At 74.1% G+C, this 41,132-nt stretch carries 32 protein-coding genes and 1 pseudogene (1 of these 33 only partly in view); 16 read left to right on the top strand and 17 right to left on the bottom strand.

From position 1 onward, the window contains the following. Nucleotides 1-99: 99 nt before the first annotated feature. The 8 genes from ACH4FX_RS23930 to ACH4FX_RS23895 all read left to right on the top strand — a co-directional run bounded on the left by ACH4FX_RS23930 (nucleotide 100) and on the right by ACH4FX_RS23895 (nucleotide 9,364). The gene (locus tag ACH4FX_RS23930; RefSeq protein WP_398482067.1) at nucleotides 100-1,755 is read left to right on the top strand and encodes a thiamine pyrophosphate-binding protein; all 1,656 of its coding nucleotides are present in this window, start codon (nucleotides 100-102) and stop codon (nucleotides 1,753-1,755) included. Nucleotides 1,756-2,007: 252 nt separating this feature from the next. Continuing rightward, nucleotides 2,008-3,477, top strand: a complete 1,470-nt coding sequence (locus tag ACH4FX_RS23925) for a catalase (protein ID WP_398482065.1) — start codon at nucleotides 2,008-2,010, stop codon at nucleotides 3,475-3,477. A 496-nt stretch (nucleotides 3,478-3,973) separates the two neighbouring features. Further along, nucleotides 3,974-4,711: a hypothetical protein gene (locus ACH4FX_RS23920; RefSeq protein ID WP_398482063.1), complete on the top strand. Its 738-nt coding sequence runs from the start codon at nucleotides 3,974-3,976 to the stop codon at nucleotides 4,709-4,711. A 61-nt stretch (nucleotides 4,712-4,772) separates the two neighbouring features. Then, entirely contained in the window at nucleotides 4,773-5,477 is a 705-nt protein-coding gene (locus ACH4FX_RS23915) for an ABC transporter ATP-binding protein (RefSeq protein WP_398482061.1), read from the top strand. Continuing rightward, nucleotides 5,474-7,198 carry a hypothetical protein gene (locus ACH4FX_RS23910; RefSeq protein WP_398482059.1) on the top strand — a complete coding sequence of 575 codons (1,725 nt, stop codon included), beginning with the start codon at nucleotides 5,474-5,476 and terminating at the stop codon, nucleotides 7,196-7,198. Before ACH4FX_RS23915 ends, ACH4FX_RS23910 begins: the two co-directional genes overlap by 4 nt. Before the next feature lie 64 nt (nucleotides 7,199-7,262). Then, the gene (locus ACH4FX_RS23905) at nucleotides 7,263-7,793 is read left to right on the top strand and encodes a GNAT family N-acetyltransferase (RefSeq protein WP_398482058.1); all 531 of its coding nucleotides are present in this window, start codon (nucleotides 7,263-7,265) and stop codon (nucleotides 7,791-7,793) included. 85 nt (nucleotides 7,794-7,878) lie between these two features. After that, nucleotides 7,879-8,928, top strand: a complete 1,050-nt coding sequence (locus tag ACH4FX_RS23900) for a CopD family protein (protein ID WP_398482056.1) — start codon at nucleotides 7,879-7,881, stop codon at nucleotides 8,926-8,928. Between the two features lie 61 nt (nucleotides 8,929-8,989). Continuing rightward, nucleotides 8,990-9,364, top strand: coding sequence for an MmcQ/YjbR family DNA-binding protein (locus ACH4FX_RS23895; protein ID WP_398482054.1), 375 nt, complete (start codon nucleotides 8,990-8,992; stop codon nucleotides 9,362-9,364). Nucleotides 9,365-9,399: 35 nt separating this feature from the next. On the opposite strand, the gene ACH4FX_RS23890 is transcribed toward ACH4FX_RS23895, so the two are convergent. Then, nucleotides 9,400-11,142 carry an AMP-binding protein gene (locus ACH4FX_RS23890; protein ID WP_398482052.1) on the bottom strand — a complete coding sequence of 581 codons (1,743 nt, stop codon included), beginning with the start codon at nucleotides 11,140-11,142 and terminating at the stop codon, nucleotides 9,400-9,402. After that, complete coding sequence (locus ACH4FX_RS23885) at nucleotides 11,139-12,977, bottom strand: AMP-binding protein (protein ID WP_398482051.1); 1,839 nt, start codon at nucleotides 12,975-12,977, stop codon at nucleotides 11,139-11,141. Before ACH4FX_RS23885 ends, ACH4FX_RS23890 begins: the two co-directional genes overlap by 4 nt. Nucleotides 12,978-13,070: 93 nt before the next feature. Here ACH4FX_RS23885 and ACH4FX_RS23880 point away from each other — a divergent pair, with 93 nt between their 5' ends. Further along, on the top strand, nucleotides 13,071-13,913 hold the full coding sequence (locus ACH4FX_RS23880) for a response regulator transcription factor (protein ID WP_398482049.1): 843 nt from the start codon (nucleotides 13,071-13,073) through the stop codon (nucleotides 13,911-13,913). A gap of 49 nt (nucleotides 13,914-13,962) precedes the next feature. Here ACH4FX_RS23880 and ACH4FX_RS23875 read toward each other — a convergent pair whose 3' ends face one another. The 6 genes from ACH4FX_RS23875 to mgtA all read right to left on the bottom strand — a co-directional run bounded on the left by ACH4FX_RS23875 (nucleotide 13,963) and on the right by mgtA (nucleotide 20,667). After that, complete coding sequence (locus ACH4FX_RS23875; protein ID WP_398482047.1) at nucleotides 13,963-14,310, bottom strand: PRC-barrel domain-containing protein; 348 nt, start codon at nucleotides 14,308-14,310, stop codon at nucleotides 13,963-13,965. A 136-nt stretch (nucleotides 14,311-14,446) separates the two neighbouring features. Continuing rightward, complete coding sequence (dmpI, locus tag ACH4FX_RS23870; protein WP_398482045.1) at nucleotides 14,447-14,629, bottom strand: 4-oxalocrotonate tautomerase DmpI; 183 nt, start codon at nucleotides 14,627-14,629, stop codon at nucleotides 14,447-14,449. 115 nt (nucleotides 14,630-14,744) lie between these two features. After that, complete coding sequence (locus ACH4FX_RS23865; protein WP_398482043.1) at nucleotides 14,745-15,677, bottom strand: LysR family transcriptional regulator; 933 nt, start codon at nucleotides 15,675-15,677, stop codon at nucleotides 14,745-14,747. A 68-nt stretch (nucleotides 15,678-15,745) separates the two neighbouring features. Next, entirely contained in the window at nucleotides 15,746-16,951 is a 1,206-nt protein-coding gene (locus ACH4FX_RS23860; RefSeq protein ID WP_398482041.1) for a GNAT family N-acetyltransferase, read from the bottom strand. A gap of 32 nt (nucleotides 16,952-16,983) precedes the next feature. Then, nucleotides 16,984-17,859: an MgtC/SapB family protein gene (locus ACH4FX_RS23855; protein ID WP_398482039.1), complete on the bottom strand. Its 876-nt coding sequence runs from the start codon at nucleotides 17,857-17,859 to the stop codon at nucleotides 16,984-16,986. Nucleotides 17,860-17,928: 69 nt separating this feature from the next. Beyond that, nucleotides 17,929-20,667, bottom strand: coding sequence for a magnesium-translocating P-type ATPase (gene mgtA / locus ACH4FX_RS23850; protein WP_398482037.1), 2,739 nt, complete (start codon nucleotides 20,665-20,667; stop codon nucleotides 17,929-17,931). Between the two features lie 633 nt (nucleotides 20,668-21,300). On the opposite strand from mgtA, the gene ACH4FX_RS23845 reads away from it, so the two are divergent. Beyond that, nucleotides 21,301-22,299 carry an endonuclease/exonuclease/phosphatase family protein gene (locus tag ACH4FX_RS23845; protein WP_398482035.1) on the top strand — a complete coding sequence of 333 codons (999 nt, stop codon included), beginning with the start codon at nucleotides 21,301-21,303 and terminating at the stop codon, nucleotides 22,297-22,299. 334 nt (nucleotides 22,300-22,633) lie between these two features. Here ACH4FX_RS23845 and ACH4FX_RS23840 read toward each other — a convergent pair whose 3' ends face one another. From ACH4FX_RS23840 to ACH4FX_RS23820, 5 genes are all read right to left on the bottom strand, one after another. Beyond that, nucleotides 22,634-23,842, bottom strand: a complete 1,209-nt coding sequence (locus ACH4FX_RS23840) for an XdhC family protein (protein ID WP_398482033.1) — start codon at nucleotides 23,840-23,842, stop codon at nucleotides 22,634-22,636. A gap of 34 nt (nucleotides 23,843-23,876) precedes the next feature. Beyond that, nucleotides 23,877-25,334, bottom strand: a complete 1,458-nt coding sequence (locus ACH4FX_RS23835) for an NCS2 family permease (RefSeq protein WP_398482031.1) — start codon at nucleotides 25,332-25,334, stop codon at nucleotides 23,877-23,879. Between the two features lie 168 nt (nucleotides 25,335-25,502). Continuing rightward, nucleotides 25,503-27,887 (bottom strand): xanthine dehydrogenase family protein molybdopterin-binding subunit, encoded by a 2,385-nt coding sequence (locus tag ACH4FX_RS23830; RefSeq protein ID WP_398482029.1) that lies wholly within the window; start codon nucleotides 27,885-27,887, stop codon nucleotides 25,503-25,505. 2 nt (nucleotides 27,888-27,889) lie between these two features. Next, on the bottom strand, nucleotides 27,890-28,504 hold the full coding sequence (locus ACH4FX_RS23825; protein ID WP_398482027.1) for a (2Fe-2S)-binding protein: 615 nt from the start codon (nucleotides 28,502-28,504) through the stop codon (nucleotides 27,890-27,892). After that, entirely contained in the window at nucleotides 28,495-29,382 is an 888-nt protein-coding gene (locus ACH4FX_RS23820) for an FAD binding domain-containing protein (protein ID WP_398482025.1), read from the bottom strand. The genes ACH4FX_RS23825 and ACH4FX_RS23820 overlap by 10 nt, the downstream gene beginning before the upstream one ends. A 316-nt stretch (nucleotides 29,383-29,698) precedes the next feature. Here ACH4FX_RS23820 and ACH4FX_RS23815 point away from each other — a divergent pair, with 316 nt between their 5' ends. The 3 genes from ACH4FX_RS23815 (at nucleotide 29,699) to ACH4FX_RS23805 (ending at nucleotide 33,693) form a co-directional block, all read left to right on the top strand. Then, the gene (locus ACH4FX_RS23815; RefSeq protein ID WP_398482023.1) at nucleotides 29,699-31,372 is read left to right on the top strand and encodes a PucR family transcriptional regulator; all 1,674 of its coding nucleotides are present in this window, start codon (nucleotides 29,699-29,701) and stop codon (nucleotides 31,370-31,372) included. Between the two features lie 416 nt (nucleotides 31,373-31,788). Then, nucleotides 31,789-32,631: a hypothetical protein gene (locus ACH4FX_RS23810; protein ID WP_398482084.1), complete on the top strand. Its 843-nt coding sequence runs from the start codon at nucleotides 31,789-31,791 to the stop codon at nucleotides 32,629-32,631. 186 nt (nucleotides 32,632-32,817) lie between these two features. Next, the gene (locus ACH4FX_RS23805; protein ID WP_398482021.1) at nucleotides 32,818-33,693 is read left to right on the top strand and encodes a hypothetical protein; all 876 of its coding nucleotides are present in this window, start codon (nucleotides 32,818-32,820) and stop codon (nucleotides 33,691-33,693) included. A 54-nt stretch (nucleotides 33,694-33,747) separates the two neighbouring features. Here ACH4FX_RS23805 and ACH4FX_RS23800 read toward each other — a convergent pair whose 3' ends face one another. Then, nucleotides 33,748-34,671 carry an FCD domain-containing protein gene (locus ACH4FX_RS23800; RefSeq protein ID WP_398482019.1) on the bottom strand — a complete coding sequence of 308 codons (924 nt, stop codon included), beginning with the start codon at nucleotides 34,669-34,671 and terminating at the stop codon, nucleotides 33,748-33,750. Nucleotides 34,672-34,801: 130 nt separating this feature from the next. Between ACH4FX_RS23800 and ACH4FX_RS23795 the strand changes: the two genes are divergently transcribed. Further along, nucleotides 34,802-35,641: a (2Fe-2S)-binding protein gene (locus ACH4FX_RS23795; RefSeq protein WP_398482017.1), complete on the top strand. Its 840-nt coding sequence runs from the start codon at nucleotides 34,802-34,804 to the stop codon at nucleotides 35,639-35,641. Between the two features lie 197 nt (nucleotides 35,642-35,838). After that, nucleotides 35,839-36,966, top strand: a complete 1,128-nt coding sequence (locus tag ACH4FX_RS23790) for a DUF2637 domain-containing protein (RefSeq protein WP_398482015.1) — start codon at nucleotides 35,839-35,841, stop codon at nucleotides 36,964-36,966. 36 nt (nucleotides 36,967-37,002) lie between these two features. On the opposite strand, the gene ACH4FX_RS23785 is transcribed toward ACH4FX_RS23790, so the two are convergent. The 3 genes from ACH4FX_RS23785 to ACH4FX_RS23775 all read right to left on the bottom strand — a co-directional run bounded on the left by ACH4FX_RS23785 (nucleotide 37,003) and on the right by ACH4FX_RS23775 (nucleotide 40,981). Continuing rightward, a complete protein-coding gene (locus ACH4FX_RS23785) occupies nucleotides 37,003-37,371 on the bottom strand; it encodes an ATP-binding protein (protein ID WP_398482082.1) in 369 nt (122 codons plus the stop codon). Nucleotides 37,372-37,634: 263 nt separating this feature from the next. Further along, a complete protein-coding gene (locus ACH4FX_RS23780) occupies nucleotides 37,635-39,377 on the bottom strand; it encodes a pyruvate dehydrogenase (RefSeq protein WP_398482014.1) in 1,743 nt (580 codons plus the stop codon). A 125-nt stretch (nucleotides 39,378-39,502) separates the two neighbouring features. After that, complete coding sequence (locus tag ACH4FX_RS23775) at nucleotides 39,503-40,981, bottom strand: protein phosphatase 2C domain-containing protein (protein WP_398482012.1); 1,479 nt, start codon at nucleotides 40,979-40,981, stop codon at nucleotides 39,503-39,505. 118 nt (nucleotides 40,982-41,099) lie between these two features. Here ACH4FX_RS23775 and ACH4FX_RS23770 point away from each other — a divergent pair. Continuing rightward, a pseudogene (locus ACH4FX_RS23770) lies at nucleotides 41,100-41,132 on the top strand (DUF456 domain-containing protein) (its annotated part continues 441 nt past the right edge of the window); the annotation flags it as partial.

The following is a 41,132-nucleotide window of genomic DNA, read 5'->3' as shown; positions in this document are numbered from 1 at the left end:
TGATCACCGCCCTGCGCGCCCAGGGCGACGGCCACCTCGACCACTCCGCCCTCCTGCGCGGCGTCGAACGCCTCTCCGGCCACACCACCGGCTGACACCGTGGTGACGACCCGGATTCCCGCCGTACGGGCGGCCGTCGAGATCCTCGGGGACGAGGGCGCCGACCAGTTCTTCGGCTCCCCCGGCGCCACGGCCCTGCCGTGGTACGGGGCGCTGGAAAAGGCCGACGGCCTCGGTCACCTGATGGCCCGTCATGAGCAGGACGCGGTCCACATGGCGGACGGCTGGGCCCGTACGAGCGGGAGGACCGGTGTCGTCGTCGCGGTCCCGGAGCGGTCCGAGCGGTTCGAGCGGTCCGGGCCCGGACGGGGGACGGGCCTCGGCGGGCTGCTCGACGGGCTCCGCGCGGCATGGTCGGACGCGGTTCCGCTGGTCTGCGTGACCGGCCGGACCGTGCCGCCCGGCCGCGACGATCCGACGGTTCCGGCCGCCGAACTCGTCCGGTCGGCCCGGCCGGTGACCAAGTGCGCCGTACGGGTCGAGGACCCGACGCGCATTCCGCAGGCTCTCCGCACGGCCTTCCGGACCGCGCGGGAGGGGCGCCCCGGGCCCGTTCTGGTCTACCTCCCGTACGGGACGGCCGACCACGGCATCCCGTACGCCGCGGTGGCCCGGCCGCCGGTCACCACCGCCCCGCATCCGCCGGACGTCGCAGCCGTCCTCAACCTGCTGCTGGCCGCCCGGCGCCCACTGGTCCTCGCGGGCCGCGGTGTGCGGGCCGCGGGCGCGGGGGCGGCACTGCGCGAGCTGGTGACGTACCTGGGCGTACCGTTCCAGGTCACGCCGCGGGCCCGGGGCTGCGTGGGAGAGGACCACGAGCTGTACGCGGGCACGGCCGAAGTGCCGGACCCGCGGGCGGACTTCGTCCTCGCGCTCGGCATCGGCGGGGAGACCGGCGGTATCAGCGCGGGCGGACGGACGGTGGTGCGGGTCGATGCCGCGCCACGGCGGGCAGACCCGGACGGCGACGGTCGCGCGGCGCCCGGCGGCTCCGGCACGGCCCTCGTCTGCGATCTGCTCCTGTCCCTCGAAGCCCTGCTCGCGGCGGCCGAGGAGCGCGGCGCACAGGCCGACGGTGGCCGGTGGGCAGCGCTCACCGATCACCGGCCCCCGACCGGCGGCCCGTTGACGGCCTGCCGGGTGATCACCGAGGCCGTGGCCGCGGACGGCCACGCCGCCCATCTCGTCACCGATGCCGTTCTGTACCGGCTCTGCGGCGGCCCACGCCGGGCCGACCACGGCGCACGCCGGTACGTGGCGTGCGGCCGGGACGGGCCACCCGGCCGTCCGGTGCCGGCGGCGATCGGCGTACGGATGGCCCTGGACGCACAGGGACACCGGGACACCGCGGTCGTCGCACTCGTCCGCGTACACGAACTGCGCCACGTAGCGGACGCCTTGGCGGTCGCGGCGCGGCACGAGCTGCCGTTCGTGCTGGCCGCGATCGGTCCCGGCGGCCGGGGTGGCACGGAGGCGCTGGAGCTGATGCGGGCGTACGGCTGCTCGGCGCACCGGGCCGACGACCCCGATGACCTCCGCTCGGCGGCCATCTGGGCCTGTAAGGAGGCCGTGACGACCGCCCGGCCGGTCCTGCTGCTGGCCACCGCGCGGACCACGGCCGAAGTGCACGCCACCACACCCACGCAGCTGCTCACCGCGGGCGTGCCGCGCCCGCGCACACCGGCCGAGGGCTGATCCCGGTCCGAAGACTTCCCGGCGGCGGCGCCGACACCTGTCCTGTCGCGCCCAGGCGCCGCCGCCGGGAACCCCACGAGCGCGCCCGAAAGCCGCTCCCCAGCAGCGCCTTGAGTACCGCCCTCAGCATCACTCCTGCACCGCCCCCGCACCGCCCGGCAACTTTTCAACAAAGTGTTGACGCTGGTGGGGGCGCTCCCTACGCTCCAACATGCGGAAGCCGACTTCCGCGTTCTCGTACGGAAGGTCACCATGCCGAAGCCCACGACGACGCGCCGTCTCACCACGGAGGCCGGCGCCCCGATCGCCGACAACCAGAACTCCGCCACCGCCGGCGTCGGTGGCCCGCTGCTCCTCCAGGACCAGCACCTCCTGGAGAAGCTCGCCCGCTTCAACCGCGAGCGCATCCCGGAGCGGGTGGTGCACGCCCGCGGCTCGGGCGCGTACGGGTACTTCGAGGTGACCGACGACGTCACCGCCTTCACCCGCGCCGACTTCCTGAGCGCAGTCGGCCGACGCACCGACCTGTTCATCCGCTTCTCGACCGTGGCCGACAACCTCGGTGGCCCGGACGCCGCCCGCGACCCGCGCGGCTTCGCGGTCAAGTTCTACACCGAGGAGGGCAATTACGACCTCGTCGGCAACAACACCCCGGTCTTCTTCATCAAGGACCCGTTGAAGTTCCCGGATTTCATCCACTCGCAGAAGCGCGACCCCTTCACCGGCAAGCAGGAGCCGGACAACGTCTGGGACTTCTGGGCCCACTCCCCCGAGGCGACCCACCAGGTCACCTGGCTGATGGGCGACCGCGGCATCCCGGCCTCGTACCGGCACATGAACGGTTACGGGTCGCACACCTACCAGTGGACGAACGCCGCCGGCGAAGCCTTCTTCGTCAAGTACCACTTCAAGACCAACCAGGGCATCCGCTGCCTGAGCAGCGAGCAGGCCGCCGAGCTGTCCGGCAAGGACCCCAACAGCCACCAGACCGACCTGCTGCAGTCCATCGAGCGCGGGGTGTACCCGTCCTGGACGCTGTACGTGCAGATCATGCCGGCGGCCGAGGCGGCGGACTACCGCTTCAACCCGTTCGACCTGACCAAGGTGTGGCCGCACGCCGACTACCCGCTCCAGCGGGTCGGCCGGCTGGTCCTGGACCGCAACCCCGACAACGTCTTCGCCGAGGTCGAGCAGGCCGCGTTCTCGCCGAACAACTTCGTGCCCGGCATCGGCCCGTCCCCGGACAAGATGCTCCAGGGCCGGCTGTTCGCCTACGCCGACGCGCACCGCTACCGCCTGGGCGTCAACCACACCCAGCTGCCGGTCAACGCGCCGAAGGCGACCGTGGCGAACAACTACGGCCGGGACGGTCTGATGGCGGCCAACGCCTACGGCCGGCACGCCAAGAACTACGAGCCCAACTCCTACGACGGCCCGGTCCAGTCGGACCAGCCGCTGTCCGCGCCGCTCCCGGTCACCGGGCACGCCGGCACCCACCCGGCCCCGGCGCACTCCAAGGACGACGACTTCTTCCAGGCCGGCGAGCTGTACCGGCTGATGTCCGAGGACGAGAAGAACCGCCTGGTGGCGAACATCGCCGGGGGCCTGGCACAGGTCTCGCGCGACGACGTGGTCGAGAAGAACCTCGCCCACTTCCACGCGGCCGACCCGGAGTACGGCAAGCGCGTCGAGGCCAAGGTCCACGAGCTGCGCGAGGACTGATTCCCCCGGTCAGCGCGGAGGGCGGACGGGAGGTCCGGCCCCTCGCGCGTCCGTGCCGGCCGGTCCGCTGAGGGGTGGCCGGCCGGTACGGACAGGTGACGCGGGGCTCCGCGGCCGTACGGAATCCGGGGCGCCGCCGGCCCGTCGGGCCCGGTGCCCCGGGGAGACGCCAGTGCGGTGGTCGTGTCCGTCCGCAAGGAAAGGACGGTCCGTCTCCCCGGGCCGCGGAGCCCGCGTCCCGCCCCTCCCCAAGCCCCGCCCGGCGGTGCGATCGTCCTGTCGCGCCCATCTCCCGTGCCGCCGGGCGGCACCCTCACCCGGACCCGGTGGTTCCCTTCGCGCACCCGGTCCGGCACGATCCGGGAAAAGCCGGGTCCCCGCGCATATCCCTGCGGTACTGTCGGGCTCCCACCGTGAGCCTCCCCCCAACGCCCGCCGCCGGGGGACCATGGACGGCAGCGGAACCTGTCCGCCGCCCTACCTGCCGGGAGCCGCCATGGCCGACAGCGTGCCGGTGCGCTGCCCGACGTGCCGCCGCGAGAACGCCTTCACCCCGCCCACGTTCCCGTGTGCCTGCGGGGCCCCGCTGACGTTGCCGGTACTGCGCGGCGGCGTGCCGACGGAGATCCTGCACCGTACCTGGCAGAGCTCCTGGGTGGAGGTGCGCTGCGAGACCTGCGGGCGGGTGGACGAGTGGCCGGCGCCGGAGTCGGGCTGCGTGTGCGGCACGGTGGTCCGGCTCCCCGTCGTCCCCGTACCGACCCCGCCCCCGCAGGATCCGCGGCCCCCGGGCAGCCTCGCCCCGGCCGCGGCCGACGGACCGTCCGGCCCGGCGCCGGTGCTGCGGCCCGCCTTCCGCCCGGTCACCATCCGTACGGCCCGCGACTGTGTCACCGCCGCCGCCCAGTACCTGAAGTGGCTCGGCTTCACCGACATCGCACGGGTGCAGGAGCGCACCGCCTCCGGTGTGGACCTGCGCGGCACCGGTGTGGTGGCCCAGGTGGACCCGACGACCCGGGCGACCAAGCTGCGGGAGATCGAGTGCCTGTGGCTCAACGGCCTCAACGACTCCGCGATCGCGGTCTGCTTCTCCCTGGCCGGCTACTCCCGCGACGCCCGCGCCCGCGCCGACGCGCTCCACCTCCCGCTGTTCGTCATGGATCTCACCGGCACCCCGCAGCCGGTCAACGACCCGGCCGACGAGCTGATCAGGGACGGCGCCACCGGCCGGTAGGGGCGGGCGCCGCGGCGCTGGTTAGGGTCGGTACGTCCCGACCAGCGTACGGAGAGGCCCGATGACGGCGAGGAACGGCGCGCCCGCGCTGCTGCAACTGCGCGGTGTCAGCCGGCGCTACGGCGACCGGCAGGCACTGCACCCGATCGACCTCGACCTGGCCGCGGGCCGCTGCACCGCGCTGTTCGGGCACAACGGGTCCGGCAAATCCACCCTGCTGCGCATCGCCTGCGGCCGGGACGCGCCGTCCGGCGGCCGGGCCCGGTTCGCGGGCCGTACGGTCGCCGAGGACGATCCGGAGGTACGGGCGCGGGTCGCGGTGGTCGGTGACAGCGTCGCCTGCTACCCGGACCTCACCGTCCGCGAACACCTCGAACTCGTCACCGTCGCGCACGCGGTGGAGGACGCGGCGGCCTGGATCGACCAGGTGCTCGCCGACCGCCGGCTGGCCGACCACGCCCACGCCCTGCCGAACTCGCTCTCCTCCGGTCAGTTGCAGTCACTGCTGCTGGCCGCCGCGCTGGTCCGGCCGCGCGACCTGCTCGTCCTGGACGAACCGGAGCAGCGGCTCGACCCGGACGCCCGCGCGCGCCTCGCCGCCCTCCTGGTCGCCGAGAAGGAGGACGGCGTGGCCGTCCTGCTCGCCACCCACCAGGCGGAACTGGCCGAGGAGGTCGCGGACCACATGATCGCGCTGGAGGACGGCCGGGTGGTCGAGCAGGGGGACCCGGCGCAGGTGCTCCGGAAGCTGGGTGTGCGCTCATGACCGCGCGCGGTACGGAGACGGGCCCGCGTACGGCGGAGAACGGCAGCGCCGCCGTTCCGGAGGAGGCCACCGAGCCGCCCGTCTGGAACGAGCGGGACGACGACCGCACCGCCGAGACGCTGCGCTGGCTGCGCGCGAAACGCCGGGACCACCAGCGGCAGCGCCGCCGCGACCGGGCGGTCCTGGCGTACTGCGTGGTGCTCGCCGTGCTCGGCTACGGCAGCGGCTACGCCTACCGCTTCCTGCGGTCGCTGAAGATCGGCGCGGACCACGGCAGCCTGGGCGCGGACCTCCAGCGCTCCCTGCCGGCCGCCTTCGTCGCCGGCACCCTCGCCCTGGCCGTGCTCGCCGCGCGCGACGCCCTGTGGCGCGGACCGGTGGTCGTGTCGGGGCCGTCCGCCGGGTGGCTGCTGGCGCAGCCCGTACGGCGCGGCGCGGTACTGCGGCCCGCCTTCCGGCGGTCCGCCGTACTGGTGGTGGCCGCGGGGGCGCTCGCCGCACTGGCCGCGGCCGTCGTCCTGCGCGTCACCGGGCGAGCGTCCTTCGGCGGCGCGCTGGCCGCCACGCTCCCGGCCGCGGTCTGCCTGCCCCTGCTGGCCGTGTCGCTGGGCATGGCGGTGGAGCGCAGGCCGTGGTCGGCACGGTGTGTGCGGCGCCTGACCGCGCCCGCCGTCCTGCTTCTGGCGCTGGCGGCCGGGCAGGCGGCACTGGCCTGGAGCGGCCACCGCTGGGCGCCCCTGGAGCAGGCCGAGCTGTGGTCCGGTCCGTGGGGCTGGGCAGCGCAGCCGGTGGTGGCGGTGACCGGCGGGCAGGCTCCGGGCTGGCCCGTCGCGCTCGCGCTCCTCGCGGCCGGTACCGCCTTCGCGGTCGTGTCCGCGCACCGGGACGCCGCGCACGTGCCCAACGCGCAGCTGCGCGGGCGCGCGGCGACGGCGTCGGCCGTCACGTCCGGTGTGTTCGCCCTGGAGCTGCGGGCCGCGAAGCTGGCCGTCCTGGAGGCGGGCGGCGACGCGCCGAAACGCCGGGTCACGTTGCCGCCGCCACCGCACCGGTCCCTGGTCGTGGTCTGGCGCGATCTGCTGGCACTGCTGCGCATGCCGGGGCGGCTGGGACGGGCGGTCGTCTGGACGGCCGCCGCCGGTGCGGCGGCGGGCCTGGGTGCCGGACCGGTCGGCGAGCGGCGCGTGCTCGGCCTGGCCGTCGGGCTGCTGTGCGGGTACGCCGCGGTCGGTGCGCTCGCCGAACCGGCCCGCCTGGAGACGGACGACGCGCGGCGCGCGGCCTGGTCGCCGTTCCGGCTGCGGACGCTGATGCTGCACCACGCGATCGTGCCGGCGGTGCTCGGCGCGTTGCTGGGGCTGCTGGCGGCCGTACCGTACGCGCTCGCCGGCGCCGGCTGGGCGCTGCTGCTGATGCCGCTGTGCGCCGGGCCGTTCGCGGCGGCGGCGGTCTTCGGCGCCTGCCGCGGCCCGGCCCGCACGGACCTGCTGTTCGTCGGCGGCGCCACACCGATGGGCGGCCCGGGACCGTTCCTGTTCGCCGCCTGGTACGCGGCCGGGCCACTGGTCTCGGTCACCGGCCTCACCCTCGTCCTGAACACGGCCCTGACCCACGGCCCGGACGCGCGCTCGGTGCTGCACATGGCCCTCATGGCGGCGCTGCTGACGGCCGGCCTGCTCTTCTTCGCCGCCCGTTCGGCGGACCGCCTCGTCCGGCACTGAGCGATTCCGGCCCGCACCCCGAAATTCGGCTGCCGCGCGCCGCGCGACCTGCGACGGTGCTGCCATGAACACCTCGGGAACCCGCCCCGCCCCGGTCCTCCGCGCGGCCACGCCCGGCGACCTCCCCGCGCTGCGCGCCGTCGAGCGCGCGGCCGGGGAGGCGTTCCGCGCCCTGGGCATGGACCGGATCGCGGACGACGAACCGCCGTCCCTGCCGGAACTGACGCGCTACCAGCAGGCGGGACGCGCCCTGGTCGCCTGTGCCGGAACGGCGGACGGCACACCGCTCGCGTATCTGCTGTGGGAGCCGGTCGACGGCTGCGCCCACATCGAACAGGTCTCGGTGCACCCGGATGCCGCCCGCCGCGGCCTCGGCCGGGCGCTCATCGAGCGGGCGTGGCGGGACAGCGGGCTGCCGGCCCTGACCCTGACCACGTTCGCGGCCGTGCCGTGGAACGCCCCGTACTACGCCCGTCTCGGCTTCCGCGTCCTCGCTGAGGACGGGCTGTCCCCGGGCCTGCGGGAGATCCGCCGCCGGGAGGCCGCGCTGGGGCTGGACCGGTGGGAGCGGGTGTGCATGCGCCGGGACGGCTGACCGGGCGGCGGGCCGGTGGCCTGGTCGGGTGACCTGCGCGGGCGCCCGGCTTGCCGGTGCTCCGGCCGCCGGGGACGATCGCCGGATGAAGCCACCGCAACCGGCGCCCCGGCCCCCGTCCGGCCCCGTCCGCGCGGACGTCGGCACGGCGTCCGCGGCGTCCGCGGCGGACGCCCCGGCCGCCCGCCGCTCCCCCGCCCGGCGGGCCCTCGCCGTGGCCGCGTCCGCCGCCGTCGCCGTCCTCGTTCCGCTGCTCGCCACGGAGCTCGTGGTCGACGAGTCGCACGAGATCCGATTACCGGGTGACGGGGGCACCGCGCTGCTGCGGGCGGTCCTGCTCGCCGCCCTGTGCGTACACGCCGGGGAGTTGGCGGGAACCTGGCTCGCACGGCGGGTGCCCGGCGCTCCGGCGGGGCTGCCGCGGGCGTGGGCGGTGCGGGCCGCGTGGGCGGGGGTGGCGGCGGCCGTGGGGCAGTTGCTGCTGGTGGCGGGGAGCGGCTCGCCGGCGGCGGGGCTGTCCGGGCCGGCCCTCGTCGCGGCGTACGGCACGCGGCCCGGCCTGCTGGCCCTCCTGGAGGCCAACGCGTTCCTGCTGGCGGCGCTGTGCGCTGCCTCCCGGCGCCCGGGGTGGGCCGCCGCGCCGCTGGCAGCCGTCGTGGTCGGCGAGGCGCTGCGGGCCCATCCCGAGACGTACACCCCGGCGGTCGGCACCGCCCTCACCCTCGTCCACCTGTCGGCGACCGCGCTGTGGGCCGGCGGGCTGCTGCACGTGCTGCGGACGCGGTGGCGGTGGCGGCACGACGCGGCGGCGGGGCGGGAGTTGCTGGTGCGGTACGCGCGTCCGGCGGCGCTGCTGTTCGCCGCGGTCACCGTGACGGGCGTGTGCAGCACCCTGCGCCGGCTGCCGCTCGCCGAAACGTTCACCTCGGGGTACGGCCGGGTCCTGCTGGCCAAGCTGGTGCTCGTCCTGGTGGTGAGCGGGCTGGCGCTGGCCGCCCGCGGACGGTTGCGGCGGGAGGCGGTCGCGCCGGGGGCGGCCACCCGGCCGGCCCGTGCGGAACTGGTGGCGCTGGCGGCGGTGGTGCTGGTTTCCGCCGTTCTGACCGCGGTGCCGCTGCCGCCCGCGCCGGTCTGAGGGCCCCGGTACGGCGTACGGTCCCGGAGGACGGGCCCCGCGCCGCGCCATAATGGCCTGCATGTTCGATGCGAAGCGGCTGCGGGCCGCCTGCCTGGACTTCAACGGGGCGACCGAGGAGTGCCCGTTCCCCCGGGCTCCGGAGGTGTCCACGTTCAAGGTCGGCGGGAAGATCTTCGCGCTGTCCGCCCTGGAGGCCGAGCCGCTGTCGGTGAGTCTGAAGTGCGACCCGGAGCCGGCCGAGCGGCTGCGTGCCGCGCACCCGGAGATCGTGCCGGGCTACCACCTCAACAAGCGGCACTGGAACACCGTCTCGCTGACCGGGGCGCTGGACGACCGGCTCGTCCTGGACATGATCGAGGACTCGTACGACCTCATCGTGGCGCGGCTGCCGCGCGCCCAGCAGCTGGCGCTGGACTGGCCGGGCCGCGCCTGATCCCACGGCGCGGCCCGGCCGTACCACCGGAGCCGCTACGTCTGGGCCGCCTCGACGGGCCCCGCGGCGCCCGCACCCGCCGGCCGCACCGGGTCCGCCTCCGCCGCCAGCTGCGCCGCCAGCCGTTCCCGCAGCTCGATCTTGCGGACCTTGCCGCTGACCGTCATCGGGAAGGTGTCGAGGACGTGCACGTAGCGCGGGACCTTGTAGTGCGCCAGGCGGGAGCGGCAGAAGCGGGCCAGCTCGTCGCGGGTGAGCCCGGCCACGGGGTCGCGCAGGATGACGCAGGCGGCGATCTCCTCGCCGTACTTGGCGTCCGGCACGCCGACCACCTGCACGTCCGCGATCTTGGGGTGGGTGTAGAGGAACTCCTCGATCTCCCGCGGGTAGACGTTCTCCCCGCCCCGGATGATCATGTCCTTGATGCGGCCGACGATCCGCAGGTAGCCGTCGTCGTTCATCACCGCGAGGTCGCCGGTGTGCATCCAGCGCTCCGCGTCGATCGCCTCGTCGGTGCGCTCCGGCTCCTCCCAGTAGCCCAGCATCACGCTGTAGCCGCGGGTGCACAGCTCGCCCGGCGCACCGCGCGGCACGGTCGCGCCGGTCGCCGGGTCCACCACCTTGACCTCGATGTGCGGCAGCACCCGGCCCACCGTCCCGGTGCGGTGCGCCAGGTCGTCGTCGCGCCGGGTCTGCGTGGAGACCGGCGAGGTCTCGGTCATGCCGTAGCAGATGGAGACCTCGGCCATGTGCATCTCGGAGACGACCCGCCGCATCACCTCCTCCGGGCACGGCGAGCCCGCCATGATCCCGGTGCGCAGCGACGACAGGTCGAACGTGGCGAAGTCCGGATGGTCCAGTTCGGCGATGAACATGGTCGGTACGCCGTACAGGGACGTGCAGCGCTCCTCCTGGACGGCCCGCAGGGTGGCCGCCGCGTCGAAGGCGGGCGCCGGGATGACGATGCAGGCACCGTGCGAGGTGGCGCCGAGGTTGCCCATCACCATGCCGAAGCAGTGGTAGAAGGGCACCGGCAGGCAGACCCGGTCGTGCTCCGTGTAGCCGACCGTCTCGCCCACCCAGAAGCCGTTGTTGAGGATGTTGTGGTGGGACAGCGTGGCGCCCTTGGGGAATCCGGTGGTGCCGGAGGTGTACTGGATGTTGACCGGGTCGTGCGGCGACAGCTCCTTCGCGCAGGCGGCCAGCCGCGCGTGCGGCACCCCGGCGCCGGCCGCCAGCAGCCCGTCCCAGGTCGGGTCGTCGATGTAGATCACGTCCCGCAGGGCCTGGCTCTCCGCCCGCACCTGCTCGATCATCCGCCGGTAGTCGCTGCTCCGGTGGGCGACGGCGGAGACCAGGACGCTCATCCCGGCCTGCTTGAGCACATACGCCAATTCGTGCACACGGTAGGCCGGATTGATGTTGACCATGATGGCGCCGATGCGGGCGGTGGCGTACTGCACCAGCACCCACTCGGGGCAGTTGGGCGCCCAGATGCCGACCCGGTCGCCCTTGCGCACGCCCTTGGCGAGCAGGCCGAGCGCCACCTCGTCCACCGCCCGCCCCAGCTCCGCGTACGTCCAGCGGCGCCCGCCCGCCACGTCCACCAGCGCCTCGCGGTCGCCCCAGCGGCGGATCGCGCGCTCCAGGTCGGCGCCGATGGTGCGGTCGAGCAGCGGCCGGCCGGTCTCGCCCCGGGCGTACGACAGGCGCTGCCCGGCGGTGCCGCTCTCCCGGGGTCCCGGCGGGTGGCCCGGCGGCCTGCTCATGTCGGTCATCGGTGGTCTTCCTCTCGGTACTCGGCGGCGCCCCCGCCCTGCTCGGCGGTGCGCTCGCGCAGCTCCACGCGACGGATCTTGCCCGAGACCGTCTTGGGCAGATCCGCGAACTCCAGCCGCCGCACGCGCTTGTACGGGGCGAGCACCGCCCGGGAGTGGGCGAAGAGCACCGCCGCGGTCTCCGGTCCAGGTTCCCAGCCCGCCGCCAGCACCACATACGCCTTGGGTACGGCCAGCCGGACGGGGTCGGGGGCGGGCACCACGGCGGCCTCGGCCACCGCTTCGTGCTCCAGGAGTGCGCTCTCCAGCTCGAAGGGTGAGATCTTGTAGTCGCTGGACTTGAATACGTCATCGCGGCGGCCGATGTAGGTGATGTAGCCCTCCGCGTCGCGCGCGCCGATGTCGCCGGTGCGGTAGTAACCGCCGGCCATCGCCTCGGCGGTGCGCTCGGGGTCGCCGTGGTAGCCGGTGGTCAGTCCCACCGGGCGGGACGACAGGTCGAGGGCGATCTCTCCCTCGTCGGCAGGCTCGCCGGTCACCGGGTCCAGCAGGGCGACGTCGAAGCCGGGGGTCGGGCGGCCCATGGAGCCCGGCTTGAGGGGCTGGCCGGGGGTGTTGGCGACCTGGACGGCGGTCTCGGTCTGCCCGAAGCCGTCGCGGATGGTGACGCCCCACGCCTGCCGCACCCGTTCGATGATCTCCGGATTCAGCGGCTCGCCGGCCGCGACGATCTCCCGCGGCGGGGTCTTCAGCGCCGTCAGATCGGCCTGGATGAGCATCCGCCACACGGTGGGCGGCGCGCAGAAGCTGGTGACGCCGGCCCGGTCCATCTCCGTCATCAGCCGGGCCGCGTCGAAGCGGGTGTAGTTGTGGATGAAGACGGTGGCCTCGGCGTTCCACGGGGCGAAGAGGTTGGACCAGGCGTGCTTGGCCCAGCCCGGCGAGGAGATGTTCAGGTGGACGTCGCCGGGCCGCAGGCCGATCCAGTACATCGTCGCCAAGTGGCCGACAGGGTACGAGGTGTGGGTGTGCTCCACGAGCTTGGGGCGAGCCGTGGTACCGGAGGTGAAATAGAGCATCAGGGGATCGTCGGCGCGGGTGGGGGCCGTGGGCTCGTACGTCTCGGCGGCGGCGTACGCGTCCTCGTAGGCCAGCCAGCCCGCGGCGGCGGCCTCGGCGGCGCCGCCGACCGCGATCCGGGTGTAGTCGCCGGGGACGTCCGCGAACTTTCCGGTGTCCGCGGCCCGTACGAGCACATGGCGGGCCCGGCCGCGCCCGACACGGTCGGCGAGGTCGAGCGGGCCGAGCAGCGGGGTGGCCGGGACGACCACGGCGCGCAGCTTCATCGCCGCGAGGGCGGTCTCCCACAGTTCGACCTGGTTGCCGAGCATGACCACGATCCGGTCCCCGGCCCGGACGCCCTGCGCGGCCAGCCAGTTGGCCGCCCGGTTCGAGACGCGGCGCAGCTCGTCGAAGGTGCGGCGGGTGTGGGTGCCGTCCTCCTCGACGATGTGCAGGGCGGTGCGGTCGTTGCCGTCGGCGATGCGGTCGAACCAGTCCAGCGCCCAGTTGAAGTACTCAGGACGGGGCCAGGTGAAGCCCTCGCGGGCGCCGTCGTAGTCCTCGCGGTGGCGCAGGAGGAAGTCCCGGGCCGCGCGGAATCCGGCGGTCGGGTCGATGGCCTCCGGGCCCGGTCCGGCCGCTCCCGCGCCGGCCGCCGGGCCTGCCCCGGCCGTTTCCGCGCCGACCGCCGCTCCCGTCACCTCCGCAACAGGAGCAACCCCACCCTTATCACCCGTACCGCCCGTCACGCCTGTCTCCTCGGTGTCCGCCATGTGTCCTCCTCATTGCCGCACCGCCTCCCGCCATCGTGTAATCAGTGACGCAGGTCTCACCACCCCCGAACGGGGGGAAGCGGAGGTTTCGGCGTGCGGGTCGAGTCAGAGTCCGGCGGGTCCGCGGACGTACGGGCGGCGCTGTCGCGGCTGCGGCGGACGAGCGGGCTGCCGGTGGCGTTCGGCGGGCTGCGGTACGGCACGGGCCGCTACCGCATCAGCGAGCTGGCGGGCACCGGAACCGCGGCCCTGCACGGGCTGTCCGTCCGGCACGGCAACGGCCTCGGCGGCAAGGCCGCGGTGCTCACCCGGCCCTTCGCGGTGACCGACTACCACTCCTCCCCCGTGATCAGCCACGAGTACGACGCGGCCGTGGCGGCCGAGGGCCTGTGTTCCGTGCTCGCGGTGCCGGTCGTGGTGCGCCGCCGGGTGCGCGGCGTCCTGTACGGGGCGCTGCGGCAGCCGGTACAGCTCGGCGACCGCCCGCTGTCCGCCGCGATGGCGGCCGCCCGGGAACTGGAACAGGCCCTGCTCCTGCAGGACGAGGCGCAGCGGCTGCTGTCGGTCGCCCGGCAGCCGGCCGCCGCCGACCCGGCGGCGTGGGAGGAGGTGCGCGAGGCGCACGGCGAGCTGCGGGCGCTGGCGCAGCGGATCGCGGACCCGGCCCTGCGCCGGGAACTGCTGGCCGCGTGCGGGCGGCTGGCGATGGCGTCCGCCCCCGGGCGCGGCGCGGCGGACGGCACACCGCTGGCACCGCGCGAGGTGGACGTCCTGGCCTGCGTGGCCTCCGGCGCGACCAACGCGGTGACGGCGGAACGGCTGGGCCTGCGCCCGGAAACCGTCAAGAGCTACCTGCGCTCCGCCATGCGCAAACTGGGCGTCCACTCCCGCCTCCAGGCGGTGGTGGCGGCACGCCGGACGGGCGTCCTGCCGTGAGCGGCCAGCGGCGGGCCCGGCCGGAGCGCCCGGCCGGGCCCGTGGGGTGTCACTTGTGGTGCGGCTGGTAGTAAGAGCCCAGCTGTTCGTGGTAGTCGGGGTTGCCGAGGTGCTTCTCCTTGTCGAACTCCGGCGAGTTCTTGATCTCCTCCTTGGTGCGGGAGACGTAGATCTTGCGCTCGGCGGTGTCCACCGACGCGATGACGCCGGCCGGCAGCAGGACGTGCTTGCCGAAGATCCAAACGCCGGTGTCGACCACGATCCAGGCGGAACCGACCTCGTCGGAGTGCTTGTCGACCTTGCCGATACCGCCGTCCGTGGCCTCGACCTTGTACCCGGCGAGGTCCGTGCCCGCGGTGTACCCGGCGGACGCGGGGTAGCCCCAGATGTCGGTCATGGAAAGCTCCTTCGCACGGTCGGGACTGGCGACACGGCCCCGGGTGCCCGGCCGCCGGGCGGCCAAACGGCGGCGTGGCGCGGTGCCGCCGCTTCCGGCCACCGCGCCACGCCGCGCCGTCCCCCGGCCGTCCCGGCTACCGGTCGGCGGTCAGCTTCCCGGCCGTGCCCCAGCTGTCGGTGGGCACCTCGTGGATCCAGACCTGCACGCTCTCGGCCGGGACGCGGTAGGCGTCCACGAACGCGTCGGTGATCTGCCGGACCAGCTCGCGCTTCAGCTCGGTGCTGCGCGGCCCCTGCTGGACGGTGACGACGGGCATGGCGGAACTCCCTTCACGGCGGCGGCCGCCCGGCCGTTCCGGGCGCCTCTTCCGCATGCCCCCAGTCCATCGGGGACGCGGCGGCCGTCCAAGAGGCATTCCGCGCACGCTGCGATCACGGATCGAGATGGTGCGCGGTGGCCCCGCAGGCCGCGAGCAGCGCGTCGAGACAGGCGGGCGGCTCGGTGCGGTGCACGGCCAGCGAGGTGGTCAGCGTGAGGGGCGTACGGAAGGGGCGGAAGACGACGCGCGGGGTGCGCAGTTGGCGGGCGTGCGCGGCGTACACCACGGTCCAGGACGGGGCGGCGGGTCCGGCGGCGCCGATCGCGGCCAGGTTGTCCTGGAGCGAACCGGCCGGCGGGCCCGGAACCGGTACGGGCTCGAAGCCCGCGCGGTGGCAGGCGGTGAGGAGGCGGTCGACGAGGGTGGGGTTGTTGCGGCGGGCGGTCAGCCGGAGCGGTACGGCGGCCAGTTCGGCCAGGTCCACCCCCGGGTCCTCCCCCGGTCCGGTGGCCGCGAGGGGGTGCGCGGCCGGCAGGACGGCGACGAGCGGGTCCGGCCACAAGGGGACGTGGCGGAGCACTCCGTCCGTACCGCCGTCGTCCGCGCCCCGCACGAACGCGGCGTCCAGTTCGCCCTGGGCCACCCGGTCCAGGCGTTCGCGCGTCGGCGCGGAGACCAGGTGGACGCCGAGGCCGGGGGCGCTGCGGGCGAGGGCGTCCAGGACCCGGTCCAGGTGCTCGCCCAGGCCCGCGCTCGTCCCGAGCCGCAGGGTGCTGCTCCGCGTGCCGACCAGGTCGGCGACGGCGGCGAGCGCGCGTTCCTCGGCGGCGAGCAGGGCCCGCGCCTCGGGCAGGAACCGTTCGCCGGCGGCGGTGAGCCGGACCTGCCGCGCCGACCGGTCGAACAGGTCCGCGCCCACCTCCCGCTCCAGGCGCCGCACCTGCTGGCTGACCGCCGACTGCACGATGTGCAGCCGCTCGGCGGCCCGCCCGAAGTGCAGTTCCCGCGCGACCGCGACGAAATACCGAACCTGCCGCAGCTCCACGCCGCCCTCCCCGTCCGTCCGTACGGGGCCATTGTCGCGGAGTGCGGGAGCCGGGGACCGGCCGCCCCTCAGTAGTCCTCGCCGTTGAACGGCAGGTGCTCGGTCTCCAGCGCGGCGTCCAGCAGGCGGGCCGCGCCGGGCGTGCGCTCCGCCACCAGCCCGGCCCGCACCAGCCGCCGCAGCGGGGTGCCGCCGAGGTAGCAGGAGGCCAGGTCCCGTACGTCCAGGGCCAGGTCGGCCGGGTCCCCGGTGGGCTCGTACGCGGCGCCGGACGGGTCCGCCGTCAGCCGGAAGCGGCCGGCGTTGGCGGGCAGCGCGGCGTCGCGCACCTCCAGGACGAGGTCGGCGGGCGCGGCCCACGAGCGCGCGATCAGCGCTTGGGCCACGTCGACCAGCCGCAGCCACAGCGCGGGCCACTGTCCGGTGACACGCACCTGGTCGCGGTCGGCGGCGAAGAGCAGCAGCGGGTCGTCGGCGGCCACCGCCCAGGCCCGTACCTTGCGCGTCAGGTCGATGGAGGCGAGGTAGGACCAGAGCGCCGCGGCGGCGGGCGCGTCGGCGGCCTCCAGTTCCCCGACGGTCACGACGCCCTTCTCCCCGACCTGGTAGACGGCGTATCCGGCGGCGGGCGCGCCCTTGTCGCCGAGGACGACGATGCGCGACGGGCCGTCGTCGTCCTCGTCCTCGGCGGACGCAAGCACCGAGCGCCGCCACCACGCCTCGTCGCGGGCGAGCCGCCCGCCGCGCCGGGCCCGGCCCGCCTCGTACAGCGGCGCGATCACCGGCACCGCGTCCGCCGCGCCGAGCAGCCGCAGCGGGCGCGGGTCGGGCGTGATGCGCAGGTCCAGGGGCCGGGCGGAGTCGATCTCGACGCTGTACGCCTCGGTGGCCGGGCCGAAGCCGAAGCGGCCGTAGATGGCGTCCTCCGAGGCCCACAGGCAGGCCAGCGGCCGGCCGCCGGCGGCACAGCGGCGCCACAGTTCGCCCATCATGGCGGTGAGCACGCCGCGCCGCCGGTGGGTGGGCGCGACCGACACGAAGTCCACTGCGGCGGCGGGGAGTTCACCGCCCGGTACGGAGAGGCCCAGGTGGTGCGCCGCGGTGAAACCGATGATCTCCTCGTCGTCGTACGCGCCCACCCGCTCGCAGGTCAGCAGCAGTTCGCGCTGCCGCTTGCGGGTGGCGTCCCCGGCCTTCGAGTGGAAGGCGAGGTGAGCGAGGTCGAGGGCCCGGTCGACATGTGCTTCGGGAACGTTCCGGATGTCCGTGGTCACCTGACGACGCTAGGCCCGGGCCCCGCGCACCGTCATCCGGTTTTCCGCGGCGGGCCACCGGAGCCGGCCGGTCCGCCCGGCCCCGCGAAGAAGTCCCGCACCCGGTGGCGGCGCCGGGGCGGCGGCCCGTCGCGATAGCCGCCCCCGTAGTCCCCGTCGTAGTCCTCGCCGGTGTCCGGGGTGTTCACGACCGTCCAGCTCACGGCCGACACCGCGGGCTCCAGCGACAGCCGGCTGACCGCCTCTTCGAGCAGGCTGTCGTCGCGCCGCTCGGTGGTCAGCTCGGCGGCGACGGTGACCTTCGGCGGTGCCTGGGCGTCCTTCGCCGGGGTGCCGTCGTCCCGGCTGTGCACCGCCCGCAGCCGGAAGCCGGGACGGCTGACGGCCTGGACGACCAGCGCCCGGATGTGCGCCTCCTCGGGCTCGGTGCACACCGCCTCGAAGTAGTAGTCGGTGGCGATCTCGGCACCGCCGCCGGGCTCCCGGTCCAGCCGGCGGCCCAGCGGGCGCAGCACCAGGTTGGCGCCGACCACCCCGGCCGTGCCGAGCGCCGCGACCACGTAGAGCCCGGTCCCCGCCAGGGCGCCGACCGCGGCCGAGCACCACAGCGTGGCCGCGGTGTTCAGGCCCCGGACGTTCAGCCCGTCGCGCATGATGACGCCGGCGCCGAGGAAACCGATGCCGGAGACGATCTGCGCGGCGACCCGCGAACCGTCGTAGCCCGTGGTGCTGGTCGCCGCCGCGAAGCCGTACTGCGAGAGCAGGACGAAGAGCGCGGCACCGGCGGCGACCAGCGCGTTGGTGCGCAGCCCCGCCATCCGGGCGCGCCACTGCCGCTCCAGGCCGATGACCGCCCCGAATCCGAGGCCGGCCGCGATGTTGCCGGCCAGCTGCCATTCGTTCACCATGATCCGCACTCCTCCTCCGCGCGCTTGCGCGGGACCGCCCGGAGGCGGCCCCCTTTCTCCTTCGGCGGTTCACAGCCAGGTGTTGAACCGGCGGACGTACCAGGTCTTCACGCCCTGGGTCAGCAGGCAGTACGCCAGCAGCGTCCCGGCCAGCCACGGGAAGTAGCCGAGCGGCAGGGCCTGCATGCCGAGTGCCGATGCCAGCGGGGAGAACGGCAGGGCGATGCCGAACGCCATGACCAGGGCGGTCATCAGCAGCACCGGCCAGGTGGCCCGGGACCGCACGAACGGGACCTTGCGGGTGCGCAGCATGTGCACCACGAGCGTCTGGGTCAGCAGGCCCTCGACGAACCACCCGGACTGGAACAGCGCCTGGTGGGCCTCGCTGTCCGCCCCGAAGACGTGCCACATCAGCAGGAAGGTGGTGATGTCGAAGACCGAGCTGGTCGGGCCCAGCACGAGCATGAAGCGCCCGATGCCCCGGGCGTCCCAGGTACGCGGCTTGCGCAGGTACTCGTCGTCCATCCGGTCCCAGGGCGTGGCGAGCTGCGAGATGTCGTAGCAGAGGTTCTGTACGAGCAGCTGGGTGGCGAGCATCGGCTGGAAGGGGAGGAAGGCGGAGGCGGCCAGCACCGAGAAGACGTTCCCGAAGTTCGAGGAGGCCGTCATCTTGATGTACTTGATGGTGTTGCCGAAGGTCCGGCGGCCCTGGAGGACGCCCTGGCCGAGGACGGTCAGGTCCTTCTCCAGCAGGATGATGTCGGCGGACTCCTTGGCGATGTCCACGGCGGTGTCGACGGAGACGCCGACGTCCGCCTCGCGCAGTGCCGCGGCGTCGTTGATGCCGTCGCCGAGGAAGCCGACCGTGTGCCCGGCGCCTCGCAGGGCACACACGATCCGCGCCTTCTGCACCGGGTTGACCTTGGCGAACACGGTGGTCGTACGGACCAGGTCGGCCAGCGCGGACTCGTCGAGCAGGTCGAGGTACGGTCCCGTGACGACGGTGCCCGCCTCGATGCCGACCTCGGCGCAGACGCGCGCCGCGACCAGCTCGTTGTCGCCGGTGACGACCTTGACGGCGACGCCGCTGCCGGCCAGGGCCCGCAGCGCCTCGGCGGCGTCCGCCTTCGGCGGGTCGAGGAAGACCAGGAAGCCGCGCAGGGTCAGCTCCGTCTCGTCCGCGACGCCGTAGGTGTCCCGGGCCGCCGGGAGCGTACGGCTCGCCACCGCCAGGACCCGCAGGCCCCGCCGGTTGTGGTCCTCGGCCGTCCGGGCGGCCCGGCGGCGCAGCGCGTCGGTCAGCGGCACCCGCCGGCCGCCGTCGGCGAGATGGGTGCACAGCGCGAGGACCTCCTCGACCGCGCCCTTGGTGACCATGGTGTGCCCGTCGGCCGGGCCGTCGAGGCCGTCGCGCCGGAGCACCACCGACATCCGGCGCCGTGCGAAGTCGAAGGGGACCTCGTCGACGAGCGTGAACCGGGCGTCGACGACCACCTCCTCGGCCTCGTGCATCCGGGCGACGACGGCCTGGTCCATGAGGTTGCGCAGGCCCGTCTGGAAGTGGCTGTTGAGGTAGGCGAGCTCCAGCACCTCGCCGCCCTCGCCGTCCTCGCGGCCGTACGCGTCCAGGCAGCGGTCCAGGACGACGCGGTCCTCGGTCAGCGTCCCCGTCTTGTCGGTGCACAGCACGTCCATCGCGCCGAGGTTCTGGATGGCGTTCAGACGCTTGACGACGACCTTGCGCCGCGCCATGGCGACCGCGCCGCGCGCCAGGTTGGTGGTGACCACCATCGGCAGCATCTCGGGGGTCAGGCCCACCGCGACGGCCACCGAGAAGGCGGCCGCCTCGGCCCAGTCGCCCTTGGTCAGGCCGTTGAGGACGAAGACCAGCGGCACCATCACCAGCATGAAGCGGATCAGCAGGAAGCTGACCCTCTTCACCCCGGCGTCGAAGCCGGTCTCCGGCCGCTCGCCGGCCAGCGCGCCGGCCATCGACCCGAAGTAGGTGTCCGCTCCGGTGGCCACCACCACTCCGGTCGCGGTGCCGGAGGTGACGGACGTGCCGGCCAGCAGCAGGTTGTCCGCCTCCACCGGGTCGGCGTTCCCGCCGTGGTCCCGAATCCGGGTGCCGTCCTTGGCGACGGGCAGCGACTCGCCGGTCAGCGCGCTCTGGGCGACCATGAGGTCTTTCGCGGCCAGCAGCCGCAGATCGGCCGGTACGAGGTCGCCGGCGGCCAGCTTGACGATGTCGCCGCGCACCACGTCCGCCATGGGGATCTCGACCGTGGCCGGCGGCTGCGTCCGGCCGGGCCGGCGCTGTACGGCGGTGGTCGTGGTGACCAGGGCGCGCAGCGCGGCGGCCGCGCTGCCCGAGCGGTACTCCTGCCAGAACCGCAGCAGGCCGCTGATCAGCACCATCGCGCCGAGGATGGGGATCTTCGGGTCGAAGGGCTCGGTGTCAGCGACCTGGAGCCACTGCACGTACATCACGGTGGCCAGGGCGGCGAGGACGAGGATGAACGGGTTCCAGAACGCCTTCGCCAGCTGGACGTACCAGCGCGGGACGCGCTCGTGGGCCACGACGTTGGGACCGTCGCGATGCAGGCGCGCCACCGCGGTGTCGTGCGGCAGCCCGTCGCGGCCGGTGCGCAGGTCCTCCAGGACCTGCGCGGCCGGGCGCGCGCCGACCGCGGCCAGACCGGCGCCGACGGCGCGGGTGCGGGCTTCGAGTTCGGCGGCCCGGCGCTCCCGGCGGCGCGGGCGGCGGCCCGGCGGCGCGAGCTTCTCGGGGGTGAGCAGGCTGGTCATGGCAGAACCTCCGTCCGTACGGGGGCGCGGCGGCGCCGGGGCATGACGGCATGCCCCGGCGGCCCGTCGGCCCGGGCACGGGGAATTCGGGGATCGAGAATTACGGAATTACTGGGGGCGCGGGAATTCAGGCACGCCGAAATACACCGTGGCGAGGGTGCGCACGATTACGCGCACGGCGCCAGGTGAACGACGCGTAAAAAGACCGCGCGGAAAAAAGAAAACACGGGGCACGCCGACCGGAAGCGGACCCGACCCGGCCCCGGACCGTACGGAACGCCCTGCACACGGCGGTGCACAGCAGCACGGGACGGAAACGATGGCGGTACGCGATGCGCTCGGCACGACCGCAACGCCGATAGCACACCAGACCCGTCGGGCCCGGCCGGTCAGAACACGGTGAATGCGGCGGTCAGCCCGCTACGACGCGGCGGCAAGGACTTCCTTCGGGACTCATCCCGATCACCTCCTCGCTCGCGCGGACACAAATCGGATGCCGTGATGTTCGGGCACCCGCACCACCGAATAATGCCATACGGGCCCCGTCTCCCCCTCCCCCTTTCGGCCAAGAATTCCCCAAGCGGCCGTGTGATCCGCCTCGCATCCGCCGGCCGGTACGGCACCATCGTGCTCATGGCGACGGGAAATGCCGGGTCCGCGCGTACCGGTACGGCACCACGACGGCGGCGGGCGGTCCGGGCCGGTGCGGCCGTGCTGCTGCTCACCGTCACCGTTCCCCTGGCCTTCCGCGCCGCCGGTGCGGACGGTGTGACGCCCGTGCCGCAACTGCTCGCCTTCCTGCCGTGGTTGCCGGTGCCCGCCGGGCTCGGCCTGGTGCTGTCGCTCGCGGCCCGCTGGCGGCCCGGCCTGTTCTGGGCCGCCGCCGCGCTGCTCGTCACGGCCGCGTTCGTCCGGCCGTACGGCGGAGAGGCCCCGGCGCCGCACGGCCCGGTGCGCGCCCACCTCCGCGTACTGACCGCCAACCTCGAATTCGGCCGGGCGGCGGACGGGCTGCTCGCCACGCTGCGCCGGGAGCGGCCCGACCTGGTCGCGGTCCAGGAGTGCGACCCGGAGCGCTGCGCCGCCGCCCTGGATTCCGCGGGCGTCCGCGCGGCCTACCCCTTCCGCCTGCGCGCCGGGCACGGCGCGTCCGAGGGTTCCGCCGTACTGAGCCGGTACCCGCTCACCCGGGACGGCGCGGTCGCGGGCGAACTGGCCATGCCCCGCGCGGCCGTCACCGTCGCCGGGCAGCGCCTGCGCTTCCAGGTCGCCCACCCGATGCCGCCGCTGCCCGCCTCCCTGGACACCTGGCGCACCGAACTCGGCCGCCTCCGCGCCCTGGCCGCCTCCCGCGGCCACGAACCCCTGATCGTCGCGGGCGACTTCAACTCCTCCCAGGACCACGCCGCCTTCCGCGCCGTGCTGGACACCGGCCTGCGGGACAGCGCGCGCCTGGCGGGCCTGCCCCGCACCCCGTCCTGGCCCACCTGGACGACCCTCGTGCTGGGCGCCCAGATCGACCACGTCCTGGTCAGCGACGCCCTGCGCCCACGCGCTGCGCACTTCCTCGACCTGGCCCACACGGACCACCGCGCGCTGCTCGTCGATCTCGACCTGCACGCAGCGCGCTGAGGCCCATGCCTTCCTGGCCCCCTCGTGTCGGCCGTACGCGCCACCGTCCTGAGCCCAGGGGGTCGTGCGCGGCCCGTACGGACACCCGCTTGCCCCGGCCCGTCCCCTCAAGCGGTCATGCACCGCGGCGCGCCCCGGCGTGGGAAGGAACGGAGAACGGATGCCACAGCGCGTCTACTCGGCGGCGCTGGTTCACGTACCGCGCACGACGCGCCTGGCTGACGAGGACCTGTCGTCCTTCCGGCCCGGACGGGGCGAGAGGCCCGGCCCGTCGGAAGTTCAGGTGCTCGACCATGTGACCGGATCGCGTCCGACCCGTGACGACAGCGTCCCCTCACGCCACCGAGGCCGGCCCGATGCGGTCCAGGGTCGTGGGGGTGTCGTGATGGATGGGGGTGTGGGCGCCGGTCAGGGGGGTGCCGGTGCCGCCCCGGCGGCAGGCGATGATTTCGGCGGCGATGGACAGGGCCGTCTCCTCGGGGGTGCGGGCGCCGAGGTCGAGACCGATCGGTGAGCGCAGGCGGTTGAGTTCGAGTTCGGTCAGGCCGACGGCGCGCAGGCGGTCCAGGCGGTCCAGGTGGGTGCGGCGGGAACCCATGGCGCCGACGTAGGCGACGGGGAGCCGCAGGGCGCGTTCCAGGAGGGGGACGTCGAACTTCGCGTCGTGGGTGAGGACGCACAGCACCGTGCGGGGGTCGAGGTCCTGGCTGTCCAGATAGCGGTGCGGCCAGTCGACGACGATCTCGTCCGCTTCGGGGAAGCGGGCGCGGGTGGCGAAGACGGGGCGGGCGTCGCAGACGGTGACGTGGTGGCCGAGGAACTTGCCGGCGCGCACCAGTGCGGCGGCGAAGTCGATGGCACCGAAGACGATCATGCGGGGTGCGGGGACGGAGGACTCGACGAGGAGGAGGACGGGTTCGCCGCAGCGGGAGCCGTCGGCGCCGATCTCGACGGTGGCGGTACGGCCGGCGTCCAGGAGGGCACGGGTCTCCTGGACGGCGGTGCGGTCCAGCTCCGGAGGGCCGCCGAGGGTGCCGGTGACGCTGCCGTCGGGGCGTACGAGCAGGGCGTGGCCCAGGAGCCGGGCCGGGCCCCGGACGACCCGGGCCACCGCTGCCGCCTCACCCGAGGCGGCAGCGGCCAGGGCCGTGGTGAGGGCTCTGGTGGCGGCCGTCGGGGTGGCCGTGGCGGTGTCCGCCGCGGCCTGCGTACCGGTCGCCTCCGGCCCCGCCGGCCGTACCGGTGTGACGAGGATGTCGATGACGCCACCGCAGGTCAGGCCGACCGCGAAGGCGTCCTCGTCGCTGTAGCCGAAGCGTTCGAGGAGCGTTTCCCCGGTCCGGAGCGCCTCCTGGCACAGCTCGTAGACCGCGCCTTCCACACACCCGCCGGAGACCGACCCGACCGCCGTGCCGTCGCTGTCCACGGCCAGCGCGGCGCCGGGCTGGCGGGGCGCGCTGCCGCTGGTGGCCACGACCGTGGCCACCGCGAAGGGGCGTCCCTGCCGGGCCCACCGGTGCAGCTCGTCGGCGATGTCCAGCATGTCGGTCTCCTTACGGGTGGATGCGGGGCGGGCGTTACTTGACGCCCAGCCAGTTCTCGATGGGGTGCAGCGAGAAGTAGACGAGGAAGACCAGGGCGAGTACCCACATGAAGGCGCCGACCTCCCGCCACTTGCCCTGCGCGGTCTTGATGGCGGTGTAGGCGATGACGCCCGCGCCGACGCCCGCGGTGATGTTGTACGTGAAGGGCATCAGCGCCACGGTGAGGAACACCGGGACGGCCACCGATCGGTCGCTCCAGTCCACGTGCTTGGCGGCACTCATCATCATCGACCCGATGACGACGAGGGCCGCCGCGGCGACCTGGGCGGGCACCAGCTGGGTGAGCGGGGTGAAGAAGAGGCAGGCCGCGAAGAACAGGCCGGTGACGACCGAGGACAGGCCGGTACGGGCGCCCTCGCCCACACCGCTGGCCGACTCGATGAACACCGTCTGGCCGGACGCCCCGGCGACGCCGCCGATCGCACCGCCCGCGCCGTCGACGAACAGCGCCTTGGACAGGCCGGGCATCCGCCCCTTGTCGTCGGCGAGCCTGGCCTCCGTACCGACGCCGATGATGGTCGCCATCGCGTCGAAGAACCCGGCCAGCACCAGCGTGAAGACGATCATGCCGACGGTGAGGGCGCCGACCTGCTCCCAGCCGCCGAACTCGACGTGTCCGAAGAGCCCGAAGTCGGGCGCGGCGACGGCGCTGCCGTGCAGTTCGGGGGAGGTGCCGCCCCAGTCCTTGTCGGTGAGGCCGCCGAGGGTGGTGGCGAGCACGGACAGGACGGTGCCGATGACGATGCCGATGAGGATGGCGCCGGGCACGTTGCGGGCCTGCAGCATGAAGATCAGCAGCAGGGTGACGGCGAAGAAGAGGACCGGCCAGCCGGACAGCTCGCCGGTCAGGCCCAGCTGTACGGGGCCGCCGGCGCCCTTGCCGACGAAGCCGGCCTTCACCAGGCCGAGCAGGGCGACGAACATGCCGATGCCCATGGTGATGGCGTGTTTGAGGGCCAGCGGGATGGCGTTCATGATCATCTCGCGCAGGCCGGTGACGACCAGGAGCATGATGACGACGCCGTACAGCACGCACATGCCCATCGCCTGCGGCCAGGTCATGTACGGCACGACCTGCGAGGTCAGGGCGGCCGAGACGTTCAGCCCAGCGGCCAGGGCCAGCGGCACCTTGCCGAAGAAGCCCATGAGCAGGGTGCAGACCGCCGCGCCGAGCGCCGTGGCCGTCACCACGCCGGCGCTGCCCAGGGTGTGCTTCCCGACGTCCGGCGTGGACAGGATGAGGGGGTTGAGGAGGAGGATGTAGCACATCGCCATGAAGGTGGTGATGCCGCCGCGCACCTCGCGCGCGACCGTGGATCCTCTGTCCGATATGTGGAAGTACCGGTCGAGCCAGGACCGGCCGGCGGGCTGACGCGAGCCCGCGCCCGCGTCCTCCGCCGTGGTCTTCGGCTCCAGGAACTGCTGGGTCATGGTGCCTTACTCCCAAGGTTCATAGGGGCACTCGCGCCGAGCACGCACCGCGGCGCGGGATTTGGGACGGAAATCGGCTGCACGACCCGGGGGACGGCCCAGGTGCCTGCGGCGGGGCGGCCGTACGGCGGTGACCGGCACCGCCGTACGGCCGCCCCGCCCGCGCGGCTATGTGCCGGTGAGGTGCTCCGGCCGGACCGGGGTCCGGTTCAGTTCCAGCCCGGTCGCGTTCCGGATCGCCGCGAGGACGGCCGGGGTGGACGACAGGGTGGGGGCCTCGCCGATGCCGCGCAGCCCGTACGGGGCGTGCTCGTCGGCGAGTTCGAGCACGTCGACCGGGATGGTCGGCGTGTCGAGGATCGTGGGGATCAGGTAGTCCGTGAAGGAGGGGTTGCGCACCTTCGCGGTCTTCGGGTCGACGATGATCTCTTCCATCACCGCGACGCCGAGTCCTTGTGTCGTACCGCCCTGGATCTGGCCGACGACGGACAGCGGGTTCAGCGCCTTGCCGACGTCCTGGGCGCAGGCCAGTTCGATGACCTTGACCAGGCCGAGTCCGGTGTCCACCTCGACGACCGCGCGGTGCGCCGCGAAGGAGTACTGGACGTGGCCGTTGCCCTGGCCGGTGCGCAGGTCGAACGGTTCGGTGGGGCGGTGCCGCCATTCGAGTTCGAGGTCGATGGCCTCGTCCTCCAGGACGTCCGCCACGTCGGCCAGCACCTCGCCGCCGTCGGTGACCACCTTGCCGCCCTCCAGCAGGAGTTCGGCGGTGGCCCACGCCGGGTGGTACGTGCCGAACTTGCGCCGCCCCAGCTCCAGGACCTTCTCGCGCACGTGCTCACAGGTGTTCTTCACCGCGCCGCCGGTGACGTAGGTCTGCCGGGAGGCGGAGGTGGAGCCGGCCGAGCCGACCCGGGTGTCGGCGGGGTGGATGGTGACCTGTTCGACGCCCAGCTCCGTACGGGCGATCTGCGCGTGGACGGTGACCCCGCCCTGGCCGACCTCGGCCATCGCGGTGTGCACGGTCGCGACCGGCTCGCCGCCGACGACCTCCATGCGCACCCGGGCGGTCGAGTAGTCGTCGAAGCCCTCGGAGAAGCCGACGTTCTTGATGCCGACCGCGTAACCGATGCCCCGTACGACGTCCTCGCCGTGGGTGGTGTTGGACAGTCCGCCGGGCAGCGCGCGGACGTCGGCGCCCTCGGTGGTCTCCCACTGGTTCTCCGGCGGCAGCGGCATCGCCTTGACGCGGCGCAGCAGTTCGGCGACCGGCGCCGGGGAGTCGACCTGCTGCCCGGTCGGCAGCAGGGTGCCCTGCTCCATGGCGTTGAGCTGGCGGAACTCGACCGGGTCCATGCCCAGCTTCTTCGCGAGCTTGTCCATCTGCGCCTCGTACGCGAAGCACGCCTGGACGGCGCCGAAGCCGCGCATGGCGCCGCAGGGCGGGTTGTTCGTGTAGAGGGCGATGGCCTCGATGTCCACGTCGTCGACCACGTACGGGCCGACGGACAGGGAGGAGGCGTTGCCGACGACGGCCGGGGAGGCGGACGCGTACGCGCCGCCGTCCAGCACGATGCGGCACTTCATGTGCGTGAGCTTGCCGTCCTTGGTGGCGCCGTGCTCGTACCAGAGCTTGGCGGGGTGCCGGTGGACATGGCCGAAGAACGACTCGAACCGGTTGTAGACGATCTTGACGGGCTTGCCGGTGCGCAGCGCGAGCAGACAGGCGTGGATCTGCATCGACAGGTCCTCGCGCCCGCCGAAGGCGCCGCCGACGCCGGAGAGCGTTATCCGTACCTTGTCCTCGGGCAGGCCCAGGACCGGGGCGATCTGGCGCAGGTCCGAGTGGAGCCACTGGGTGGCCACGTACAGGTCGACGCCGCCGTCCTCGCCGGGCACCGCGAGCCCGGACTCCGGGCCGAGGAACGCCTGGTCCTGCATGCCGAAGACGTACTCGCCGGAGACGATCACATCGGCGCGCCGGGCCGCCGCCTCGGCGTCGCCCCGCACGATCGGCTGGCGGTGCACGATGTTCGGGTGCGGTACGTGTCCGGCGTGGTGGTCGTCGCGGTGCTCGTGGACCAGCGGCGCGCCGTCGGCCAGCGCGGACGCCTCGTCGGTGACCAGCGGCAGTTCGGCGTACTCGATCCGGATCTTGGCGGCGGCGCGGCGGGCGGTCTCCGGATGGTCGGCGGCGACCAGGGCGACCGGCTCACCGTGGTGGCGGACCTTGCCGTGCGCCAGGACGGGCGTGTCCTGGATCTCCAGGCCGTAGTTCTTCACCTCGGTGGGCAGGTCGTCGTAGGTGAGGACCGCGTACACACCGGACTGGGCCAGCGCCTCGGAGGTGTCGATGGAGACGATCTCGGCGTGCGCGACGGTGGAGCGCAGCGTGAAGCCCCACAGCATGTCCTCGTGCCACAGGTCGGAGGAGTACGCGAACTCGCCGGTCACCTTGAGGGTGCCGTCCGGGCGCAGCGTGGAGGCGCCGATGCCCGCGTCGGCCGTGCCGCCCTGGGTCAGGTGGGTGGGTGTGCGGGTGACTCCGCTCATGGTCAGGCCCCCGTTCCGGTGGTCCGCGCGTCGCCGCGGGCGGCGGCGAGCCGTACCGCGTCGAGGATCTTCTCGTAGCCCGTGCAGCGGCACAGGTTGCCGGACAGCGCCTCGCGGATGTCCGCGTCGGACGGCTGGGCGTTGCGCTCCAGCAGTTCGTCGGCGGCGACCAGCAGGCCGGGCGTGCAGAAGCCGCACTGGACGGCGCCCGCGTCGATGAACGCCTGCTGGATCGGCGCGAGCTTCACCTGCTCGCCGGTCCGGCTGTCGGCGCCGGCCGGCTTGGCCTGCCAGCGCTGCGCGGCGTCCATGCTCGTACCCGCGGGGCCGCATGCGCCGGTGGCGCAGCCGCCGTGCTGCGCGCGCTGCTCGGCGTAGTCCGCCAGCCCCTCGACCGTGACGACGTCCCGGCCCTCGGCCTGACCGGCCGCGACCAGGCAGGAGCACACCGGCACACCGTCCAGACGGACCGTGCAGGAGCCGCATTCGCCCTGCTCACAAGCGTTCTTCGAACCCGGCAGGCCCATCCGCTCGCGCAGCACGTACAGCAGGCTCTCGCCTTCCCATACGTCGTCGGCCTGCTGTTCGCGGCCGTTGACGGTGAACTTCACGCGCACTGGGCGCTCCTCTCGTTGCCGCGGTAGGACTCCCAGGTCCAGCCGAGGGTGCGGCGCGCCATGATCCCCACCGCGTGGCGCCGGTACTTCGCGCTGCCGCGCACGTCGTCGATCGGGTTGCAGGCGCCGCTGGCCAGCTCGGCGAACCGCTTCGCCACGGACGGCGGAATGGGCCGCCCCGACTCCCAGAAGCCGCCCTCCTCCAGCGCCGCCGTCAGGAACTCCTCGGCGGCCTCGGCCCGTACGGGCGTGGGCGCGGCCGAGCCGATGCCGGTCCGTACCGTCCGGGTGCGCGGGTGCAGCGCGATCCCGAAGGCGCACACCGCGATGACCATCGCGTTGCGGGTGCCGACCTTGGAGAACTGCTGCGGGCCGTCCGCCTTGGGCAGGTGCACCGCGCGGATCAGCTCGTCCGGCTCCAGCGCGTTGCGCTTGACGCCCAGGTAGAACGCGTCGACCGGGATCATGCGGCGGCCCCGCACGGACTCGGCCTCGATCTCGCCGCCGGAGGCGAGCAGCGCCGGGTGCGCGTCGCCGGCCGGGGAGGCGGTGCCCAGGTTGCCGCCGACGCCGCCGCGGTTGCGGATCTGCGGGGAGGCCACGGTGTGCGAGGCGAGTGCCAGGCCGGGCAGCTCGGTGCGCAGGTGCTCCATGATCTGCGTGTACGGCACGGACGCGCCGAGCCGTACGGTCTCCTCGCCCACCTCCCATTCCCGCAGGTCATCGATGCGGTTCAGGTCGAGCAGGTGCTCCGGGCGACGGTGGTCGAAGTTGATCTCGACCATCACATCGGTGCCGCCCGCGATCGGCACAGCGGCGGGGTGCTCGGCCTTGGCGGCGAGCGCCTCCTCCCAGCTGGCGGGGCGAAGGAAGTCCATGCGTGGCTCTCTTCTACGAATCTTCGGTACGTCGGGACGCCGGGACCACCGGCGCCGGCTCCGCTCGCGACATCGGGTCGTCCGCTGCCCGCGCCGGGGACCAACGGCCCTCGACTCAAGGGGGCCGTTCATGTCCTGTTAACGCGGCTGGGCCCAGTGAACGCGCCCCGTACCCGCCGGGTGCAGTCACCGAAACCATGAAGCGGTTGGCTGGCCACGGCGCATGTCTTGTAGATTCGAACGAAAGGCGAGGCGCAGAAACCTCGCGGTATTCCACCGGCAACACCAGACAGAAAAGAACGGCGGGCGAGAGATCATGCGGCTCCGCGCACTCCTGGACACCGGCACGCTCGGGCTGCGGCTGCTGGGCGGCGAGGAGGAACTGGACCGTACCGTGCGCGGCGTGATGACCACCGACCTGCGCGACCCCAGCCGCTACCTGTCCGGCGGCGAGCTGGTGCTGACGGGGCTGGCCTGGCGCCGGGAGCCGGAGGACTCCGAGCGGTTCGTCCGCATCCTGGCCTCGGCCGGGGTCGCCGGGCTGGCCGCGGGCGAGGCCGAGCTGGGCTCGGTGCCCGAGGACCTGGTGGTGGCCTGCGCCCGGCACCGGCTGCCGCTGTTCTCCGTGGTGGAGGACGTCTCGTTCGCCTCGATCACCGAGTACGTCGTACGCCAGGTCTCCGGCGAGCGCGCGGGCGACCTGGCCGCCGTGGTGGACCGGCACCGCCGCCTGATGACCTCGGGGCCGGCCGGCGGCGGCCCGGAGGTCGTCCTGGACCTGCTCGGCTCCGACCTGGACCTGCGCGCCTGGGTGCTGTCCCCCACCGGCCGGCAGATCGCCGGGTCCACCCTGGCCGGGACCGGCCCCGAGCTGCCCGCGGAGACCGGCGCCCGGCTGGCGGGCGAGCATCTGGCCGCCTCCCGCACCGGCCGCCGCGGTCCCTACCGCCTCCCGCTCGGCAGCACCACGTACTCCCTCTTCCCCATCCGCGGCAACGGCCGCGACCTGCGCGAGACGGTGCTGTCCGACTGGCTGCTGGCCGTCGAGGCGGACGCCGGCGACTGGGCCGAGGAGCGCCTCGACCTGCTGCACGGCGTCACCCAGCTCATCGCCGTCGAACGCGACCGCCGCGACGCGGCCCGCACGGTCCGCCGGCGCCTCGCCCAGGAGGTGCTGGAGCTGGTCCAGACGGGCGCCGCGCCCGCCGAGATCGCGGCCCGGCTCCGGGTCGCCGCCCCGGTGCTGCTGCCCGGACTGGGCACGGCCCCGCACTGGCAGGTCGTGGTGGCCCGCGTCGAGTGGACGGGCGGGGACGTGCCCGGCGGGCCGGTCGCCCAGACGCTGCTGGAGGAGGTGCTGGTCGACCCCGGTACGTTCGGGCCCGACCCGTCCGACCGGATCGCCGTCGCGCACACCGGTGACGAGGCGGTGGCCCTGGTGCCGCTGCCGGCCGTACCGGACGACGCCGACGCGCGGGACGGCCACACCGCCACCGGACTCCAGGCCGACACGCTGCTCGCCGCCGTCCAGGAACCGCTGACCCGCGGCCTGGGCGACGACGGCCGCCTGACCATCGGCGTCAGCGCCTCCGTGCACTCGGCAGAGGGCCTGCGCGGCGCGCTGGAGGAGGCCCGGCACGCCCGCCGGGTCGCCGCCGCCCGCCCCGGCCGGGTCTGCGCGGCCGGTCACGAGGAGCTGGCCTCGCACGTCCTGCTGCTGCCCTTCGTCCCGGACGACGTACGCCGCGCCTTCACCGCCCGGCTCCTGGACCCGCTGCGCGACTACGACCGCCGCCACCGCGCCGAGCTGATCCCCACCCTCGAAGCGTTCCTCGACTGCGACGGCTCCTGGACCCGCTGTGCCACCCGCCTCCACCTGCACGTCAACACCCTCCGCTACCGGGTCGGCCGGATCGAGCAGCTGACCGGCCGCGACCTGGCGCGACTGGAGGACAAGCTGGACTTCTTCCTGGCGCTGCGGATGAGCTGAGCGCCCCGCGTCCGAGGGCAGGCGGCCGGCCGCGCGCACGGCACAGATCCGGCCACGTATGAATGGCGTGTATGCGACCCTCGCGCGGCCGGCTTACAACCTCTGCCGGTGCGCGTTCGGTTGACTGATCGTCAGCAAGAGGCTACGGGCCACCGGCGGCTCCTGACGCCACGTCACCCGTTCGGGCGTATCCCGAAGACACCGCCCCGTACCGTACGCACCCCGCCCGTCCCCCCGGGCCGCCGTGTCCTGCCGGTTCCGGGCCACTCCGGCGCCCCCGGGAGGCCCCGGAGCGATTGTGAAATCATTCACCTTCCCCCTTGGCCGGGCGGTGGGATTCGTGCTGAGATGCGCCCACTGCTTCTCAGTTCCAGCTCAACGGTGCGCTCGGGGAGGGCAATGTGGCGGACACCGCCATGTCAGGAGCCGCGGGAACCGCGGGAACCGCACAGCCCGTGGAACCGGCGCCGGGAATCCCGGCGGCCAGGTCGGCGGCCGGGGCGGACGCCCTGGACCGGGCCGTGTGGCGCCTGCGGTCACGGGGGTGCTGGGACGACGCGGCGGCCCTGCTGGAACCGCACACGGCCGGGCACCCCCCGTACGCGATCCGCCGCGCCGCGCTCCTCGTGGAGCGCTGCCTGTTCACCGCCACCGGATGGGCCGCGGCCGAGGAGGCGCTGCGCGCCGCCGAGGCAGTGGCGGGCGGCGACGACGAGCGGGGCGCCGCGGCCTGCGAGCGCGGCCACCTGGCGTATGCCGCCACGGTCCTGGGCGTACGGGACCGCGCCGACGAGGCCCGCTCCGCACTCGGCCGGGCCGCGGCGCTGCTGGCCCCGACGGCCCCCGGCCGCGCGCTGCTGGACTACCGGCGCGGCCTGATGGCCGAACACGTCGCCGGCAGCCCGGAGTCCGCACGCGCCGCCTACCGCCGCGCCCACGCCGCCGCCACCGCGCACGGCGACACCCTGCTGCTCTCCTTCACCTGGCGCCACCTCGCGGGGCTGGCCCTGCGCGACGGCGAGCTGGCGGAGGCCCGGCACGGCTTCGCCGAGTCCCTGCGCATCCGCGAGGAGCTGGGCTTCCTGGTCGGTACGGCGCCGGCGCTGGTCGCCCTCGCCGACGCGGCACCGGCGGAGGAGGCGGAGGGCCTGCGCACCGAGGCCGCCCGGCTCTTCCGGCTCATGGGCGGCGTACCGACCTGGCTCGCGGAGCAGCTGGGCGAGGTCCCGGCCGCCCCGCAGGCGCCGGCGGCGCCCTAGATCCCGGCGACAAAGGGCCCGGCCGCTTGGGAGGTTCCGGGGCCCGCGACAGCGGCATATTCCGCTCCGCACGCCCCACGCACCCCGAATTTGGCCTCAAGTCGCACTGTCCGTACGTGACTTGGCCCTGGATGCTGGTGCGGTTCGACTCCCGACCTACGGCAGCGCCTTTCAGGAGGCCACACCTTGGCAGCAGGAGCACCGCACCCATCGGCCGGCTCGGACTGGGGGAAGGCGGATTTCGAGGCCATCTACGACTGCCCCGATCCCCGTACGTACTTCCGGACGCTGCGCCCGCTCGACTACCAGATCCCGCACCACGGCCAGGGCGTCTTCCGCGCCCTGACCGAGTCCCTGCAACGGCGCCGGCCCGGCCGCAGACCGCTCCAGGTCGTGGACCTGTGCTGTTCCTACGGTGTCAACGCGGCACTGCTCAACCACAAGCTGAGCCTCACCGACCTCTACGACCGGTACACGGACGCCCGGGAGACCGGGAACCTGACGGCGGGCCGGCTGGCCGACGAGGACCGGGCGTTCTTCGACGAGCTGCGCCGCCCGGAGGCCGTACGGACCATCGGCATCGACGCGGCCCGGCGCGCGGTCGGCTACGCCGAGCGCGTCGGCCTGCTGGACACCGGATTCGCCGAGGACCTGGAGGCCGCGGAGCCGACCGCGCGGCTGCGGCGCGCCCTGGCCGGCACCGATCTGATCACCGTGACGGGCGGCGTGGGCTACATCTCCGCCACCACCTTCGGCCGGCTGCTCGCCTGCACCCCCGACCCGCCGTGGATCGCCGCGTTCGTCCTGCGCACCGTGTCGTACGCGCCGGTCGCCGAACTCCTGGCGGGGGCCGGCCTGGTGACGGAGCGCCTGCCCGCCCGCACCTTCCGGCAGCGCCGGTTCGCCGACCTCGCCGAACGCCGGGCGGCCTTCGGCGCGCTGCACGACCGGGATCTGGACACCACCGGCAAGGAATCGGACGGTTTCTACCACGCGGACCTGTACCTCTCCCGCCCGGCGGCGGACGTGGCGGCCCTGCCGCTGGAGCGGCTGCTGCCCTGAAGGAGGCCCGGCGGCGGCCCTTGGGGCGCGGCGGGCGGGCGCCGTCGCGCCGCTTCAGAGCCCGCGCCGCCCCGGGGACAGGTGCTCGCGGGCGATCCGCTCGACGACGTCGTACTCGCGGGCCGTCAGGGCGTCCAGCAGGGCCGTGTGCTCGGAGGCGGCGGTGAGCAGTTCGGCGGTGCGGACCGCGGGGCCGCCGGGCACCGGGGCCTGGGTGCGGCGGTGCAGGTCGTCGGCGACCAGGACGAGCTGGCGGTTGCCGGTGAAGGTGAGCAGGGCGTGGTGGAAGGCGTGGTCCGCCTCGGCGTATCCGGAGCGGTCGCCGTGGGCGGCGGCCGCGACGCCCGCGGCGGCCAGCGGGCGCAGCTCCTCCCACCGCTCGGCCGGCAGCGTCCGCGCCATCCGCAGCAGCGCCGGGATCTCCAGCATCGCGCGCACCTCGGCCAGCTCCGCGAGGTCGCGGTGGGTGCGCTCGGCGACGCGGAAGCCGCGGTTCGGGGCGACCTCGACCGCGCCCTCGCAGGCGAGCAGCTGCATGGCCTCCCGTACCGGGGTGGCGGAGACGCCGTAACGGACGGCGAGCGCCGGGGCCGAGTAGACCTCGCCGGGGACCAGTTCGCCGGCCATCAGGGCCTCGCGCAGCGCGGCCAGCACCTGGCCGCGTACGGAGTGCCGCTGGGGCTGTTTGCGGGAGGCGGGCCCGGGAGCCGGTGTGCCGGGCAGCGGCGCTCCCGGCCTGCTGCCGGAAGCGGTGCCGGGGACGGTCGCAAGCGAGGCCAGGGGTGCGGGCACATAGTCCGTGGCGGGGTCCGGCAGTCCGGTCCGGTGCTCGTATGCGGCGTGCGGCGACGCGGCGGGCCCGGCAGGCCGCTCGCCGGGGGCTTCACCGGTGTGCTCGCCCCGCACGGGCTGCGAGCCGCCCTGTGCGGGCACGTGCGCGCGCAGCCGCGGCGCCGGTTCCGCTCTGCCCTGCTCCATACGGGTTCCTCCTCACGTCCTCCAGCACCATAGGCGCCCCCTGTGCCAGTTCAAACCCGGCTCAAAACCGCAGAAGATCGGGTAAGGTAAGGCTTACCTGCCAGCGACCGCGATACCGGTGGTGTCCCGTATGCGCCCTCAGCTCGCCGCCCGACCGCGCATCGAGCCTCTGGCCGGGGCATACGCCCGGCTCACCGAGGTGTTCCCCGCACTGCGGGTCACCGAGTGGGAAGCCGCGCCGCCGCAGGGCGCGGGCTGGGTGACCGCCGCCGCGCTGGCCACCGATCCGGCGACCCTGGACGCCTTCCTGGCCTGGGACGACGCGCAGGTGGGGCGGGACTACGGGCAGCGCGCCCGCCCCGACGTCGTCGCCGCCTTCGCCCTGCACCGCTACGCCTGGCCCGCCTGCCTGCTGATCACCATTCCCTGGTTCCTGCACCGCCGGGTGCCGCGGCTGCCCGTCCAGGACGTGGCCTACCACCGCGAACAGGGCCGCATGGCCGTACGGGTCCGCTCGTTCGCGTGCCTGCCCGGCGACCCGGCGGCGGAGCTGCCCGGCGCGCGGGTCGTGCCGGACGAGGAGGCGCTGCGCGCCGAGGTGCGGGAGGCGGTCGCCGAGCACCTCGGGCCCGTCCTGGACGGTTTCCGGCCCCGGCTGCGCCGCGGGCCGCGCGCCCTGTGGGGCATGGCCACGGACGAGATCGTCGAGGGCCTGTGGTACCTGGGGCACCTGCTGGGCGAGGAGCGGCGCGCGGTGGCCGAGGCGGCGCGGCTGCTCCCGGGCGGCACGGCCCCGTACCCGGGCGGCGCCGCCTTCCGCGAACTGACCGGCCCGGACGGCGCGGCACTGGCCACCCGGGACCGGGCGAGCTGCTGCATGTTCTACACGCTGCGGCCCGAGGACACCTGTGTGACCTGCCCCCGTACGTGCGACGCGGATCGCATCAAGCGCCTCACCGCAACTACCTGACCCCCACACCACCCGATCGGGTCGCCGGATTCGAACCCAACGCCGCCTGCGATTGCGGGAGTTCGAACCGAACACACCTATCCGTAGGCCCCCCGCACCCCCTTGGCGTTCTCTTGCCCGGAAACCCCCCGGCGGGGCGGCCGGATTCCGCCAGGATGTCGCGCGAAACCGCGTACGCCGAAGCAAGGGGTCCCAGGATGAGAATGACCGATATATCGCTTGATTGGCTGGTTCCAGGGGTCCTGCTGCTCGTCGGCATCCTCGCCACCGTGTTCGTGATCCTGCGCGGCAGGCGGTCGGCGGACGCGGCACCCGGCGGCGAGGACTCCTGGGAGCGCAGCGAGGACCGCCGGCGCCGCAAGGAGGCCGTGTACGGCACCGCCTCGTACCTGCTGCTGTTCTGCTGCGCCGCGGTCGCGGCGGCGCTCTCCTTCCACGGGCTGGTCGGCTTCGGCGTGACCAACCTCAACCTCTCCGGGGGCTGGGAGTACCTGGTGCCGTTCGGGCTCGACGGCGCGGCGATGTTCTGCTCCGTGCTCGCCGTGCGCGAGGCCAGCCACGGGGACGCGGCGCTCGGTTCGCGCCTGCTCGTCTGGATGTTCGCGGGCGCCGCCGCCTGGTTCAACTGGGTGCACGCGCCCCGGGGGTTCGGCCACGACGGCGCGCCGCAGTTCTTCGCCGGGATGTCGCTGTCGGCGGCGGTCCTCTTCGACCGCGCGCTGAAGCAGACCCGCCGGGCCGCCCTGCGCGAACAGGGTCTGGTGCCGCGTCCGTTGCCGCAGATCCGTGTCGTACGGTGGCTGCGGGCCCCCCGGGAGACGTTCGGCGCCTGGTCGCTGATGCTGCTGGAAGGCGTACGGACCCTGGACGAGGCCGTCGAAGAGGTCCGTGAGGATCGCCGGCAGAAGGAGCAGAACCGTCACCGCAGGCGGGAACAGGACAAGCTGGACCGGGCCCGGATCAAGGCGATCAACCGCCAGCACCGGCACTGGAGCCGCGGGCGCGGTGGCCGGCAGGTGCCGCTGACGGCGGGCGTGCCGACCGCGCACGGCTCCCCCGCCGCCGCGCAGCAGGCCGCCGGCGCGGAACCTGCGATAGCCGGCGACCCGGAAACCCTGCCGCCCGGATCGCTGTCCACGGGATTCGACCCGCTGTCCCCGGCCGCTGCCCGTCCGGCGCTGAAGGCCGTGCACGGCCCCGGCACCGACGCCACGGGCCCGTACGCGCGGACGGTGGACCTGACCGCCGAGGACGACACCCAGGCGCTGCCCCGGCTGGACTCCCTGGAGCAGAAACTGGCCCAGATCGAGAAGCAGTTCGGCTGACCCGCGGCGGACCGAGCCCGCACCCCCGGCCTTTCGTCAGGCCGGTCCGCCGCCCAGCTCGAACCAGACGCACTTGCCCATGCCGTGGGTCTGTACCCCCCACGCGTCCGCGAGGGAGTGCACCAGCATCAGCCCCCTTCCCGAGGTGCCGTCCGTCGTCGGCGGACGCAGTCTGGGCCGCCGCCCGACGAAGTCCCGTACCTCCACGCGCAGCCGGTCGGTGACCGTCGCGGTCACGACGGCGCCCCCGTTCGTGTGGACGAGGGCGTTGGTGACCAGCTCGCTGACGAGCAGTTCGGCGATCTCGCAGTCCCCGGCTTCCCCCCAGTGGCGCAGCAGCTGGCGCAGCTCGGCGCGGACCCCGGCCACCGCCGTCAGGTCCGCGTGCCGCAGTGTCCGTTCCATCTTCCCCGGCAACCGGGTCCCGTTGCGGACGCTGCCGCGTCCGGCCACCGGTCCGGCTCTGTCCTCGCGTCGCACAGACTGACGCTTCATCCTCCCCGCCCCGTACGCTTTCCGGTCCCTCTCCCTCGAACAGCTTCACGGTCATGCATGCCCACCGGGCCCGGCGCCATGCTTCGGCCGGCCGGACCGCGGCACGTCAGACCGCGGGCATGTGCCCGCGGCGCGGCGGGCGGGACCCCCGGTCAGGGGCGCGGGACGCCCGCTCAGGGGCGCGGGATGTTGCGCAGATTGGAGCGGGCCATCTGGACCATCCGGCCGACGCCGCCCTCCAGCACGATCTTGCCGGCGGAGAGTGCGAAGCCCTGGACCATGTCCCGGCTGATCTTCGGCGGCATGGACAGCGCGTTGGGGTCGGTGACCACGTCGACCAGGGCCGGGCCCTTGTGCTTGAAGGCGTCGCGCAGCGCGCCGCGCAGTTCCTTGGGCTTCTCCACCCGTACGCCGTGCGCCCCGGCCGCCCGCGCGATGGCGGCGAAGTCCGGGTTGTGGTTGGTGGTCCCGTACGACGGCAGCCCGGCGACCATCATCTCCAGCTCCACCATGCCCAGCGAGGAGTTGTTGAAGAGGACCACCTTCACCGGCAGGTCGTACTGGACGAGGGTGAGGAAGTCGCCCATCAGCATGGAGAAGCCGCCGTCGCCGGACATCGAGACGACCTGGCGGCGGCGGTCGGTGAACTGGGCGCCGATCGCCTGCGGCAGTGCGTTGGCCATCGATCCGTGGGTGAAGGAACCGATCACCCGGCGGCGGCCGTTGGGGCTGATGTAGCGCGCCGCCCAGACATTGCACATCCCGGTGTCAACGGTGAAGATCGCGTCCGCCGCCGCCTCCTCGTCCAGGACGGACGCGACGAACTCGGGGTGGATCGGCGTGTGCTTCTCGACCTTGCGGGTGTAGGCCTTGACGACGCCTTCCAGGGCGTCGGCGTGCTTCTTCAGCATCCGGTCGAGGAACTTGCGGTTCTTCCTGGGCGTGATGCGCGGGTTCAGGCAGCGCAGCGTCTCGCGTACGTCGCCCCAGACCGCGAGGTCCAGTTTGGAGCGGCGGCCGAGCCGTTCGGGGCGGACATCGACCTGGACGATCTTGACGTTGTCCGGCAGGAAGGCGTTGTACGGGAAGTCGGTGCCCAGCAGGATCAGCAGGTCGCACTCGTGCGTGGCCTCGTAGGCCGCGCCGTACCCGAGCAGGCCGCTCATCCCGACGTCGTACGGATTGTCGTACTGGATCCACTCCTTGCCGCGCAGCGCGTGGCCCACCGGGGCCTTGAGGCGGTCGGCGAACTCCATCACCTCGGCGTGCGCCCCCGCGGTGCCGCTGCCGCAGAACAGCGTGACCTTGCCGGCCTCCTCGATCATCCGGACCAGCTGGTCGATCTCCGCGTCCCCGGGGCGCACGGAGGGGCGCGAGGTGACCAGCGCATGCTCGATGGAACGCTCGGGCGCCTCCTGGTCGGCGATGTCGCCGGGCAGCGAGACCACCGCGACGCCGCTGAGCCCGATGGCGTTCTGCACGGCGGTCTGCAGCACCCGCGGCATCTGGTCGCGGCTGGAGATCATCTCGCTGTAGTGGCTGCACTCGGCGAAGAGCCGGTCCGGGTGGGTCTCCTGGAAGAAGCCGGTGCCGATCTCGCTGGAGGGGATGTGCGAGGCGAGCGCGAGCACCGGGGCCATCGAGCGGTGGGCGTCGAAGAGGCCGTTGATCAGGTGCAGGTTGCCGGGGCCGCAGGAGCCCGCGCAGGCCGCCAGCCGGCCGGCGATCTGGGCCTCGGCGCCCGCCGCGAACGCGGCGACCTCTTCGTGGCGGACCTGGATCCAGTCGATCGCGGCGGTACGGCGGACCGCGTCCACGACGGGGTTGAGGCTGTCGCCGACGACCCCGTAGAGCCGCCGTACCCCGGCCCGCACCAGGATGTCGACGAACTGCCCGGCCACGGTCTGCTTCGCCATGTCGCTGTCGCTCCTCCGGTGCGGGGCCGTGCGCGGGCACCGCCCGGCAACGGCCCGTTTTGTGGCATTCCTTCCGGTTCTACCACTCCCCCGGGCCGCTGTCCGGCCGGACTACGCCTGCCGCGTCATTCCGGTCGCAGCGCCTCCCGCCCCTCCCACACCGCCACGGCCGTACGGTCCTGCCCGTACCCCTCCGCACCCAGCCGGACGTCGGCCAGGAACGCCGCGAGCCCCGGCGGCCCGGCGGCCGACCAGCGGGCGGCCAGACGGCCGGCGAAGCCGGCCGCCTCTGTCAGCGGGCCCGCGAACCCGGCACTGCACAGCAGCAGGGTGTCGCCGGGCCGGGCGACCACGGCCCGGAAGCGGAACGGCTCCGGCCGGTCCAGCGGGGCGGGATCGTACGGCGGCTGCCAGGGCTGCCCGGACGGCGCGTGGGGCAGACCGGGGACGCCAACCGTGGGCGGTGCAAGGCCGCGGCGGATGTCCGGAGGCAGTCGGAGGTCCGGCCGGACGTCGGCCGGGCGCGACAGGTCCGGGCCGGGCTCGTCCGGAACGGGCTCCCCCAGGCCGGGTTCGTCCAGGACAGGCCGGCCCGGGACGGCGGGGTCGCCGGGGACCGGCCACGGCGGCGTGGTCGTAGGCGGTTCCTGCGCGCTCGCCTCGCCCGCGGGAGCCGGCATGGGGGCATCGTCCGGCGGCCCGGTACCGGACCCGGCGGCCTGGCCGTCGGGCGTGTCCTCCCGGGGCGGCGGTGGTTCCAGGTCCTGCCAGACGCCGTTGTGCAGCCGGAAGAACCCGCCCGCACCCGCACCGAAAAACACCCGGGTGCGGCAGGCCGGGTCGGCGGGCAGCAGCAGGCAGCGCAGCGCGGCCGTGTACTGCCCGGGCTCCATCCCGTGGTCGTCCGCGTACGCGCGGAGCTTGCCGTAGCTGCGGTCGGTCAGGCGCTGCAAGCCCGACCTGAGGGCGCCACGGTTGCCCGTACGGACGTCCTCGGCCAGCCGGGGGTAGCTGCGGCCGACGGCCCCGCCGATCCAGTGGCAGGCGTCGCGGGCGGCGCGGTGGGCGTCTCCGTACGCGTACGCGGTGCCGCCTCCGGGGGCCGCGGTGGCCACGGCGACCAGGATCAGGGCGTGCTGTCCGGCGCCGAAGCGGGCGGTGAGCAGGGCGTCGCCGCGCAGCTCACCGCGGTGGCGGGCGGCCTCGCCGCGCAGCGAGGCGGCGCGCAGGGTGAGCGGTCCGTACTCCGCGCCGTCCAGTTCGGTGTCCGGTACCAGGTCGTCCAGCGCGGCCGGGTCGGCGGCGGGGAGGACCATCGGCTCGGGGTCGGGACCGGGCCCTCGGTCCGGGCCGCTTGCCGCACCGACGGCGGCGTCGGCACCGGCTTCAGCAGCATCAGCACCGGCCCCCTCCGCCGCCTCCTCCCCGGCCGGCACGGATGCGGGCGCCGCCCCGCCCACCGTACGGAAGGCGGATTCCACCCGGTCGTCGAGCGAGTCCCGGGCCGTCGCGGGGCCGGTGTCCCGGGCGGTCGCTCCGTCGTCCTCGTACAGCTCCCGCCACCAGTCGTCCTCGCGGTGGCGCCGGTCCCCCTGTCGGTCCATGGGCCGCATTGTGCACCGGCCGGGCGGTCCGGAGACAGGGCGCGGAAGGGCGCCGCCGCGCCGCCCGGCCGGTACCCGCCAAGGGGCGCGCCGGCCCCGGTTCCGGCACGCTGGGGCCATGGGCGGATGGCAGTTGCTCGCGGTCGGCCTC

This window comes from Streptomyces sp. NPDC018019, assembly GCF_044327805.1.
GTDB lineage: Bacteria > Actinomycetota > Actinomycetes > Streptomycetales > Streptomycetaceae > Streptomyces.
Note: the sequence above shows the minus strand (reverse complement) of the source record. Positions and strands in the feature narration are given on the sequence as shown.

Coding starts and splice junctions, on each gene's coding strand:
- ACH4FX_RS23925 (WP_398482065.1), top strand. CDS start 2,008: ATGCCGAAGCCCACGACGACGCGCCGTCTCACCACGGAGGCCGGCGCC.
- ACH4FX_RS23920 (WP_398482063.1), top strand. CDS start 3,974: ATGGCCGACAGCGTGCCGGTGCGCTGCCCGACGTGCCGCCGCGAGAAC.
- ACH4FX_RS23915 (WP_398482061.1), top strand. CDS start 4,773: ATGACGGCGAGGAACGGCGCGCCCGCGCTGCTGCAACTGCGCGGTGTC.
- ACH4FX_RS23910 (WP_398482059.1), top strand. CDS start 5,474: ATGACCGCGCGCGGTACGGAGACGGGCCCGCGTACGGCGGAGAACGGC.
- ACH4FX_RS23905 (WP_398482058.1), top strand. CDS start 7,263: ATGAACACCTCGGGAACCCGCCCCGCCCCGGTCCTCCGCGCGGCCACG.
- ACH4FX_RS23900 (WP_398482056.1), top strand. CDS start 7,879: ATGAAGCCACCGCAACCGGCGCCCCGGCCCCCGTCCGGCCCCGTCCGC.
- ACH4FX_RS23895 (WP_398482054.1), top strand. CDS start 8,990: ATGTTCGATGCGAAGCGGCTGCGGGCCGCCTGCCTGGACTTCAACGGG.
- ACH4FX_RS23890 (WP_398482052.1), bottom strand. CDS start 11,142: ATGACCGACATGAGCAGGCCGCCGGGCCACCCGCCGGGACCCCGGGAG.
- ACH4FX_RS23885 (WP_398482051.1), bottom strand. CDS start 12,977: ATGGCGGACACCGAGGAGACAGGCGTGACGGGCGGTACGGGTGATAAG.
- ACH4FX_RS23875 (WP_398482047.1), bottom strand. CDS start 14,310: ATGACCGACATCTGGGGCTACCCCGCGTCCGCCGGGTACACCGCGGGC.
- dmpI (WP_398482045.1), bottom strand. CDS start 14,629: ATGCCCGTCGTCACCGTCCAGCAGGGGCCGCGCAGCACCGAGCTGAAG.
- ACH4FX_RS23855 (WP_398482039.1), bottom strand. CDS start 17,859: ATGGTGAACGAATGGCAGCTGGCCGGCAACATCGCGGCCGGCCTCGGA.
- mgtA (WP_398482037.1), bottom strand. CDS start 20,667: ATGACCAGCCTGCTCACCCCCGAGAAGCTCGCGCCGCCGGGCCGCCGC.
- ACH4FX_RS23845 (WP_398482035.1), top strand. CDS start 21,301: ATGGCGACGGGAAATGCCGGGTCCGCGCGTACCGGTACGGCACCACGA.
- ACH4FX_RS23840 (WP_398482033.1), bottom strand. CDS start 23,842: ATGCTGGACATCGCCGACGAGCTGCACCGGTGGGCCCGGCAGGGACGC.
- ACH4FX_RS23835 (WP_398482031.1), bottom strand. CDS start 25,334: ATGACCCAGCAGTTCCTGGAGCCGAAGACCACGGCGGAGGACGCGGGC.
- ACH4FX_RS23830 (WP_398482029.1), bottom strand. CDS start 27,887: ATGAGCGGAGTCACCCGCACACCCACCCACCTGACCCAGGGCGGCACG.
- ACH4FX_RS23820 (WP_398482025.1), bottom strand. CDS start 29,382: ATGGACTTCCTTCGCCCCGCCAGCTGGGAGGAGGCGCTCGCCGCCAAG.
- ACH4FX_RS23815 (WP_398482023.1), top strand. CDS start 29,699: ATGCGGCTCCGCGCACTCCTGGACACCGGCACGCTCGGGCTGCGGCTG.
- ACH4FX_RS23810 (WP_398482084.1), top strand. CDS start 31,789: ATGTCAGGAGCCGCGGGAACCGCGGGAACCGCACAGCCCGTGGAACCG.
- ACH4FX_RS23800 (WP_398482019.1), bottom strand. CDS start 34,671: ATGGAGCAGGGCAGAGCGGAACCGGCGCCGCGGCTGCGCGCGCACGTG.
- ACH4FX_RS23795 (WP_398482017.1), top strand. CDS start 34,802: ATGCGCCCTCAGCTCGCCGCCCGACCGCGCATCGAGCCTCTGGCCGGG.
- ACH4FX_RS23790 (WP_398482015.1), top strand. CDS start 35,839: ATGAGAATGACCGATATATCGCTTGATTGGCTGGTTCCAGGGGTCCTG.
- ACH4FX_RS23785 (WP_398482082.1), bottom strand. CDS start 37,371: ATGGAACGGACACTGCGGCACGCGGACCTGACGGCGGTGGCCGGGGTC.
- ACH4FX_RS23780 (WP_398482014.1), bottom strand. CDS start 39,377: ATGGCGAAGCAGACCGTGGCCGGGCAGTTCGTCGACATCCTGGTGCGG.
- ACH4FX_RS23775 (WP_398482012.1), bottom strand. CDS start 40,981: ATGGACCGACAGGGGGACCGGCGCCACCGCGAGGACGACTGGTGGCGG.